Raw genomic sequence first — 42,872 nt, 5'->3', positions numbered from 1 at the left:
AGTCAAAAGCGATAGCTTGAACGAAGTGAAAGCAGCGCCTTGAGACGCGAGCTGGCAGTAAAGGCTTATAGCCGCAGAGAAAACCGCGCTTTTTAAACGCGGTTTTTATTTTAGCGAACTAATTCTTCCTGGTGACTAGCGTAAGTATATTCTTCAATTGTATACATAACGCGAGCTTTGATTAAGTCTTCAGGAGTATTATTCAATTTACCTTCACGTACCATAGTATATTGGAAAGGCATGTACTGACTTAACAATGGTAATGGTACTGGGTGTTCTTTTAAGTTAGTCAATAATTTAGCTAAAGCATTCTTAACATTTTCCTGTGGTAAATAATAACGGCAACGATCTGAGAATGAATATTTACGTTTGAATGCAATTTCATTTTCTGTTCCATGATAATATGGAGCCCATTTACCTGGGTTTGCTAACATGGCTTTGTCTAATTCTTCACGGAAGTGACTCGTTTCAAATCCATAAACAGCAGCCAATTCTTCTTCAATCATGCATAATGAGAAGATTCCTTCACGAGCGGCATAAGTAAGTCCAGGACCAACTTTTAAGATGCCAACACCATCTTCTACTAATTCACGTAATTTGTATTTCGTTTGATAATCGGTTGAGTGTCCTTCAAATACTAATTTGTCAAAATCTTTAATGCTTGCCATTAAATCTTTAGCACGTTCACGATCGTATTCTTCGCATCCGGCATCTTTTTCTTCAACACCTGGCTGAACAACAGCAGCAATAACGTGGTTCCAAGCATCTGCGATTCCCATATCATCAAACGCTTTTTCAAATGTAGCTACAGTACTCTTGAAATCTTCAGGTTTTGTAACTTGCATACCAGCATTTTCTTCTTGGGCTCCACCTGGAATTGGGACTTCACTACCGACGATATATACTGGGTGAATTGCTTCTGGATTTTCTTGAAGTAATTCTTGGTAAGCTTCTTCGCAAACTTTAGCTAAAGTAGCTCCACGACGAGCAATTGTTTCATCACTTAAACGAGTATTTGGATCATCATCAGCAACTTTCATACTTGTATCAATATGAATCTTAGTGAAACCAGCACGAACATAGTCATGTACTAATGTTTTTGCGTATTCCATAGCTTCTGCTTCTGGTTTATTTGCGACTGTTAATGGCCCTAAGTGATCTCCACCTAGGAAAATACGATCACTTGATAATCCAGCTTCTTTTGCCTTTTCATGACAGAAGTTGAAGAAATCTTTTGGTGTCATTCCTGAGTAACCACCATTTTGATCAACTTGGTTTGCAGTCGATTCAATTAAAACACATGAATCTTGTTTTTTTGCGGTTTCCATCGCAGCTTCAATAACGAATGCATTACTTGAACAGCATGAATAGATAGCTACGGCTTTACCTTCTTTTTGTTTTTTAACAATGTTTAATAATGGGTTTTGTTTAGGCATTGTATGTCCTCCTTAACTGTTTTTATTATACAGTATCTTTAACTTTTTTTCTTCTTTTTAACGTAAAGTCAATTAAAAAGTGCAAATATTACTAATTTGTTAAAAATGACAAAAGCATTACTAAAATGTACATTTTATTTTGAAAGCGCTATGTTATAATATAAGAAGAAATATGGAGGAGATAACAATGAAGGTTATTGTATGTGAAAACTATGATGAAATGTCAGCAAAGGCATTTGAAGTCATGAAAGAATTATTGGATGCTAAGAAAGATGCTGTCTTAGGTTTGGCAACAGGATCTAGTCCAGTTGGATTATATAAGGAAATGATCCAATACCACAAAGATGGATATAGCTATAAAGATATTAAATCTTATAACTTAGATGAATATGTAGGAATCGATCGTAAAGATCCTCAATCTTACTATACTTTTATGTATGAAAACTTATTTAAAGATATTGATATTGATTTAAATAATACACATGTTCCTTATGGAAGTACAGAAGCTGATTGTAAAGCTTATGAAGATGCTTTAAGTGAAGTATCAATTGACTTACAGGTATTAGGAATTGGACAAAATGGACACATCGGATTCAATGAACCTGGTACACCATTTGAAACATTAACTCACATCGTTGATTTAACAGAAAACACTCGTGAAGCAAATGCTCGTTTCTTTGATAACGATATTAACAAAGTTCCAACACAAGCTATTTCAATGGGAATTGGAACAATTATGAAATCTAAAAAAGTATTATTAGTGGCTAATGGTGAAAATAAAGCAGATGCTGTTAAAGCTATGATCGAAGGACCAATCGATACTGCATGTGCTGCAAGTGCATTACAAAACCACGCTGATGTAGTTGTTGTATTAGATAAAGCTGCTGCTAGTAAATTAACTAAATAATTGCGATTATCTTTATAGGATAGGGAATTCATTTCTCTATCCTTTTTATTTGTGTTAAAATTAAGCTGTATGAAAAAATGGATATATAGAATCGTTTTTGTCGTTAGCCTTTGTGTATTTGGGTACAGCGCCTATAATTTATGGGATATTTATTCACAGAAACAACAAGTTGCGACACAGACAAAACAATTAGAAAAAAAAGTAATTAAGAAAAAAAGAGAAAATAAAATAGAAAAGAATGTTTTAGAACCTGATTGGACAGCACTTCAAGCAGAGAATCAAGATATAGTAGGATGGATCTATGTTCCAGGTTGTGATATTTCTTTTCCTGTTATGCAATCGAAAGATAATGAATATTATTTGAATCATACAGTGAGTGGGGAATATAATAATAGAGGTTCGATTTTTTTGGACGCGAATGCGAATGCACAATTCCAAGATGATAATTCCATTATATATGGCCATTCTGTTGAAGGTGGAGGCATGTTTACCTTATTAAAGAAGTATTGTGATGAAGATTTCTTTAAGTCGCATCCAGTATTTTATTTATTAACACCAGATGCGAATTATAACTGTCATGTATTTACATTTGCGAAAACTACAGACGATAGTGTATTCTATACAACGTCATTTGGAGATTATAGACAAGAGACTTTAGATTCTATGAAACAGTCGTCTACATACTTCAATGATTTGGGGAATACAGATCAAAAGTTTGTTTCTTTATCCACATGTGATTTAGATTATGGATTTGAATCGAGTCATCGTTTTGTTTTGACTGGACAACTGGAAAAGACAAGTGACGATATTGTTTTAAAAGATTGATATATGATATACTTGGTGAGGTTTTTAATATGAAAATTTGTTTTGTGACAGGAGGAACAGGGGGTCATATTTATCCGGCATTAGCTTTAGCGGATAAAATGAAAGAACTTGATTCTTCGACTGAAATATTATTTATTGGAAATGATGATCGCATGGAAAAGGATTTGATTCCGCAAAATGGCTATGCGTTTAAGGCTTTACATACTTCTGGATTAGTAGGAAATGCATTAAAAAAATGTATGGCGGTTTGTCAGATGTTTAAAGCAGAAGGTAAGGCAAAAAAATACTTAAAAGAATTCAATCCAGATGTTGTGATTGGATTTGGAGGATATGTGAGTGCGCCAGTTATTATGGCAGCTCATTCTTTAGGAATCCACACCGTAATTCATGAACAAAATTCCATTGTTGGTAAGGCCAACCAGCTTGTTATGAAGAAAGTGGATGCGATTATAACTTGTTATGAAAAATGTAATGAGGTTTTTCCAAAGGAAAAGATTCATATGTTGGGAAATCCAAGAGCAACAATTGCCAAAGAGGCAACATTTGATGAAGACTATTTTAAATCATTAGGTTTAGATTTAGATAAAAAAACCATCCTTATTGTGATGGGTTCTTTGGGCTCTAGTTCTGTAAATGAATTAATGAAGAGTGCTTTAAAGGATGTCAATGATGATTTACAATTTTTGTATGTCTGCGGAAAAGACAATTCTCAAGATTTGAACTTATTTGAAAGCCAAAAAAATATTCATGTTGTACCATATGTAGATACATTGCGTATTTATGGACATGTAGATGGAATGGTTTGTCGTGCAGGAGCTACAACGCTTGCAGAAGTAACAGCTTTAGGGATTCCTTCTATCGTGATACCAAGTCCTTATGTGGCAAATAACCATCAATTTTATAATGCGAGTATGCTGCTAAGACAACAAGCTTGTCGTATTATTGAAGAAAAGGATTTGAACGCAGAAACTTTGCAAGGTCAAATTGTATCTTTATACGCAAATCCAGTGGTATATGAACAAACACATGAACATGCATTGCAGATGGGTAAACCAAATGCGGCATATGATATTATAGATTTATTGAAAAATATATGTAAAAAGGGGAACTAATATGAGCATAAAGGATCGTTTAATGACGTATGCAGAAGTTTTAGAACATGAGCCTATGAAGAAACATACCACTTTTAAGATTGGTGGTTGTGTAGACTATTATATATATCCCAAAAATTGTACAGCACTAATGTGTGTGCTTGAAATACTTGCACAGGAAAACATTCCATATTATGTACTTGGACGTGGATCTAACGTTTTATGTTCGGATACAGATTTTCATGGTGCAATCATCAATCTAGATCGTACTTTGAATGATTTCTATTTTGAACCAGATGGAGTGCTAGTAGCGCAAGCGGGATGTTCAATTATAAATATGGCAGTAGAGGCTATGAAAAGATCACTAACAGGTTTGGAATGGGCAAGTGGAATTCCAGGCTCAATTGGTGGTGGACTTTATATGAATGCCGGAGCCTATAAGGATAATTTGGCTAATCATTTAATTGATGTCTGTGTTTTAAAAGATAATACAATTTGTTGGATGAAAAAAGATGAATTGGATTATGCATATCGTCATTCTATCTTCCAATCACACAAGGATTGGACTATTTTAGTGGGTCGTTTCCAATTAGAAAAAGGAAACCAAAATGATATTCGTGATTTGATGGATTCTAGACGTGAAAGAAGAATGAGTGCACAGCCTTTGGATAAGCCTTGTGCAGGTAGTGTGTTTAGAAATCCAGAAGAAATTCCAGCTTGGAAATTGATTGAAGAGTTGGGATTAAGGGGCCATAAAATTGGTGGTGCAATGGTTAGTGAAAAGCACTGTAATTTTATTGTGAATGATGATTTAAATGCGACAGCTCAAGATGTTCGTGATTTGATTCATGAAATTAAAACTCGAGCAAAAAAAGAATATAACATTGACATGGTTACGGAAGTTGAGCAGTTATATTGGTAAAGAAAAAAGTTAAGCTAACTATTAAACAATCGATTATTTTTAGTCTTGTTGTTATGATGGTAGCTAGTATTTTTGTGTATTATTTTTCTACAGATTCCCATGTCAAGGTTTTATCATGTAAAAACAACTATTATTTGTCAGATAGTGAAGTCTACGATTTGGCAAATGTGAGTACGAAGACACGTATCTATTTAATGCCTTCGATTATATTGGAGAAGAGAGTAGAAAAGATGCCTTTTGTACAGTCTTGTGATGTTTCAAAGAAAAATCGAAAACTTACATTTAATGTGCAGGAAAAATTGATGGTTGGCTATTATGTGAAGGATAATAAGAATTATGCCCTTTGCCAAGATGGCTCTTCGATTGAAATAGATGAACAATATTTAAATATGATTGTACATTTTCCTTTGTTGTCAAATTTTAACGCAAAACAAAGAAAGCAGTTGTGTGAACAGTTTCAAAAACATCGCAAAGTGTTAACTCGAGAATTAATTGAAAAGTTTGCAGAAATTGTACCTTATAAAACAAGTTATGATAAGAATATGTTTAAAATCACAATGCAAGATGGGAATATTGTATATACCAATTTAAAAAGTATAAAAATGTTATCTAAATACCAAAGTGTTTTGACAAAACTAAAAGGACAATCTGTTTGTCTGGTTTTGGATTCTACGCATTCAACAATTGAAAAGGTGAATTGTGATGATTTGAATTCGAAACAAAAGGTTGAAGAAAAACAGGAAGAGAAGACGGAAAAGACCGAAAAGACTGAAGCAACAGATGAAAAACCTTCGGAAAATACTGAGGTTCAAGAAGAACAACAGCCAACAGAAGATGAATCTGAGAATCAGGCTGAATGGGTCTATGATGATAACACAGGCGTGTATTATTATGAAGCCATTGGAATGTATTATGATCCAAATACAGGTGAATATTATGATGGAAATGGTACATATTATTATTGGGATGAGGAATCTCAAAGCTTTGTAGAAGCGTATTAGGATTTGTGTTTATATTTTAAGTAGAGTATAATTAATAAAAACGGGAGGTTTTATTATGCCTATTAATAAATCAACAGAATACGGAAATATCGAAATTTCATTAGACGCGATTGCCAATTTAGCTGGTGGAGCAATTACTGAATGTTATGGTATTGTAGGTATGGCTAGTCAGAAAACATTGAAAGATGGCTGGGCAGAATTATTGAAAAAAGAAAACTATGCTCGTGGTGTTGTTGTAACACAAGATGAAACGGGATTAGTTTTGAATCTTTATATTATTGCATTACAAGGAATTAAATTAAGTCAAGTTGTGTATGAAGCACAAAAACGTGTTAAATATGTATTAGAGAAAACTTTGGAAGTAAAATGTAACGCTGTAAACATCTATGTACAAGGTGTTCGTGCTGTAAAGTAGGGGTTAAGAGATGGAAAGAATTAATGGTATTTTATTTAAACAGATGCTTGAATCCGGAATGAATAACTTATCAAATCATTCAGCGGAAATCGATGCATTGAATGTTTTCCCTGTGCCAGATGGAGATACAGGTACAAATATGCATTTAACTGTGTCAAATGGTGTAAAAGAAGCGCTTAAAACGAATTCTGATTCTGTAAAAGATATTGCGAAAACGTTATCTCGTGGATTATTAATGGGTGCACGTGGAAACTCTGGTGTTATTACGTCTCAGATTTTTAGAGGAATCTATCAAGCGGTTGAAGATTTAGATGATATGGATGCATCCCAATTGGCTCATGCATTGGTTAATGGAAGTCGTGTGGCGTATCGTGCTGTTATGCGTCCAGTAGAAGGTACAATCTTAACTGTTGTTCGTGAAGCTGCAGATTATACATATGCATATACTACAACGGAAGATGTTACAGATTGTATGGATGTTATGAAGAAGATGGTGGAAGAAGCCAATGCTTCTTTACAAAGAACACCTGAATTATTACCTGTACTTGCAGAAGTAGGTGTAGTTGATAGTGGTGGAAAAGGTCTTTGTGTGATTTTAGAAGGATTCCTTGCTGCTATGGAAGGTCATCCAGTAGAGCTTGAAGGTGCAAAAGCAGCTGGTGAAAGTGCACAAGCTAAAGTAGAGGGTGGAGAAGAAGAATATGGATTCTGTACAGAATTTATTTTGAAGTTATCTGAAAATGGTATTCGTCATTTCTCTGAAACTAGCTTTAAAGATGAATTAGCAACAATTGGTAATTCAATTGTTTGTGTGCAAGATGAGAATTTAGTAAAAGTTCATGTTCATACATTAGAACCATTCACAGCGATTAAAATGGGACGTCGTCAGGGTCGTTTTATTAAGTTGAAAGTTGAAAACATGCAAGAGCAGCATGACAATATTATCGAAAAAGAAGAAGAGGAAAAAATGGCAGAACACAAAAAATATGCCATTATTACCGTAGCTCCTGGTGATGGAATCAAGAAGATGTTCACAGAACTTAGAGCTGATATTGTTGTTGGTGGTGGACAAACAATGAATCCGAGTACAGAAGATTTTGTTTCAGCCGTTGAAAAGTTGAATGCAGATCATATCTTCATTTTACCGAACAACTCAAATATTGTTTTAGCTGCTAGTCAGGCTGCACAGGTATGTTCAGATCAAGATATTCATGTACTTCCAAGTAAAACAATTCCACAAGGATTAAGTGCTTGTGTTATGTTCAACCCAGATGTTGAATTAGAAGATAATTTAGCTGAAATGAATGAAGCTATTGAAAATGTTAAATCTGGTGAAGTGACTTATGCAATCAAAGATACAACATATGATGGTCTTGAAATTAAAAAAGATGAATATATGGGTATTTTTGGAAAAGATATTTGTGTATCTTGTCCAGATTGCATGGAAGCAACAAAAAAATTGTTGGATAAAATGTTAGATGACGATAGTGAACTTGTTACTTTGATTTATGGTGATACAGCTACAGAAGAACAGGCTGAAGAAATCGCTGCTTATATTGAAGATAACAGTGATGCAGAAGTTGAAATCCATGAAGGAAATCAACCAGTTTACTCATTTATTATTGGTGTTGAATAGTAAAAAATAATGAATCCATCAGACTTAGTTCTGATGGACTTTTAGTACAATACATTTTGTAGGGGTTGCTGAATTTGCTCTTTAAGAATTTAAGAGGCGGCATATACCTCAAAACAATTTGTAGCTGAGATTAGGCTCGGACAACATGTAGTTGTCCGGGTCCTTTTTTTCAACCATTTTAACGATTCCATAATCCTTGTCGATTTTAGTAAAAGAAAAGACCGCTTGATGCGGTCTTGACTATTCTATGCGTTTTGTTCTTGTTCTTGAAGTTTTGCCTTTTCAACAGGTTGAACTAATTTCTTTCCAGAACCAATGAAGATCATCAATCCTAATGCCATTAATAGAACAGCAAAGAATAATTGTAGTCCGTCTGTCATAAATGCGAATCCACCAGTTACGAATAATTTTAAGCAGATGTTGTATACTGACATTCCTAAGCTTGTCATTGTTACAACTAACATCATAACCATTGGTACGTATAACATATATCCTTTACGTCCTGTAACTTTTAAGAATACAGATAATGAAACTAATACCATCGCAGCTAATAATTGGTTAGCACTACCGAATAATGGCCAGATATTTAAATATCCACCTAAGCTTAATAGGTAACCACCGGCTAATGTGATCAATGTCGCAACATATTTATTTGTTAAGAAAGCGACAACACTGTTTGTTTCAGTTTCTTCATTGACTTCAAATAATTCTTGGAATGATAAACGTCCGATTCTAGCAACAGCATCTAATGAAGTTAATGCCAAAGCAGAAACGAACATTGTCATGATGCATAGACCCCATTCTTGAGGAAATCCAAATTGTGAAATCAATCCAGTAACACCCACTGAGAATTTGATGAATGGTGTTGCAGTATCGGCAAATGCCATAGAAGATAATGTTTCATTTAATACGCCTTTGCTAGCTAAGCTAGTTAAAGATCCAACAACAACGATTACAAGTACAGCAAGTAATGATTCAAGCAACATACTTCCGTATCCAACTTGTAACATATCACTTTCGTTGCGAATTTGTTTAGAACTTGTTTCACTAGATACAAGTGAGTGGAATCCACTAACAGCACCACAAGCAACTGTAACGAATAATGTTGGGAAGATATAGCTTCCTGTTGCAGATTTAAATCCTGTGAATGCAGGTGATGTGATTGTAGGATTTGATACAAATACACCAACAACTGCAGCAACGATCATTCCGATGAATAAGAATGTAGTCAAATAGTCACGTGGTTGTTTTAATACCCAGATTGGTGTAACACTCGCAAAGAAGATATAAACGAATACTAGATATACCCAAGTTTGTTTAGTGAAGTAAACTGGGAATGCGATTCCTAATGCTAACATAGCGACGATTAGTGCAATGCCTAAAACAGCTTGTTTCCATCCTGAAAGCCCCGTTTTCTTTAAGAAGAAACCAAATGCGATTGCAACAAATACATATAGAATTGTGATTGAACTAGCAGCTCCACTAGGTAAAGATTGTGCACCAGCAGCATTGTATCCGTTTAATGATCCTGCAACCATGTCAGCAAATGCAGCAATAACTAATAAAGTAAATAACCAGCAGAACAAGAAGAATAATTTACGTCCTGTTTTACCAATGTATGTTTCAATGATTTGTCCCATTGATTTACCGTGAGATTTAACAGATGCGTATAGAGCACCAAAATCTTGTACGGCACCAAAGAAGATTCCTCCGACCATTACCCATAAAAATGCAGGTAACCATCCAAATACCATCGCAAGTACTGGACCTGTTACTGGACCGGCTCCGGCAATTGAAGAGAATTGGTGTCCAAATACTTCCCATTTATTACTTGGAACATAATCAACTCCATCTTCTTTTTCATAAGCAGGTGTCTTAGCTTTTGGATCAATTCCCCATGTTTTAACTAAATAACGTCCATAAACTAAGTAAGCTGTAAGCAATAATGCAGCACCAATAGCTAATAATAATAGACCATTCATAAATAATTTTCCTCCCTTAAAACTTTCTATTCAAATATTCAAATAATAAAAAAAGACTTCGTCTATCTAAGACGAAATCTAACACTATTCCGCGGTACCACTTAGTTTACAACTACATTATTGCCACTTAGAACTTCTTAACGCGAAGGACGAATCATTTTACTTATAATTTCAAATGATTAGCTCACAAGTGATAGCTCTAAGGACCGTCGTTACCATTTCACCAAATTTGATACTCTCTTAAACCGGGCTTGCTTAAAGTCGTGTCTTGCTCATTGCTTTGAATATTTGTGGTTGTATAATATACCATCTTGAAAAACATGTCAATAAAAAATGTAACAAAATGAAAAATGATGTTTTCACAATTTACATTAATTACAATTGTCATTTGTTTGTTAACATGTGAACGTTTGTGCTATAATATAAAAATGTTGTTGGAGGGGAACAGATGATTTATATAACTGGAGACATTCATAGAGAACAAGATATTCATAAAATCAATCCTAGAGAATTTACAGTTGGCAATTCTTTAACAGAAAATGATTATGTTATTATATGCGGAGATTTTGGTTGCGTTTGGGATGGAAGTACAGGGGATAACTTCTGGTTAAAATGGTTAGATTCACTTCCTTGGAACACTTTATTTATTGATGGGAATCATGAAAATTTTGATGTTCTTAATACGTATCCTGTAGAAGAGTATAAAGGTGGTAAAGTACATCGTATTCGCTCGAAAGTATTTCATTTGATGCGTGGTGAGGTTTTCAATATTGATGGTTATAAATTCTTTGCTATGGGTGGAGGATTTTCCCACGATGTTAATTATCGTACAGAACATAAAAATTGGTGGAAAGATGAAATTTGTACGATTGAAGAAGCGAAACATGCTTTTGCGACATTAGAAAAAAATAATTGGGAAGTTGATTATATTTTATCGCACGATACATATTCATCGCATCCATTGGCTCATAAATATGAAACGGATATGAGTTTATATGGAGATGATTATTATGATTTGCACGATTGTTTAGAAACAGTTGAGAAGAAAACAGATTATAAAATGTGGTTTAGTGGACATTATCATGATGATATGATTCATTATTCGGATTCCAATAAGCCATGTTTGACTTTATTTGATAAAGTTTTATTACTAGATAATATAGATGAAGAAATTAAAAGCCTGACTAAAATTTAGTCAGGCCGTTTTTTTAAAGGATGTCTTGAAGATTTTCTTCAATTGTATTTTTTAATGTATCGAATGAATGGTCAAATCTTTGTTGATCATTTTCATTTAAGTGTAAACGAATCACTTGTTCTACACCATTTGAACCAACAACGCTTGGTGTTCCAATAAAGTAGCCTTCTTTACCATATTCACCATTTTGATATGCACTAACTGGTAAGATAGCACGTTCATTATTTAAGATACAAGATACGATACGTTTTAATGCCAAACCAATTCCATAGTAAGTAGCGCGTTTTAATTCGATGATTTTATAAGCTTTATCACGAACATCAATATAGATTTCTTGTAGTTCACTTAAAGAAATATTATTTTCATCTAAGTATTCAAGTAAGTTTTTACATCCAATATATGAATGGATCCAAGGAACGAAACTAGAATCTCCATGTTCACCCATAATATATGCATGGATATTACTGTCTGCAAATCCTAATCTTTCGCTTAATGCGTGACGTAGACGAGCTGTATCTAATACAGTACCTGATCCAATAACGTGGTTTTTAGGTAATCCACTTTCTTTCCATGCAACATATGTCATGATGTCTACTGGGTTGTTGGCAACAACTAAGATACCATTGAAATTATTTTCTTTTAAGGCTTTACATACACCTTTTGTGATGTTTGCGTTGATTTTAACTAAATCCAAACGAGTTTGACCTGGCTTTTGAGCAGCACCAGCTGTTAAGACAACAATGTTAGTATCAGCTGCATCTGCATATGTTCCAGCAGAGATTTTCATTTTCGTATCTGCATATACTAGACCATCATTAAGGTCCATTTGTTCACCTTTTGCCTTGTCTTCATTGACATCGACTAAAACAAGTTCATCGATTCCTTTTTCTGAAAGCATTGAATAGGCAAAACTCATGCCGACAAACCCTGTACCAACAAGCATGATTTTTCTTTTTTTGATTTTTTCAGACATAAACTTCATTCTCCTTCTTATATGTACACAACTATTATAGGTTAGTTTCAACTAAAAAGCCAGTGTATAACTGGCTTAATTAGTTTGGGTTTGGGCTTGTAGAGTAATTTCGACTGTAATCTTCTTGGAATCTCTTTCAACGACCATTTTAACGGTATCTCCAATTTTATGCTTTTTTAGAACATTTTTTACATCACTTGTTGATTGGATTTGTTCACCATCAAAACTAAGAATACGATCATTTTGCTTTAGTCCTGCTTTATCAGCTGCTCCATTTTTAACAATTTGTACGATGTAGCAGCCATCTTCGTATTTTGAATATTGACTTTGATTGTTTGAAGTATAGTCATATAAACTAACATTTAATGCAGGTCTTGAAGTGACACTTCCATTTTGCATAAGCTCTGTGATAATGTCTTGAGCAGGTGTGATTGGAATCGCAAAACCTAATCCTTCAATTCCGGTTGAACTTTCCTTTGCGTTAACAATTCCAATTAGATTACCGTCAGCATTGAACAATCCTCCGCCAGAGTTTCCTGGATTGATGGCAGCATCTGTTTGTAGAAGTGTCATAGTTTCATCATCAATTGTGATTTGTCTGTCTGTTGCAGAAATAATTCCTGTTGTAACTGTACCACCAAGTTCTCCTAATGGATTTCCAATGGCAATGGCAGGATCTCCAACTTGTAAAATATCACTATCACCAAGTGTTGCAGCCTGTAGGTTGTTCGCATCCACTTTAATAACGGCTAAATCTGTCTGTGAATCTTTACCAACAACACTCGCATCATATTCTGTGCCATCTGTAGTTGTCACTTTTAAACTTGTTGCTCCACTTACTACATGGTTATTCGTAACAATATATCCATCTTTACTGATGATGACTCCACTGCCGGCACCTTGTGAAACGTATTGTCCAAAAATGGAATTTCCACTTGAAACAGATTCAGTTGTGATTTCGACAACACTATCTTTACATTTTTCTACGATGTCAGAAACATCCGATACTTGAACGGTTCCAGAATTGGATTTATTAGTTTGTTGCTGAATAGTGACATTGGCATTATTAGATAGATGGCTTCCAGCATAGCCAGCACCAAATCCAACGATACCCGATAATAGGATTATACCTACAGTGGTTATAATTTTATTTCGAACAGGGACATATGTTTTGGACCTAAATTCAGGTGGTGTTTGCATGTTGATTCCTCCTTTTGCATGCTATATTCTGTAGTATACACCAAATTAAACAAAATACATGCATCAAATACGCTATTTTGTCTATACAAATTTTGGATTATTTCTATTCAGTGATATAATAGCGTTATAGAAAGCATGTTTAAGGGAGGTTCCGTATGCCAACAAAAACAACAAAAAAAGTTACAAATAAAAAAGTAGTTGATAAAAAAGAAGAAGTTAAAGCAGTAAAACCTGTTGAAGAAAAAAAAGTGGAAACTAAACCTGCAGAAGAAAAGAAAGCACCTGCTAAAAAAGTAGCTGCAGAAAAAAAGACTCCAGCTAAAAAAGAAGAAGCTAAACCTGCAGAGAAAAAGAAAGTAACTGCTAAAAAAGCAACTGCAGAAAAGAAGACTCCAGCTAAAAAAGAAGAAGCTAAACCTGCAGAGAAAAAGAAAGCACCTGCTAAAAAAGCAACTGCAGAAAAGAAGGCTCCAGCAAAAAAAGAAGAAGCTAAACCTGCAGAAGAAAAGAAAGCAACTGTAGAAAAGAAGACTCCAGCTAAAAAAGCAGCTGCTAAACCAGCTACAACAAAGAAAGCTTCTACTAAAAAGACAACTACTAAGAAAACTACAACTAAAAAGGCTACAACTAAAAAAATGACTAAAGAAGAACAATATGCTAAGTTATCATTAGATACATGCCTAGATTTAGCAAAAGCTATGTCAATGGATGTAACTCGCGATTCAATTATTCAACAATTGATCTTAAATCCGGATGTAAAATCTGTTTCAGAAAATCTAGTAAACAAATATCAATTGACTGGTAAGTTTAACTTTGAAGAAGATGGTTATGATGAAGGATTGGTAGAAGTACTTGTATCAAAAGTATTTGAGACAGCTGATATCAAACCTCAAAAACCTGAAGATTTACAAGCAGATGTTACACATGCATTGAATTATAAATTTACAGATGTTGTTGCGGATGGAGAAGAATATAAAGATCAATTTGATACAATGCGTAAAGTATTGATGATTGCACAACACAAAGATATTCATGATTCAAAGAAATTAGAAGAAGAAGTTGGCGTTGATGTAGAAAAGTTTGTTGAAGAATTCATGGATCTAGCTTACAGTGTTTTGAAAAAATGGAAATATGAAGATGTGGATTACTATGAACACTTTATTTTCGCAGTATTATCACAATTAGAAGACTTACATAACAAGTACAGTAATCGTATTATGATGGATGTAGCTGATCTATATATCTTACATGGTGATTATGGATTAGGTGATGCAGATTATGCTTATATCTTAAGAGAAAATCAAATCAAAGATTATATCTATTATCGTTATGCTTCAATTTATGAAGGCGTTGATAAAGACAAGGCAAAACAAATCGCAAACCAAGCTTTACAGTTTGTAGATGATCGTTTTACATATTATCCAAATATTATTGCAGTTTTAGAAGGTTAAGTTGGATTCTACTTGATTTTTAAAGGTGTTTTGCATATGATATAGTTTGCGAATACTATTAATCAAGGAGGATACAATGGCAGCTTCAAAAATTCCTGTGTGGATTAAACAATGCCTTGATCAATATGGTAACTGTGCATGTGGACGTGCAATTACTAAAAAAATTGGTAAGGATAATCTTTTACAGATTCTTGAAAACGAAGGATATCCATGTGAATTGGAAATCTTGAGTGATCAAAAAGACAAAAGTGCATATCCAAAAGATGGAACATATATTTTAACATTAAAAAATCGCCAACCATTATTGGCTGACGAAGATGAAGACGATGAATAACCATCGTCTTTTCTTTTTTTATAAATTTTTAATGATTTCATCTGTGAATTGTTCAGTTGTTGCATTGCCACCAAGATCTGGTGTTAATACACTATGTTCTTCGAACACCTTATTTAAAGCTTTACGGATTTTACTAGAAACCACATCTTGATGTAAATCATCTAACATCATACAAGCTGATAATAATAAAGCACTTGGATTGGCAATGTGTTTACCAGCAATATCTGGAGCACTGCCATGTACAGCTTCATACATCGCATATTCATCACCTTTATTGCAGCTAGGAAGTAATCCTAAACCGCCAATTAATCCACTCGTTAAATCGGAAACGATATCTCCATAAAGATTTGGCATGACCATCACATCAAATTGTTCGGGATGCATAACCAACTGCATACAAGTGTTATCTACAATTAAAGAATTGGCTTCAATTTGAGGATAATCCTTGGCAATATCTTCAAAAATATGAAGGAATAAACCATCACTCATTTTTAAGATGTTAGCTTTATGTACACAAGTTAATTTTTTGCGATTATGTTTTACACAATATTCAAAAGCAGCCTTGATAATTCTTGTGCTCGCTTTTTTTGTGATGATTTTATATGCATATACTGTATTCTCATCAATCTGTTCTTCTTTTCCTACATATAGATCTTCCGTGTTTTCTCTAAAAGTTACGATATCTACATTTTCAAAACGAGTAGGAATACAAGGATTCGATTTAGCTGGACGAATATTTGCCCACAAGTCATATTTGTTTCTCAAAGTGACATTCAATGAACGAAAACCTTTACCAACTGGCGTTGTGATAGGAGACTTCAATAGAATTTTATTCTTTTCGTAAGATGCAAACGCTTTTTCTGGAATATATTCTTTCGTTTCTTCATATACCTTTGCACCTACGTTAAAGAATTCATATTCTAAATCTGCTCTTGCAGCATTCAATACTTTGATTACCGCATCCGTAATTTCAGGACCAATCCCGTCCCCTTTAAAAACTGTTATTGTAGTCATTCGTTTTCCTCCATTTCTCCTACATATACATTGGCAGGTCGTATTAATTTTCGGTTTGATTGACGATTCTCTAAATGATGGCTAACCCATCCGGCTGTACGACTGATTGCGAATAGTGGTGTAAACAAGTCGTTTTCAATCCCCAGCAATGAATAAACATAGCCGGAATAATAATCAACATTGGCACATACATCGATGCCTTTTCTTTCTTTCATGACTTCAACGGCAACTTTTTCAAATGCATGGATACAATTGTAGATATCTTCTTGTCCTTTTGATTTTGCGAGCATTTCACATTGTTGCTGAATCAATAATGCACGAGGGTCACTCTTCGTATAAATCGCATGTCCAATTCCATAAATTAATCCACTATGATCAAAGAAGTCTTTATCTAACAAACGATTCGCAATCTTTTTTAGTGTTAATTTATCCGTTGTAAATCCAACCTCATGAAAGATAGCTTTAAACATATTGGTAACTTTACAGTTGGCACCTCCATGCTTAGGTCCTTTTAAAGAACCAATGGCAGCCGAAATACAAGAATAGATATCTGTTCCTGTACTCGATATTACGACATTGGCAAAGGTTGAATTGTTTCCTCCACCATGATCGGCATGAACCATTAATAAAGTATCCAAGATTCTTGCCTCTTCGAAAGTATATTGATCATTCCCTCTAGCCATACATAAGATATTTTCAGCTAGGCTTTTGTCGGGATAAGGATAGGATTTAAAGACTTTGTTGCGGGCATATGAAAATGTGAAAAGTGGAATACTCGCTAGAATGTTTAATCCTTTCATCATTCGTTCTTCCAAGTCATCTGTATCAGCGCTTGGATCTTTTGCGTATAACTTCAACACTTCAATTTGAAGTGCATTTAGTATGTTTGGTGTTTCATACTGTAAGTCTACAGGCCCCATTTTAAAGTTCAATAAATAATCTTTAAATTCTTGTAACTGTTCTTCTGTTGGTAATGTGCCAAAAATCAAAAGGAATGCGACTTCTTCAAATCCAAAAATACGATCTTTAGGTTGTTTATCAACTAAATAATTGATGGGATATCCCCTGTAAATGAGTTGTCCATCAATGTTGTATTTCTTTTCATGAACAAATTTATATCCAATAACATCACAAATCTTAGTCAGACCCACTTTAACTCCCGTACCATTATCTTTTCTAAGACCAGCTTTTACACGATATCTAGAGTATAAGGAAGAATCGATATAATTGAGTTCTTCATTAGCTTGATAGATTTCTTTAAGTGTCTTCACTTTCTGAAACCTCCTTTCGTATGTTTCATATTATAACATAAACTTTCATTTTGTTACATTTTTTGTTATAATTCCAAACGGAGGATATTGTCTATGCAAAATTTAACGTATAAGATTCTAGAAAAACATTTATTAAAAGGAAAATTAGAAGCGGGGCAACCTATTGAAATCAAAATGGATCAGACTCTAACACAAGATGCCACAGGAACTATGGCTTATATGCAGTTTGAAGCTATGGGCGTTAAAAAAGTAAAAACAGAATTATCTGTCAGCTATGTGGATCACAATACATTACAGAATGGATTTATGAATGCAGATGACCATGCTTATCTTCAAAGTGTAGCTAGTAAATATGGGATTTATTTTTCAAAACCCGGAAATGGGATTTGTCACCAAGTTCATCTAGAACGTTTTGCCAAACCAGGAAAGACATTGATTGGTTCCGATTCACACACACCAACATCTTCCGCTATGGGATGTATCGCCATTGGTGCTGGAGGATTGGACGTTGCCAAAGCTATGGCAGGAATTGGTTACCGTTTAACATGTCCTAAAGTAGTCGAAGTAAAATTAACGGGTACTTTAGCACATGGTGTTTCAAGTAAAGATATTATTTTAAAATTGTTAGAATTATTAAGTGTAAAAGGCGGAGTTGGAAAAGTATTTGAGTATACCGGAGAAGGCGTTAAAAACTTAAGTGTCTACCAAAGAGCTACCATCGCAAATATGGGAGCAGAACTTGGTGCAACTACGTCTATTTTTCCAAGTGATGAAGTAACTCGTGAATTTTTGAAGCGCCAACAAAGAGAATCAGACTACATTGCTTTAAGTGCAGACGAAGGTTGTCATTATGATGAAACAGTTGAAATCAATCTTGATGAACTTACTCCATTAGCGGCATGTCCAAATTCACCAGATGCTATAAAAAATGTGTCTGAACTAGCCGGAATGAAAGTGGACCAAGTTGCGATTGGATCATGCACTAACTCAGGTTATGAAGATTTAATGAAAGCCGCAGCCATTTTAAAAGGGAAAAAGATTGCTCACAATGTAAGTCTTGTGGTTTCACCAGGATCTAGACAAGTTTTAATGAAATTAATTGAAAACGGAACACTTGCGACATTTGTATCTTGTGGAGCCAGAATTCTAGAATGTACATGTGGACCATGTATTGGTATGGGACAAAGTCCAAAGAGTGATGCCGTAAGTTTACGTACCTTTAACCGTAACTTTTATGGTCGAAGCGGCACATTAAGTGCAGGCATTTATTTAGTATCACCAGAAGTAGCTGCAGCCAGTGCAATTACGGGAGTCATCACGGATCCAACCACTTTGGAATATGCGGATGAATTTGAAAAAGAACAAAGCTATATCGATGATTCATTGATTTATGCTCCAAGTAAGGATCCAGAACAAGTGGAAATTGTTCGTGGACCCAATATTAAACCACTACCAGTAAATACGCCAATGGATTCAACAATTGATAAAAAAGTTGTTATTAAATTACCAGACAATATCACAACCGATCACATTGCTCCAGCAGGAGCTAAGGTTTTACCGTATCGTTCAAATATTGAAAAGTTATCCACATTTGTATTTGAAAATAATAAACCTCATTTCGATGAAGTATGTAAAGAAAATAATGGTGGAATCATTGTAGCTGGAGAAAACTATGGACAAGGATCAAGTAGAGAACATGCAGCACTTGCACCTATGTATTTAGGTATTAAAGCTGTTTTGACAAAATCATTTGCCCGTATTCACTTGGCTAATTTAGTCAACTTTGGCTTGTTGCCACTGATATTTACAGATAAATCAGACTACGATAAAATCGATGAAATGGATGAATTAAAGATAGAAAATGTAAACTCATTATATGATTCATTAGATTTGATCGTTGAAAATGTGACAAAGAATGAAACATACAAAGTACATGCACCAATCAGTCAAGAAGATATTGATATTCTTATGGCGGGTGGCGCATTAAACTACATTCGTAATCAACAATAGGGATGTTTTATCAAGCGTTCCTTTTTCTTGTGATATAATAATGAGGAAATTAGGTGAGAAAATGAAAGAAAAACAGGAACAAATTGTGATGCGTATTTCATTTTGGTCCGGTGTTGTATTTGCGCTTGCAGAACTTGTCATGGCAATCTTTTCTAAATCGCAATCTGTTTTGGCAGATACAGTCTATGATTCAACTGAACTTGTCGTGATTGGATTAACGATTTATATTATTCCTTTATTTTATAAGCCAGTTACGGAAAAACATCCCTTTGGCTATGCACAACTTGAAAGTATTTTGATTCTTTTAAAAGGATTCATGTTTATTGCGGTTATGATGGTTCTGATCATGAATAATGTTCAAATCATGTTGAATGGTGGTAATGAAATTGACCACATGCAAGTATCTTTGTTTGAAACGATATTAACATGCTTTTCTGCACTGATTTTATTGATTTTAATGCGAATTAATAAAAAAGTAACATCACCAACTGTAGATGTGGAAATTTATGGATGGAAAATCGATGTGTTTTCAAGCATAGGTGTATCACTTGCGTTTTTTCTATCTTCATTTTTAGTGCACACACCACTCTCTTGTATATCTGTCTATTTTGACCAGATTGTCGCAATCGTCCTTGCCTTAGGCATGATGAAAGAACCGATTCAAATGATAGGAGAAAGTTTTCGTAGTTTGATGTTGTTGAGTCCAGATGAAAAAGAAGTCGCAAAAATCAAAAGCATATCCTCTTCTGTGTTGGATAATTATCCATATGATCCGGTATTTTATGATATTACGACAACAGGAAGAAAAATGTGGATATCCATCTATTTCACAACACGAATTGATATGATGTCGTATACCGAATTGGAAGTAGCCAATCGAGAATTGAAAATAGCACTTCAAAAAGAATATGAAGATTGTTTTGTCGAACTTGTTCCCAATGTATTAGCGAATAAATAGGAGTAATTTGGAATGGAAAATAAAATAGAATTAGTATGTCCTGAATGTAATGAAAAGTTTAATGTTGATATTTTTACGTCGATCAATGTTCAAATGGACAAAGATATGAAAAATAGAGTGTTAAGTGGAAAACTCTTTGATATGGAATGTGCACATTGCCATTCTAAATTCCATATTCCGTATCCAGTTTTATATCACGATATGGAAAAAAAGTTGTTGATTCAATTTACAGAAGAAAAAGAACTAGAACCCATTAAAAAAATATTAGATCATGCCAATGTAGGCGAAGATTATACAGTACGAATCGTAGATAATGAGCGAGACTGGATCGAGAAGATTTTGATTTCAGATAGTGGATATGATGATCGTATTATGGAACTTTATAAACTTCTTGTACTATCTCAATATGAAGATGCCGATAATGTAAATGGTCTTTATTATTGGAATATTCAAAATTTTGAAAATCCACATTACGTTATTGTATTGGATGAAAAAGAAAGTGATAAGATGCATTTTATGCCATTTCATGAAGGTGTATACAAACAAGTGGAAGAAGTCTTCTTATCAGATATTAAACAAGATTATATTGTAGATGCTTCTTGGGCCGTTTCAAATACGAAGTAGGTGATTCAATGATTGAAAGCATTCATGCATGTGTAGATTTATTACACGTGGGATATCGCGTAAAAGATGCATATGATCCGATTATATTAAATGTGTATCATTGTTTAAAAATGGAAAATTTGAACGATGAACAATATATGTTGCACATTGATTCCGTGTTAAAAAAAAGTATTCATGATTTGAATGAAACGGAAGTATATACCTATATTACATATGTTTTTGAAAAAGAGAATTATGTTCCTTCCTTTTTAAAAAGTGTTATTGAATCTGGGATGTTTAAAGAATTATTGTTGAGATATTTATCTTTAAAAGAATCAGATACACTTCAATGTGTTAAGTTAAATCGTAACTTATTAAGTAAGTGGCATTATGCGAGCATCTCTGAAGAGGTGGCACAGAATTTGACAATCAGTGCTAATGGAAGAGTCTATCTAACAAGGTATGTTATGTCAAAAGAAGGTGTACAGGCTTTAAAAACGCAACAAGCTACGATTTCTAAAGAAGATGCCTCTGCTATTTTAGAAGCTATGGCAAGTTTGGATCTAGAGACCAAAGAAGTAGAAGAAAATGGGTGGCAATTAAGAATGTATAAAAATGTCGGTGGAAAGAATCGCTTAGTGAAAACAATTGTCCACGATGAAAAGAATCCAAAAGGCTTCAATGAATGGATTCGTTCTTTATTACCGTTTGAGCATTTGTTTGTGTTTGGAGGTTCCTATTATTCATGGGAAAAATAATGTAAAATATTTACATTTCAGCTTGACATTTATTTTCATTAAGACTATATTATTTTCAAAGCAATGAAAAGAAATAGTAAAATAGTACTGCTTCAAGAGACTTTCTGGTTGGTGAAAAGAAAGAGTAAGGCTATTTGAACACGTCTTTGAGCTGTAAAGATGAAACGAAGTAGTTTTTAACGTATTCCTGGCGTTATCAGGTTTGAGGCTAATTTATTAGTAAAATAAGGTGGAACCACGTAAGTTAAACTTTCGTCCTTAGGACGGAAGTTTTTTTGTTTATAAGGAGGTTTGTTTACATGCAACAAATACAATTACCACAAGGAATGAAAGATACGATTTTGAATGAGTGCGAAAAGAAAAAATATCTACAAAATACTTTGGAACAGATTTTTGAATCCTTTGGATATGAAGAAATCATTACACCAACGATTGAGTATTATGAAACATATGAAAATGCATTTAAAAACATTCAAACAACAGATATGTATAAATTCTTTGATGAAAATGGAAGAATTCTAACATTAAGAACGGATATGACCGTTCCAATTGCACGTGTTTGTGCATCGAAATTTAAAGATTCAAAACCTCCATTTCGCTATCGCTATACTTCAAATGTATTTAAAGTACGTCAAAAATTTGCAGGCAAAAGAAGTGAAGTCACAGATTGTGGCATTGAATTGATTGGATTGGATTCAAAAAGTGATGTACAAGTCTTGAGCTGCGCTTTAGAAGTCATGAAAAACTTTAAAAACTATACGCTCGAAATTGGAAATGTGCAGTTTTTTCAGGCGGCTTGCAAAGTTGTTCGTTTGAGTACAGAAGAAGTCAATACTCTAGCCAATTTAATTGATAAGAAAAGCATGGTCGATCTGAAAGTTTACTTGGATTCATTGTATCTCAGTGAAAAAATTGTGGATTTCTTTATGCACCTTCCATTCCTATGTGGAGACGTGAATATATTAGATGAAGCATATACGTATTGTTTCGATGATTCATTAAAGGATGTCTTAGATTCTATGAAAGAATGTATCCAATCTTTAAAAGAATTAGGATATTTAGAAAATGTAACCGTCGATTTAGGAAAAGTTGCCCATTTGGATTACTATACCGGAATTATTTTTGAAGGATATGTTTCAGGTGTTGGAACAAGTATCTTAAGTGGCGGTCGATATGACTGTTTATTAAAGAAGTTTGGTCGTGATCTTCCAGCTTGTGGCTTTAGTGTAAAGCTAGATCCACTCATTGATCATGTGGCTGTACAATCGAAAAAGAAATATAAATTGTATTATCCACAAGACAAACAAATTGAAGCTATGAAACAAGCAAAAAAATTGAGAAAAGAAGGAATCGTCATTTTAGAACCATCAACAAATGAATCTATTTTTGTAGAGGAGGTACAAGCATGAGCTTATCGATTGCGCTCACAAAGGGACGTTTAGAAAAACAAACCGTTGCTATGTTAGAAGAACTTGGTTATGGAGTAGAAGCTTTAAAAGACAAAGGTCGCGCCTTGGTGTTTAAAGATTCTGTACATGACATTCAATATTTTTTAGTGAAATCCAACGATTGTATTACCTATGTTAATCATGGTGTTGCTGATATTGGGGTTGTTGGAAAAGATACCATTTTAGAAAATGAGAATGATAACTATGAATTGTTAGATTTGAAGATTGGCAAGTGTAAATTCATTGTGGCTAGCCTACCTCAAAATCAGTTGTTTTCAAAAGTAGGACACATTAAGATTGGAACCAAATATCCTCGTGTAGCTAAACAATATTTTTTGTCCAAAGGTATGGATGTTGAAATTATTAAGATTGATGGATCTGTAGAATTAGCACCTATTTTAGGTCTATGCGACGGAATCGTAGATATTATGGAAACAGGAACAACCTTAAAAGAAAATGGTTTAGTTGTGCTAGATACAGTCTGTGACATTAGTGCACGTGTTATTGTGAATAAAGCGAGCTTTAAGTTAAAACACGAAGAAGTGATGAAAGTAATCCATGATTTAAGTAAGAGGGTGAATGAAGATGTTGACTAGAATTTATAAAGAAGATAAAGATGCATTGAAAGAATATTTGATGTCACGAACACAAGATTTAAGTACAGATGTCTTGGTTACAGTGTCAAATATTATTCAAGACGTAAAAGAAAATAAAGATGAAGCATGTTTAAAATATACTTATGAATTTGATCATGTTTCTTTAGATTCAATGGAAGTATCTCAAGAAGAATGGGATGCACAAATATTAAAATGTGATGATTCGTTTGTAGAAGCAATGAAACTTGCTAAAAAAAATATCGAAGATTTTCATAAACTTCAAAAACAAAATGGATATTTGTTGCAGAAAGAAAAGGGAATCTATTTAGGCCAAAGAGTACTACCTCTTGAAGCAGTAGGAATCTATGTTCCAGGAGGACGTGCACAATATCCAAGCAGTGTTTTAATGAATGCATTACCCGCAAAAATTGCCGGTGTTAAAAATGTTATTATGGTAACTCCACCGGATAAAAATGGAACTATTCACCCTAATATTGCGTATGCGGCTAAACTTGCCGGTGTAGATAAAATCTATAAGATTGGTGGAGCTCAAGCTATTGCTGCTTTGGCCTATGGTACACAAACCATTGATCGAGTAGATAAAATCGTTGGTCCAGGAAATATTTATGTTGCAGCCGCTAAAAAATTAGTGTATGGAACGGTCGATATTGATATGATCGCAGGGCCAAGTGAAATTTTAGTTGTTGCCGATGAAAAGGCAAATGCAGAATATGTAGCAGCCGATCTATTATCACAAGCCGAACATGATCCAATGGCAAGTGCGATTTTGTTGACTACAAACGAAGAACTTTTGGATTTGGTGAATCAAGAGCTTTTAAAACAAAGTGCTGTATTACCTAAAAAAGAAATAGTGGAACAATCCCTAAAGAACTATGGTAAAGCCATTGTCTGTGATTCGGTTGAAGAATGCATTTCCATTAGTAATGAGATTGCACCAGAACACTTAGAATTGATGATTCAAAATCCAATGGAACACCTACAAGAAGTAAAAAATGCAGGTAGTGTTTTCTTGGGCTACTACACATGCGAAAGCATAGGTGATTATTTTGGTGGAACAAACCATGTTTTACCAACTAGTGGAACGGCACGCTTCTCAAGTGCTTTATCCGTAGATAGTTTTATTAAAAAATCTTCTTATTTGTATTATTCAAAACAAGCAATCGAAGCCTATGGAAAATATATTGAAACAATTGCCAGTGAAGAGCACTTACAAGCACATGCCAATGCAGCTAAAGTGAGGGTGAAATAATGAAGGGTTATCAAACACATACACAAACAGGAATTTTATTGAATGCCAATGAGGCAAGTCAAAACGTAGATGATAATGTTAAACAAGAAATTTTAGATGCGATTTCAAACCTTGCATTCAATCGATATCCAGATACAACTTGTCATGAATTACATGATTTATATGCCAATATTATGAATGTTCCATCATCATGGATCTTATCGGGAAATGGATCGGATCAAATGTTGGGATTTTTGATTCAGTATTATGTACAAGGAAATAAAACACTGTATACATTAGCACCAGATTTTTCGATGTATGACTATTATGTAGAATTGAATCATGCAAAAATTGAAAAATTTGAAACGTCTTTAGATGGATCTTTTGATGTCGATACGTTTATTTCAAATGGAAAAAATAAAAAAGTGGATATGATCTTATTCTCAAATCCAAATAATCCAACAGGACATGCGATTTCGAAATCAGAAATGATTCAAATTTGCGAAGCCTTTTCGAATATTCCAGTTATTTTTGATGAAGCCTATATGGAGTTTGGTAATGAAAGCGCCATCGATTTATTAAAAACATATCCAATGGTTTTTGTTTGTCGAACTCTATCCAAGGCGTATGGACTTGCAGGAATTCGTTGTGGGTTTATGATTTCTTCACAAGTTGAAAAATTAGCTCCACTTTTTATTCCTTATGCACTAAGTAGTGTCACTCAAACGATAGCAAGTGTTGTATTAAGACATGCCGATGCATATAAAGCGAATATTGCGGCTATTATTTCAGAAAGAGAAAGAATGTATCGAGAAGTGAAGGATTATAAAACAATTAGTTTCTATCCTTCAAATGCGAATTTCTTGTATGGAAGAACAGATAAAAAAGATATTTTAATGGATATGTTTAAAGAAAAGAACATCACAATTCGAAATTATGCGGATACTAGTTTTCGCATAACGATTGGGACAAGCGAAGAAAATGAAATGGTATTAGATGTTCTAAGGAGATTTGAATATGCGAATAGCTGAAAAAAACAGGGATACAAAAGAAACAAAAATATATGAAAAGATCAACTTAGATGGAAATGGAAATAGCGACATTGATACAGGAATTGGTTTTTTTGATCATATGTTGACATTGCTTGCGTTTCACTCGAATTTTGATTTAGTTGTAAAAGCGGATGGCGATCTTGAAGTGTGTGATCATCATACAATAGAAGATTGTGGAATTTTATTAGGAAAATTATTTTTAGAGGCTTTAGGGGATAAAAAAGGAATTGCCCGCTATGGAAGTATGAATCTTCCTATGGATGAAGTTTTATGTAATGTCACATTAGATATTAGTGGACGTCCTTATTTGGTTTTTAATTGCGAATTGATACGAGAAAACATTGGAACGATGTCTTGTGAAATGGTTGAAGAATTCTTTAGAGCCTTTTGTGTGGCAGCTGGGGTAACATTACATATCAATGTGTACTATGGAAAGAATGATCATCATAAAGTAGAGGCCATATTTAAAGCGTTTGGCCGCGCCTTGAAACAAGCTGTAAAAATAGAATCGGATCGTATTCCTAGTTCTAAAGGAGTAATCGAATGATTGGAATTATTGATTATGGCATGTCCAATTTATACAGCGTAAAAAATGCTTGTGACTATTTAGGCTTAGATAGTGTTGTTTCAAAAGATGTTTCTATTTTATCTAAATGCGATAAATTGATTTTACCAGGAGTTGGAGCTTTTCAAGACTGCATGCACACACTCCATTCTATGGGACTCTATGATTTTATTGTTCAACAAGTAAATAATGATGTTGCGCTATTGGGAATTTGCCTTGGTATGCAGGCTTTGTTTGAAACGAGTGAAGAAAATGGGTTATGCGATGGTTTTGGCTTTTTAAAAGGTCATGTTTGTCATATGGAGGATCCAAGTGTAAAAATTCCCCAAATCGGTTGGAACGTATTGGAAAGTAATCATCCTCAGGCAATATTTAAAGAAAATACGTATGTGTATTATGTCCATTCCTATTATGCCAAAGATATGGATGATCAAGACTTAATTGGATATTCCGTGTATGGAAGTATGAAAATACCAGGTCTTGTGATGCATGATCATATTATGGGATGTCAGTTTCATCCTGAAAAAAGTGGAGAAGATGGATTAAAAATATTGGAATATTTTGGAAAGGAGTTCTAAATGATTGTATTACCTGCAATAGATATATTAGATGGAAAACCCGTTCGTTTGTACCAAGGTGATTATGGCCAATCCAAATGTGTAGCGGATGATGTACTTGTTTGTGCTAAAAACTTTGAAGCGGCAAATGCTTGCTATTTACATGTTGTGGATTTAAACGGGGCAAAAGAAGGAAGTCGAGTCAATGAAGATTTGATTTGTGAAATTGTGAAGACATGTGATATACCCGTTGAAGTGGGTGGAGGCATTCGTACGATGTCTGCTATAGATTTTTATATAGAAAATGGTGTTTCAAGAGTTATTCTAGGAACTTCAGCCATTCAAGATTATTGTTTATTAAAAGATGCAGTTTCAAAATATGGTTCTAAGATTGCGGTTGGACTTGATTGTAAAGACGGATATGTATGTACGTCAGGCTGGTTGGAAACGAGCAAAGAATATTATTTGGATTTTGTGAAAAAAATGGAAGAGATTGGGGTAAAGACATTGATTTGTACAGACATTTCAAAGGATGGAACTTTACAAGGACCTAACTTTGAGATGTTAAAAGCACTTAAAAATCATGTATCATGTAACTTAATCGCATCTGGTGGTGTTCGTGATTTATCACATATTCAAACATGTAAAGAATTAGGGTTGTATGGTGTAATTGCGGGTAAGGCTATTTATGAAAAGACGTTAGATTTGAAAGAGGCGTTAAGCATATGTTGACAAAAAGAATTATACCTTGTCTAGATGTAAAAAATGGGAACGTTGTGAAGGGAATCCACTTTTTGGGTTTAAAAAAAGTGGGAGATCCTGTAGCTCTGGCAAAGAAATATTATTTAGATGGTGCTGACGAATTAGTTTTTTTGGATATTAGTGCCACAGTAGAAAAAAGAAAAACCATGGTTGATATTGTAAAGAAGGTCGCAAAAGAAATCTATATTCCTTTTACGGTTGGTGGAGGCATTTCAACGATTGAAGATGTTCGTGACATGTTGATGGCAGGAGCCGATAAGGTAAGCTTAAATAGTGCTGCAATTCGTAATCCGGACTTAATTAAAGAGGCAAGTAAACGTTTTGGAAACCAATGTATTGTACTTGCGGTGGATGCCAAGCGAAGAAAAGATGGTTCGGGTTGGAACGTATACATTGAAGGTGGCAGAAAAGATACGGGTATAGATTGTATTGAATGGATCTTAAAAGGTGTATCTTTAGGAGCTGGAGAAATCTTGTTAACGAGCATGGATGCGGATGGCACTAAGGATGGTTTTGATTTAGCCTTGTATGAAGCTGTATCTAAAGTGGTTCAAGTGCCAGTGATTGCGTCTGGTGGATGTGGAAAGATGGATGACTTTGTGGATGCGTTAAAAGTCAGCGATGCGGCTTTAGCAGCTAGTATTTTTCATTATGAAGAATCGAATGTTCAAAATGTGAAAAAGTATTTAAAAGAGAAAGGAGTGGCAGTTCGTATATGATGCGATTGGATTTTGAGAAACAAAATGGCTTGATTCCTTGTATTGTGCAAGATGTGGATACAAAAAAAGTATTGATGTTGGCATATATGAATGAAGAATCTTACAAAAAAACAATAGAGACAAAATTGGCAACGTATTATTCTCGTTCAAGACAAAGCTTGTGGGTCAAAGGCGAAACAAGTGGACATTATCAGCATGTACAGGCAATTCGCATCGATTGCGATCAAGATACAATTTTATTAGAGGTCAAACAAGTTGGTGCGGCTTGTCATACGGGACATTATTCCTGTTTTTATAGAGATGAAAATGGAGATTGTGTAGATGAGTGAATTCGTTGATTTATATGATAGAAATCGAAAGTTTTTAAATCGTGTTGTAGATCGTAATACATATTTATTTCAACCTGGAGAATTCATGATGTATGTTTTGGCTATCTTAGAAAATGAAGAAGGAAAATTCTTGGTTACACAAAGGGCGTTGGATAAAAAATGGGCTGCTGGAGGCTGGGAAATGCCTGGTGGTGGTGCTAAGAGTAAAGAGTCAAGTTTAGATGCGATCAAGCGTGAAGTAAAAGAAGAAACAGGGCTTGATGTCATAAATGGTCGTGTTGTATATTCATACTTTAATGAAGATCAAAAAAGACATGATAATTATTTTGTAGATATTTATCATTTTAAGTTTGATTTCCAATTAAGTGATGTAACCTTAAATACTCGTGAAAGTATTGATTGTAGATGTGTGAGTCTAGATGAATTGGTTGCGATGAATAATGAAGATGAATTTTTACATTTTGAAAGAATTATGAAGGCTTTACAACAGAAAAAATAGGACTAAAATATATATGTAAGTTCTATGACTGAAACACTACCGACTACTTCCTTTATAGGTCATAGACTGACAAATGGGTAAGCTTGCTTACCCTTTTTATATGTGCTATTATTTAAGTGGCAGTGTGATGAGCTGCCAAAGGGACATGCAGAGCGTGGTAAACTCTGCGAAGGAAAAGTGGATTAGAGGGTATAGATAAAATGTGGTGGTTTTATCTATACAGAATTTTGTTTGTTAAGAAGAGCATAATAATATAATGGATACAAACAAAATTCATTGTAATATTTATATGAGGATATAAATATTGCGAAAAGCGGTTTAAGGAAGTGATGAAAGCCTTAAACCTCTTTTTTTTGGAGGGTATATGAAGATTTCAAATTATTTTGCGAAAGAAAAAATGGATGATGCTTCGTTTATTCAAACATACATCGAAAAATTAAGCGATTTAACAGACGAAGATATTTGTTGGGCGAATTCAGATTTAGAAGAAGATCATGAGAAGGTGCAGTCATTATTGATGGAAATGGTGCTTTCTTTTTATGCTACAGATTTAGTAGATATGAAAGATTATGAGGCGTATCTAGTAGATAAAGAATATCAATCTATGTCATTTAAAGAGCTTCAAGCATCATTGATTCAATTATTTCATAATGATAGAGTGCATCCGGACAGTCTGATACATAATGGCATTGGAAAAAAAGAATTGTTAGAAATATTAGTCGAAATGAAAAAGCGTATGAGTCATTAATGCATCCAAGTTTGAGGGCTTGGATGTTTTCTTTATACGTTGTATAATTGTAAAGATGGAAAAGGAGCGTTTTGTATGAATTCAAAAAGTCCAATAGGTGTTTTTGATTCGGGATTAGGTGGAATTAGTGTTTTACATACGATGCATAGTTTACTTCCTAATGAAAATCTGATCTATTTGGGAGATAGTAAATATAATCCTTATGGAACAAAGACAAAAGAAGAAATCACAAAGCGTTGCGTTGCGATATGTGATGAATTGATATCTCATGATGTAAAGACAATCGTCATTGCGTGCAATACGGCAACGAGTGCTTGTGTTAAGCTTCTAAGAGAAAAGTATGATGTGGATATTATTGGTATGGAACCGGCATTAAAGGTGGCATGCGATCGAGGTGAACATCAACGTATTGCGGTATGGGCAACCCAACTTACTTTGTCAGAAAAGAAGTTTGCGAATTTGATGAATCGATTTAAAGATGAGCATCATATTATAAAGGTGCCTTGTCCAGAACTTGTAAGAATGGTTGAAGACAATAAACTTGATGATGCATCTCTCGTAGAGTCTTGTTTGAAAGAGTATTTAGCAGCTAGTGACTATAAAAATCTAGATAGCATTGTATTAGGATGTACGCATTTTCCTTTTTATACGAAATATTTGGAAAAGCTTTGTCCAAAGGTTCATATTATTGAAGGAAGCGTGGGTACGACTTTACATACAAAAGATTTGTTGGAACAAAAAGGTTTGTTGAATACAAGTCGTGAAGAAGGACAAATTACATGGATGAATACAATGGATTCAAAAATTGAATTGTCAAAATGCTTATTTAAAAAATTGGAGGTAGAGTGATGAGTGAAGTAGTTTGGAATACATATTCAAAAGAAGAATTTAATGATGTAATGAAATTTAGTGATGGATATATTGATTTCTTATCTGATTCTAAAACGGAAAGAGCTTGTGTAAAAAATGCGATCGCATTAGCAAAATCTTATGGATATCGTGATATCAAAGAGGTTATCGAAAATAAAGAGATTTTAAAAGCACAGGACAAAGTGTATGTAAATATGATGAACAAGTCGATTGCGTTAATGCACATTGGTTCAAATCCATTGGAAAAAGGTATGAACATTTTAGGTGCTCATATTGACAGTCCTCGTTTGGATCTTAAACAAAATCCATTGTATGAAGATGGAAACATTGCTTATTTGGATACACACTATTATGGTGGTGTTAAAAAGTATCAATGGGTGACTTTGCCTTTGGCAATTCATGGTGTTGTTTGTTTGAAAGATGGAACAACTGTAGATGTAGCGATTGGAGATAAAGAAAGTGATCCAGTATTTGTGATTAGTGATTTATTGATTCACTTAAGTGCAGATCAATTACAGAAAAAGGCAAATGAAGTGATTGCCGGTGAAGATTTAAATGTAACTGTTGGATCTATTCCTTTAGAAAATGAAGAGAAAGATGCAGTAAAGGCCAATGTTGCCAAAATTTTAAAATCAACTTATGGCTTTGAAGAAGAAGACTTCGTTTCTGCTGAATTAGAGGTTGTTCCTGCAGGACGTGCTAGAAGCTGTGGATTCGATTCAAGTATGATATTAGGTTATGGACATGATGATCGTATTTGTGCGTATACAAGTTTGATGGCTCAATTAGAAGCAGAAAATGTAAAACGTACAGCTGTTTGTTTGTTAGTTGATAAAGAAGAAGTCGGATCTCAAGGTGCTACAGGTATGCACTCTATGTTCTTTGAAAACTTTGTTGCAGAAGTTATGGATTGTATGGGTGATTATTCTGCATTAAGCGTGAAACGTGCAATGATGAATTCAATTATGTTATCAAGTGATGTAAGTGCTGCACATGATCCAATTTACGCTTCAGCATCAAGTCCAAGAAATCAAGCTGAATTTGGTAAAGGTATCGTATTCAATAAATATACAGGAGCTCGTGGAAAGAGTGGATGTAACGATGCGAATGCAGAATATATCGCATTGATTCGTCGTATTATGGATGATCACAATGTAGCTTGGCAAACCAGTGAACTTGGAAAAGTAGACCAAGGCGGTGGAGGAACAATCGCTTATATTTTGGCTAATTATGGAATGCAAGTCATTGACTGTGGTGTAGCTTTACATAATATGCATGCGCCTTTTGAATTGGCAAGTAAAGCTGATATCTATGAAGCAAAAAAAGGATATGCAGCATTCTTAACATACGAAGGATAATTTATGGAACCAGTAACTTTGATTGCGACGGATTTAGATGGTACATTTTTGAATTCAAAAAAGCAGGTATCAGATTTAAATCGTGAAGCAGTATCAAAATTGAAAAATCACGGAATTTTATTTGGCATCGCATCTGGACGTCCAGTAGAGACGGTTCGTGCTATGTTGAAAAAATGGAAAATTGAAGATAGTGTTAGTTTTATCATGGGAATGAATGGTGGCGTTGTATATGATTTAAGACAACGTACCAAAGAAGAGTATCATGTTCTTGATGGTGAAGTCGTTTTAGATGTGATTCATTTTTTTGAAGATTTAGACGTTGATTTTTGGATTTTGGAAGGTGCCACACGTTATACAAATCATACAAGTATTGAAACGCAGGAACATGCACGAATTTTTGGTGAAACAGAAATTGAAATTGATCTTGAACCATATCTAGAAAATAATACATGCAACAAACTGATTATACATTGTGATAAAGAGTATATGCCGATTGTATTAGAACGTGCTAAACAATATAAAAATGAGGCTTGTGTTGGTTTCTTAACAGCAGATAACTTATTCGAATATGTAGATCCTAGAATCAACAAAGGATATGGGATTGAAAAGGTAGCTAAGCATTTTGGTGTCAAACTTGAAAACTGTGTGGCTTTTGGGGATGAACAAAATGATAGGGAAATGCTTGAAAAAGTCGGCATGGGTGTATGTATGAAAAATGGCTCACAGGATGTTAAAGAATGCAGTGCATTTGTAAGTCCTTATACAAATGATGAAAGTGCAGTGGGTCGTTTTATTGAGGAGAATGTTTTTAAGGAGGAAATGGATGTCATACTTTGATGATGTATATTGCGGATTATGTAAAGATATTTTAGAAAATGGAGTTCAAGTACATAATCGTACTGGCATTGATACGATTAAAGTTCCAAGTGCACATTTTCATTTAGATCTATCTAAAGAATTTCCTATTTTGACGACAAAACAGTTATTTATTCGTCAAGCTGTTACAGAAATGCTTTGGATCTATCAGGCTCAAAGTAATGATGTTAGATGGCTTCAAGAAAGAAATGTTCACATTTGGGACAAATGGGAAATTAATGAAGATGGCGACTGGATTGATGAGAATACGGGAAAAGTATTAAAACATTTTGATCCAAGTTTTGCTCATACCATTGGTACGGCTTATGGATTTATTGTAAAAAAATATGATTTGATGAATAAATTGTTGAATTCATTAAAAAACGATAAGGAAGATCGTAGACGTGTGATCTCATTATGGCAGGATAGCGAATTAGATACAGCTGTACTTCCTAGTTGTGTATGGAGTTCAGAATGGGATGTGACGGATGGAAAGTTAAATATTTGGGTACACCAAAGAAGTTGTGATGTTCCATTAGGTTTGCCATTTAATGTAACGCAATATGCAGTTTTATTGATGATGGTTGCCAAGGTTACTGGACTTGAGCCAGGTACGATTGATTGGTCAATCAAAGATGCACATATTTATGTGAACCAAATTGAGGGAATTAAAGAACAATTAAATCGTTATGAAACAAAAGGCTCATTACCAGCACCTAAGTTGTGGTTGAATCCAGATATTCAAGATTTCTATGCATTTGATCCAAAGAATGATGTGAAGCTGATTGGCTATGAGCATATGGGAAAAATTAGTTTCCCTTTAGCACAATAGGAGAATTATGAAATTAACATTGATTGCGGCGATTGGTAAAAATCGTGAATTAGGAAAAAACAATGATATGATTTGGCATTTGCCTCAGGATTTGAAGTTTTTTCGTAAGCAGACTTCGGGACATACAATTGTGATGGGAAGAAAAACATTTGAAAGTCTTCCAGGTATGTTACCTAAACGTCATCATGTTGTGATTTCGCGTTCGTGTTCAGATTTGGGTGAAGGCGTCGAAATGTGTTCGAGTGTTGAAGAATTTTTGAAGCGATATAAAGATGTAGATGAGGAAATCTATTGTATTGGTGGAGGCATGATTTATAGTGAGATGTTAGCTTATGCAGATAAGCTAGTGTTAACTGAGATTGATGCGCAAGCGGATGCTGAGGTTTATTTTCCTGAATTTGACAAGTCTTTGTATACAAAAACAATACTTTCCGACATAGAAGAGAATGGAATTCACTATCAACATGTTGAATATACTTTAAAATAACCATTTGCAGAGAATTTTTGTGATTCTCTGCTTTTTTGTTTGGCCGATTTATTGTAAAATAAAACTAGGTTAGATACTATATAATCTTTTTGAGAGGAGGATCAACATGAGTGATACTTATTATGTAAAAACATTTGGAGGGTTGGAAATCACAAATGATAATGTAACCGTTAATATTGTCGAATTATTTGGAAAGCAGCTAGTGAATTTATTACAGGTCTTATTGTTTCACAGTGAAAAACCAGTTCAAAAAGATGAACTGATTGATATTCTTTGGCCAGAAAGTAAGAATCCATCTAGTGCATTAAAGTTCTCGATTTTTAGATTGCGTGCTGAATTGAATGAAATTGAATTTTTCAAAGACAAAGAGGTTATTGTAACGACAAGAAAAGGGTATATTTTAAATCCAAATTTAGATTGGAATATTGATTTTGTTGAATTGGAAAAGGCGTATAACCAAATCAACGATGGTTCGGAACTTTTAGACGAAAAAGAGTTCAAGACGGCTAGAAAGATTTTCAGATTATACCAAGGTCGTTTCTATGCTTCACCAAGCCAATTGCACTGGATTTTACAGAAACAAGAGATCTTTAGACAAATGTATGTGAAAACGATGATGCGCACATCTTGTTACTTATATACGCAAAAACGCTATGATGAGATGATGCTTATGAATTATCAGGCGGTTTTAATTGAACCATTTAATGAAGGTTTACATTACTATTATATGAAAGGCTTAGTGGCTACACGTAATTATCGTGAAGCGTTGAAGTATTATGATGAATTGAATGATATTTTCTTATCTGAATTAGGTACGGGTTTATCGAAACGCTTTAAACAATTGTACGATATCATTATTGCTGATCATGCCAAGGAAGAAAGTAAAGATATGGAAACAATCATGCGTGAGCTTTCAAGTCGTGATCAACAAAACCAAGGCTTCTTCTGTTCGTATGAAATTTTCAAGTATTTCTATGAGTTGTTGTTAAAAATGTCTATTCGTAATGAACAAAATTATTATTTGATTATGTTGCAGTTCTCAGATGGTACTTTGGATTATGAAAAGATTGGTTTAGATTTTGATCGTGTAAAACGATTGGTAGGTTCTTGTTTAAGAAGCAATGACTTGTTTACTCGTACAAGTGAAACGCAACTACTGCTTCTAGTGGATTGTCAAACCGAAGAGAATGCGCACTTGATTATTCAGCGTATTTCAAATAAGTTCTATAGTATTTTTAGAAAGAAGAATTATCGAATGAATTATTCTGTTCATAAGGCAGAATTAGATAGAAATAATTAGTAATAAGGAAAGATGTTGGTTGTATATGGATATAAACATGTTGCAGAAAAGGATACATAAATTATTGATCATCTCTGTCATGATGGTACTTTCAATACTTGTTATGGCATTCCTTTTCATTGACCATGGAGATGATAGTTTAAATCATGCGACATATACAACGATGAATCAGGAAATTGATTTATGTAAACAACGTATTTCTTCACAAAAACACACAGATTTTGTTTTGTTGAATACTTGGGCAAAGAGTCTATCAAATAATACAGATATAGATTCTTCGTTGGCAGAAATGAAAAAAGAAAATGCCTTTACTTCAGTTTTATATATTGATTCACAACGAGATATACATTTTACGAATTCATCTACACATGTTGAATATAATGACTTATCAAAAGTGTATAAGAGTAAGGTGGATTCTGCTTTTTTGGGTAAGCAAAGTGCATTTATACGAAAACGTAATGTGATCACAAAAGAGTTTGTGATCACATATATTGTACCTGTATATGATAGTTCTAAAAATGTGACAGGTGTGTTAAGTGCGATTAGCAGTTTAAAGCCATATGCGAATCTAATGAGAAAGTCCATTTATGGAGGGAATCTTTATATCACGGATTTGAAAGATTTTTATGGGATTCAAAAGGATAAAGAATCAAAGGATGTATTGGCTGTTTTAAAAGGTATCGATTTATCTGAACGTATCAATGGTTTAATCGGAGTTAATGGCGAAGAACATGGAATTGTTGTCAAAGAGATGGGATTCGATGGTTGGTACTTATGTTATGTGAATTCCGCAAAATCATTGAACAATCCATTGTATGTTATGTCACGAGCAAACAATTATGTGTTGATGGTTTTTGTGGTTGTTGTCATGATCTTATTGTGGATTGCCTATATGATGATGGTAAAAAATAATAAGGAAATGGAAAATTTAGCCTATAAAGATCAATTAACAGGTGCTGTATCTTTTACTCGATTCACAAAATTAGTCAGTATGTATGCTCAGCGCAATGTAAACTATTCCTTGGTGTCTTTGAATATGCGTCGTTTTAAGTTTATGAATGAAATTTTAGGACGAGATAAATCGGATGATTTTTTATGTCGTGTTGTTACATGTATTCAGCCTATGCTTAAAAAAGATGAAATCATTTGTCGAGACAGTGCCGATGTTTTCTATTTATTGTTGAATGATACAAATGAAGACGAGGTGGCTAGACGAATTTATGATATGTTTACGAAAATTCGCCAGAATACAAAAGATTTTCGTTATGAATATGAATTCTGTTGTGGTGTCGCAAGTAATATAGAAGATCAGGAGAAATATACTTTTGAGCAGATGCTCACAAATGTGATGTTTGCGTTAGCTCAATCAAAAGAAGCCTCTTCTGAGAATATTTGTTTCTTTGATGAAGAAGTACATAAGAAAAAAGAATTTGAAAACTTTATTGAATCAAATATGCAGCAAGCACTGGATTCACAATGTTTTGAAATGGTATTACAACCTAAAATAGATCTACAAACAAATTCTGTAATCGCAGCAGAGGCACTTGTTCGTTGGCGCTTAGAGGATGGAACGTATTTACCTCCATCTAGTTTTGTAGATATATTTGAAAAGAATCGTTTTTGTTCAAAACTTGATTTTTATATGTTGAAAAAGGCGATACAGCAAATTCGTAAATGGATAGATATGGGAATGAATCCTGTTAATATTTCAGTGAATCAATCCAAAATTGTTTTTTATCATGAAAATTATATTTCGGAATTAAAATCTTTATTAGAAGAATATAATGTATCGGGATCTTACATTACGTTAGAAGTATTAGAGAGTACGGTTATTGAAGATATTGATATGTTTAATTCGATCTTAACAGAAGTAAAAAAATTAGGCTTTTCTGTTTCTTTAGATGATTTTGGCAGTGGATATTCTTCTTTGAATGTTTTATCAAAATTACAGATCGATGAGTTGAAAATTGATCGTATCTTCTTACATACAAAATCAGAGGTTGATAATCAAAGAACTAAATGGATTTTGGAATCCATTATTGATATCGCGAAAAAATCACAAATTCTAGTAGTCGTCGAAGGTGTTGAATCTAAGCAGGATGATCTATTTATTAAAAACTTAGGCGCAGATGTAGGACAAGGATATTTCTATGGTCGTCCTCTTTCAATATCTGCATTTAATGATTTAATTGAAACAAAATAGGTGTATTATTAAATCAGTATGAAAAAGAATAAGATTATAAGTGAAGTTATTTGTATCTTGATGGTATTGACACTTTTGTGTGGATGTCAAGATTCAAAAAAATATCCTACAGAGTGCAAAGAGAGTCCTTCGCAAACAGAAGAGCAGGTTTTATGGCCAAGTTATGAGCAGACGGATGTTTTAAGTGATGGAAATCTGGCTCTTGTAGATTTTACTCACAAAGATGATGGGTATATTTGTGCAAGATTGCTTCAGGAAGTGACCGGGATTAAGCTGCAGATACAAAAAGATGATAAAAAATATAATTATGATTTAAAGACGACCGATTTTACTACATTCCCTGTAAATATGGAGAATGGAACTTATACAATAAAAATTTTGCAACAAATTGAAGGAACAAGATATGCGATATGTGCTTCTACTTCCATGGAAGTCAATTTGACCAATGATCTTGCTCCTTATTTATATCCAAACCAGATTGTGAATTATACAAACGATTCATATGTATACAAAAAGTCTTTTGAGCTTGTAAAAGAAGATCGAGATGACTTAACTCGAATCGCACATTTATTTAAGTATGTAGTGGATACATTGGATTATGATGATCAAAAGGCTAAAGATGTCAGTGAGACATTTGTCTTGCCAGATATCGATGGTTCTTTAAAAAGTCATAAAGGAATATGTTTCGACTATGCGGCAAGTCTAGCTGCTTTATGCAGGATTCAGGGGATTCCTGCTAAAGTTATTGTAGGCTGGACCGATATTGAATATCATGCCTGGGTTGAAATTTATTTGAAGGATAAGGGTTGGATCAATCCTAAAATCTATTTTAAGAAAGAAAAATGGAACCTTGTAGATCCTACTTTTTCGGATTCGAAAAACTCGGATTATGAGGGAAAATATGATGAAGTGTATCACTATTAGGAGGCGTATGTATGTTATCGAACAAAGAAAAATTTATTTTTACTAGTGAATTGGCTTTAGCTATATCGAATGGACTACAAATTGAAGAAGGATTAAAGATGTTGGCTGGTTTTGATGCGGGAGTAAGTAGCTGTGCAAAAAAACTGATGGATATCATGCAGAATGGGACTTCTTTTGTGGATGCACTAAAACAGTCGAATGATTTTGATGAATATATGATTCAAATGATTGTTGTAGGGCAAAGTATCGGGAATCTAGATGTGGTTCTTAAAGAATTAAGTGTCTATTATGAAAGACAAAAAAAATTGAATTATCAAATTCAAGATGCGATCACATACCCTTTTGTGTTGATATTAATGATGTTTGTGATTGTGGCGGCATTGATATTTAAAGTGTTTCCTATCTTTGAAAATATTTTAAGACAAATGTCGATGTCATTATCACTAATGAATACAGCTCGAATTCTAAGCTATATTGGTTTCTTTATTTTATTGGTAATTCTTGTTTGTGGTGTCATTTTATATATTTTATATAAAAAGAGTTCGAATAAGGCTTGGGCTACAAAATTACCTTTCTTTTCAAAATTGAACTATCAAACTGAAATGACAAAATTCACATATATTCTTTCTTTGTTTGTATCGAGTGGATATTCTTTGATTGATGCGGTGGATGTTATCTTGCAATCGATTGATCATCCTCTTTTAAAAGATAAGGTTGTTCATGTGAAAGAACGTATGTTAGAAGGTGAGAGTCTTTCAAAAGCTCTAGTAAATGAAGGTGTATATGATCAAGGTTATGGCGCTTTATTGATGGCAGCTGATGAAAGTGGTCATCAGGATGAAGTGTTAAAGACGTTATCGAAACACTACAAAGATGATCTAGAGAGAATGCTTTCAAGTTTTTTAAATCGTTTAGAACCAACTATGATAGCGGGTCTATCATTATTGGTAGGATTTGTTTTGATTTCAATTATGCTTCCTTTGATGAATGTATTGCAGACGTTGGGGTAGCCATATGAAAATAAAGAACATATTGTTCTTTGTCTTGTTTTTAATATTGATATTGTTTGGCTTTTCAAATATCAATAAGAGTACAGAGAATTTAGATATAGATCGTGTAAAGAACAGTTTGGATACGGCATTGATTACTTGTTACAGTGTGGAGGGTCGTTATCCTGAAAGTGTTCAATATTTAAGGAAAAACTATGGTTTTACTTATGATAAAAATAGTTATTTTATAACATATGACTGGCAAGGGGACAATGTATACCCAAATATTTATGTGTATAGAAAGGGGACTGAATGATGAAAAATGCAGGTGTTTTCTTTTCTCTTTCTTTATTGTTCTTGTTTGTGGTGTGTTGTTTTATGTTGCTGAATATTCAAATCGAAGATTATACGATGCTTCAAAGACGCACAAAACATGATTTTGAAACATCTACTCCTGTTTCTTATGTCACGAATAAGATTCATAGTTATGATGCCGAAGATGGAGTGTGTGTTCTTGTTGTGAATGATCAAAAGGTGATCAAGCTTTCGGATGCGAAAAGCGATACATATTTGTATAAATCAGGAACGAGTTTGATGGAACTTTGCGTTGTTAAGGATATGGAACCGGATTTAACGATGGGACAACCGTTAATGACTTGTCATGATTTTGATGTAGAACAAGATGTAAATACTATCTCATGTAAGATCAATGGTGTTACTTTTTATGTAAATATAAGAAGTGAGGTGGCATCATGACAAAGAAGCCATTTTCATTCTTTTTAGAATTATTGTTTGTGTTATTCTTCTTTTTGATTACTTCTACGATTTTGATTGAAATCTATGCGAAGATGGTGCAAATTTCGCAAACGGACACGTATCGTCAAGATGCCATGGTTATAGCGCAAAATAAAATTGAAACGAGTGCTAGTGTGGGTGAGTATTCGCAAGAGATGCATGATAATATATATGATGTTAAGATTTCAAATGTAAATAGGAATGAATATTGTATTCGTATTTATGTAAAGGAAAAGAAAGTGTTGGATTATAAATATTATCAAGAGGAGAATCACTAATGAAACAATCAAGAATAGGATTAGGTGTAGTTACAATGCTAAGCATATTTGTCGTTGTCTGCATGTGTGTATTAGCGTTGTTTTCATCAAATAAGGTATACCAAATCCATGAACAGACCAATCGTAGTTATGCGTTTAAAAAGGCGTACTATGAAGCTGAAATCAAAGCACATAAATTAATAGATGAAAATCACACGGATTTTTTAGTTCATGTAAAGGGTGACACATATTTAAAAGTAAAAGTAAAAGATGGCAAAATCGTTATCTTTAAAACGATTGTGAAAGGGGAATAAAATGGAAGTTGTTGAAATTTTAAAAAAAGCTATAGACCAGAATGCTTCAGATATTTTCTTTGTGGCTGGAAGTCCATGTATGTTTAAGGTCGGACAACAGCTAGTTAAGGTTACGCAAGAGAAAATGATGCCAAATGATACAAAGGATATTGTTCAACAGTTGTATGGTTTTGCCCCCTATTGTTCATATGAAAATTTTGTGGCAAATGGAGAAGATGATTTTTCTTTTTCTTTATCCCAGGTTGGTCGTTTCCGTGTGAATGTATATCGTCAAAGGAACTCAGAAGCAGCTGTATTGCGTGTGGTTAATTTTGATCTGCCAAATCCAGAAGATTTAAATATTCCAGAATCTGTCTTAAATCTTTCAGATCGAAGAAAAGGGATTATCTTAGTGAGTGGTCCTGCAGGGAGTGGTAAAAGTACGACGTTAGCTTGTTTAATAGATCGTATGAATGAAACAAGAAGCTGTCATATTATTACGATTGAAGATCCAATCGAATTCTTGCATTCGCATAAAAAGTCAATTGTATCCCAACGAGAGGTATATCATGATACGGCAAGTTATTTAAATGCATTAAAATCAGCATTGCGTGAGGCACCTGAAGTTATTTTATTGGGTGAAATGCGTGATGAAGAAACAGTTTCTACAGCTCTTTCCGCGGCTGAAACCGGACATTTAATTCTATCTACGTTACATACTGTAGGAGCTGTAAATACAATTGATCGTATTATTGATATGTTTCAAGGTCATCAAGATCAAGTGCGTTCGCAATTATCCATGATTTTAGAGGCTATCATTAGTGAGCAATTAATCCCAGGAAAAGATGGAGAATTGATTCCTGTGTTTGAAATTATGCTGGTCAATCCTGCAATTCGTTCGCAGATTCGTGAGAATAAGATTCATCAGATTGAGAATACAATGATTTCGAATCGACAGAACGGTATGGTTATGATGGATGATGCGATCTATGACTTGTATCAACAAGGTAAAATCACAAAAGATATTGCGATTCAGTATAGTCTGCATCCAGATCGTATGAAAACGAGAGTGCAATAAAGAATGAAAAGTTACATTTCATTCTTCAGATTGTTGACAAAAGCCTATACCTTTTCGTAAGGACATAGGCTTTTTATTGTATATAGGCAATTTTCGAAATGAAATTGTCTTTTTTTGTATATTTT

General features: G+C 34.0%; 45 protein-coding genes and 1 other annotated feature. Of the genes, 39 read left to right on the top strand and 6 right to left on the bottom strand.

Features of this window, described 5'->3' with window-relative positions; genetic code table 11:
* Nucleotides 1-110: 110 nt before the first annotated feature.
* Complete coding sequence (locus NE544_RS06170) at nucleotides 111-1,436, bottom strand: class II D-tagatose-bisphosphate aldolase, non-catalytic subunit (RefSeq protein ID WP_118115071.1); 1,326 nt, start codon at nucleotides 1,434-1,436, stop codon at nucleotides 111-113.
* 187 nt (nucleotides 1,437-1,623) lie between these two features.
* Between NE544_RS06170 and nagB the strand changes: the two genes are divergently transcribed.
* The 7 genes from nagB to NE544_RS06135 all read left to right on the top strand — a co-directional run bounded on the left by nagB (nucleotide 1,624) and on the right by NE544_RS06135 (nucleotide 8,233).
* Entirely contained in the window at nucleotides 1,624-2,343 is a 720-nt protein-coding gene (nagB, locus tag NE544_RS06165; protein WP_118115072.1) for a glucosamine-6-phosphate deaminase, read from the top strand.
* 69 nt (nucleotides 2,344-2,412) lie between these two features.
* Nucleotides 2,413-3,168, top strand: a complete 756-nt coding sequence (gene srtB, locus NE544_RS06160; RefSeq protein ID WP_118115081.1) for a class B sortase — start codon at nucleotides 2,413-2,415, stop codon at nucleotides 3,166-3,168.
* Between the two features lie 29 nt (nucleotides 3,169-3,197).
* A complete protein-coding gene (murG, locus tag NE544_RS06155; RefSeq protein ID WP_118115073.1) occupies nucleotides 3,198-4,280 on the top strand; it encodes an undecaprenyldiphospho-muramoylpentapeptide beta-N-acetylglucosaminyltransferase in 1,083 nt (360 codons plus the stop codon).
* 1 nt (nucleotide 4,281) lies between these two features.
* Complete coding sequence (murB, locus tag NE544_RS06150) at nucleotides 4,282-5,181, top strand: UDP-N-acetylmuramate dehydrogenase (RefSeq protein ID WP_118115074.1); 900 nt, start codon at nucleotides 4,282-4,284, stop codon at nucleotides 5,179-5,181.
* On the top strand, nucleotides 5,175-6,182 hold the full coding sequence (locus NE544_RS06145) for an OCRE domain-containing protein (protein ID WP_256268711.1): 1,008 nt from the start codon (nucleotides 5,175-5,177) through the stop codon (nucleotides 6,180-6,182). The genes murB and NE544_RS06145 overlap by 7 nt, the downstream gene beginning before the upstream one ends.
* A gap of 55 nt (nucleotides 6,183-6,237) precedes the next feature.
* Entirely contained in the window at nucleotides 6,238-6,597 is a 360-nt protein-coding gene (locus tag NE544_RS06140) for an Asp23/Gls24 family envelope stress response protein (RefSeq protein WP_117570682.1), read from the top strand.
* A 10-nt stretch (nucleotides 6,598-6,607) separates the two neighbouring features.
* Entirely contained in the window at nucleotides 6,608-8,233 is a 1,626-nt protein-coding gene (locus NE544_RS06135; RefSeq protein WP_256268710.1) for a DAK2 domain-containing protein, read from the top strand.
* A gap of 245 nt (nucleotides 8,234-8,478) precedes the next feature.
* On the opposite strand, the gene NE544_RS06130 is transcribed toward NE544_RS06135, so the two are convergent.
* Nucleotides 8,479-10,215, bottom strand: coding sequence for a carbon starvation protein A (locus tag NE544_RS06130; protein WP_256268709.1), 1,737 nt, complete (start codon nucleotides 10,213-10,215; stop codon nucleotides 8,479-8,481).
* 448 nt (nucleotides 10,216-10,663) lie between these two features.
* On the opposite strand from NE544_RS06130, the gene NE544_RS06125 reads away from it, so the two are divergent.
* Nucleotides 10,664-11,410: a metallophosphoesterase gene (locus NE544_RS06125; protein WP_256268708.1), complete on the top strand. Its 747-nt coding sequence runs from the start codon at nucleotides 10,664-10,666 to the stop codon at nucleotides 11,408-11,410.
* A 13-nt stretch (nucleotides 11,411-11,423) separates the two neighbouring features.
* On the opposite strand, the gene NE544_RS06120 is transcribed toward NE544_RS06125, so the two are convergent.
* On the bottom strand, nucleotides 11,424-12,383 hold the full coding sequence (locus tag NE544_RS06120; RefSeq protein WP_117926862.1) for an L-lactate dehydrogenase: 960 nt from the start codon (nucleotides 12,381-12,383) through the stop codon (nucleotides 11,424-11,426).
* Nucleotides 12,384-12,458: 75 nt separating this feature from the next.
* Nucleotides 12,459-13,583 (bottom strand): S1C family serine protease, encoded by a 1,125-nt coding sequence (locus NE544_RS06115; protein WP_256268707.1) that lies wholly within the window; start codon nucleotides 13,581-13,583, stop codon nucleotides 12,459-12,461.
* A 155-nt stretch (nucleotides 13,584-13,738) separates the two neighbouring features.
* Between NE544_RS06115 and NE544_RS06110 the strand changes: the two genes are divergently transcribed.
* Nucleotides 13,739-15,034 carry a neurofilament protein gene (locus NE544_RS06110; protein ID WP_256268706.1) on the top strand — a complete coding sequence of 432 codons (1,296 nt, stop codon included), beginning with the start codon at nucleotides 13,739-13,741 and terminating at the stop codon, nucleotides 15,032-15,034.
* A 76-nt stretch (nucleotides 15,035-15,110) separates the two neighbouring features.
* A complete protein-coding gene (locus NE544_RS06105) occupies nucleotides 15,111-15,368 on the top strand; it encodes a hypothetical protein (protein WP_117924004.1) in 258 nt (85 codons plus the stop codon).
* Between the two features lie 18 nt (nucleotides 15,369-15,386).
* Here the strand turns inward: NE544_RS06105 and NE544_RS06100 are convergent, their stop codons facing one another.
* Both NE544_RS06100 and NE544_RS06095 read right to left on the bottom strand, forming a co-directional pair.
* Nucleotides 15,387-16,382, bottom strand: a complete 996-nt coding sequence (locus NE544_RS06100) for an isocitrate/isopropylmalate dehydrogenase family protein (RefSeq protein WP_256268705.1) — start codon at nucleotides 16,380-16,382, stop codon at nucleotides 15,387-15,389.
* Nucleotides 16,379-17,653 carry a citrate synthase gene (locus tag NE544_RS06095; protein WP_256268704.1) on the bottom strand — a complete coding sequence of 425 codons (1,275 nt, stop codon included), beginning with the start codon at nucleotides 17,651-17,653 and terminating at the stop codon, nucleotides 16,379-16,381. The genes NE544_RS06100 and NE544_RS06095 overlap by 4 nt, the downstream gene beginning before the upstream one ends.
* Before the next feature lie 93 nt (nucleotides 17,654-17,746).
* Here NE544_RS06095 and NE544_RS06090 point away from each other — a divergent pair, with 93 nt between their 5' ends.
* From NE544_RS06090 to NE544_RS05950, 29 genes are all read left to right on the top strand, one after another.
* Entirely contained in the window at nucleotides 17,747-19,663 is a 1,917-nt protein-coding gene (locus NE544_RS06090) for an aconitate hydratase (RefSeq protein WP_118115232.1), read from the top strand.
* A 61-nt stretch (nucleotides 19,664-19,724) separates the two neighbouring features.
* Entirely contained in the window at nucleotides 19,725-20,621 is an 897-nt protein-coding gene (locus NE544_RS06085; protein WP_158570514.1) for a cation transporter, read from the top strand.
* A 12-nt stretch (nucleotides 20,622-20,633) separates the two neighbouring features.
* Nucleotides 20,634-21,245: a CpXC domain-containing protein gene (locus tag NE544_RS06080; protein WP_256268703.1), complete on the top strand. Its 612-nt coding sequence runs from the start codon at nucleotides 20,634-20,636 to the stop codon at nucleotides 21,243-21,245.
* An 8-nt stretch (nucleotides 21,246-21,253) separates the two neighbouring features.
* Nucleotides 21,254-21,982 (top strand): hypothetical protein, encoded by a 729-nt coding sequence (locus NE544_RS06075; protein WP_256268702.1) that lies wholly within the window; start codon nucleotides 21,254-21,256, stop codon nucleotides 21,980-21,982.
* Nucleotides 21,983-22,036: 54 nt separating this feature from the next.
* Nucleotides 22,037-22,245 (top strand) — a binding site (T-box leader).
* A 36-nt stretch (nucleotides 22,246-22,281) separates the two neighbouring features.
* Entirely contained in the window at nucleotides 22,282-23,391 is a 1,110-nt protein-coding gene (gene hisZ / locus NE544_RS06070; RefSeq protein WP_118115236.1) for an ATP phosphoribosyltransferase regulatory subunit, read from the top strand.
* On the top strand, nucleotides 23,388-24,026 hold the full coding sequence (hisG, locus tag NE544_RS06065) for an ATP phosphoribosyltransferase (RefSeq protein WP_118115237.1): 639 nt from the start codon (nucleotides 23,388-23,390) through the stop codon (nucleotides 24,024-24,026). The genes hisZ and hisG overlap by 4 nt, the downstream gene beginning before the upstream one ends.
* Nucleotides 24,016-25,296 (top strand): histidinol dehydrogenase, encoded by a 1,281-nt coding sequence (gene hisD, locus NE544_RS06060; RefSeq protein WP_256268701.1) that lies wholly within the window; start codon nucleotides 24,016-24,018, stop codon nucleotides 25,294-25,296. The genes hisG and hisD overlap by 11 nt, the downstream gene beginning before the upstream one ends.
* Complete coding sequence (locus NE544_RS06055) at nucleotides 25,296-26,306, top strand: histidinol-phosphate transaminase (RefSeq protein WP_256268700.1); 1,011 nt, start codon at nucleotides 25,296-25,298, stop codon at nucleotides 26,304-26,306. Before hisD ends, NE544_RS06055 begins: the two co-directional genes overlap by 1 nt.
* On the top strand, nucleotides 26,293-26,874 hold the full coding sequence (gene hisB, locus NE544_RS06050; protein ID WP_256268699.1) for an imidazoleglycerol-phosphate dehydratase HisB: 582 nt from the start codon (nucleotides 26,293-26,295) through the stop codon (nucleotides 26,872-26,874). The genes NE544_RS06055 and hisB overlap by 14 nt, the downstream gene beginning before the upstream one ends.
* The gene (gene hisH, locus NE544_RS06045) at nucleotides 26,871-27,470 is read left to right on the top strand and encodes an imidazole glycerol phosphate synthase subunit HisH (protein ID WP_118115240.1); all 600 of its coding nucleotides are present in this window, start codon (nucleotides 26,871-26,873) and stop codon (nucleotides 27,468-27,470) included. Before hisB ends, hisH begins: the two co-directional genes overlap by 4 nt.
* Entirely contained in the window at nucleotides 27,471-28,181 is a 711-nt protein-coding gene (hisA, locus tag NE544_RS06040) for a 1-(5-phosphoribosyl)-5-[(5-phosphoribosylamino)methylideneamino]imidazole-4-carboxamide isomerase (protein ID WP_256268698.1), read from the top strand.
* Nucleotides 28,175-28,930, top strand: coding sequence for an imidazole glycerol phosphate synthase subunit HisF (gene hisF / locus NE544_RS06035; RefSeq protein WP_256268697.1), 756 nt, complete (start codon nucleotides 28,175-28,177; stop codon nucleotides 28,928-28,930). Before hisA ends, hisF begins: the two co-directional genes overlap by 7 nt.
* The gene (gene hisI, locus NE544_RS06030; protein WP_117571854.1) at nucleotides 28,927-29,259 is read left to right on the top strand and encodes a phosphoribosyl-AMP cyclohydrolase; all 333 of its coding nucleotides are present in this window, start codon (nucleotides 28,927-28,929) and stop codon (nucleotides 29,257-29,259) included. Before hisF ends, hisI begins: the two co-directional genes overlap by 4 nt.
* The gene (locus NE544_RS06025) at nucleotides 29,252-29,758 is read left to right on the top strand and encodes an NUDIX domain-containing protein (RefSeq protein WP_118115243.1); all 507 of its coding nucleotides are present in this window, start codon (nucleotides 29,252-29,254) and stop codon (nucleotides 29,756-29,758) included. The genes hisI and NE544_RS06025 overlap by 8 nt, the downstream gene beginning before the upstream one ends.
* Before the next feature lie 364 nt (nucleotides 29,759-30,122).
* Nucleotides 30,123-30,506, top strand: a complete 384-nt coding sequence (locus tag NE544_RS06020; RefSeq protein WP_117924042.1) for a hypothetical protein — start codon at nucleotides 30,123-30,125, stop codon at nucleotides 30,504-30,506.
* 75 nt (nucleotides 30,507-30,581) lie between these two features.
* Nucleotides 30,582-31,355, top strand: a complete 774-nt coding sequence (gene murI / locus NE544_RS06015) for a glutamate racemase (RefSeq protein WP_256268696.1) — start codon at nucleotides 30,582-30,584, stop codon at nucleotides 31,353-31,355.
* Nucleotides 31,355-32,734 carry an aminopeptidase gene (locus NE544_RS06010; RefSeq protein WP_256268695.1) on the top strand — a complete coding sequence of 460 codons (1,380 nt, stop codon included), beginning with the start codon at nucleotides 31,355-31,357 and terminating at the stop codon, nucleotides 32,732-32,734. Before murI ends, NE544_RS06010 begins: the two co-directional genes overlap by 1 nt.
* A gap of 3 nt (nucleotides 32,735-32,737) precedes the next feature.
* The gene (locus tag NE544_RS06005) at nucleotides 32,738-33,571 is read left to right on the top strand and encodes a Cof-type HAD-IIB family hydrolase (RefSeq protein ID WP_118115247.1); all 834 of its coding nucleotides are present in this window, start codon (nucleotides 32,738-32,740) and stop codon (nucleotides 33,569-33,571) included.
* On the top strand, nucleotides 33,558-34,421 hold the full coding sequence (thyA, locus tag NE544_RS06000) for a thymidylate synthase (protein ID WP_256268694.1): 864 nt from the start codon (nucleotides 33,558-33,560) through the stop codon (nucleotides 34,419-34,421). Before NE544_RS06005 ends, thyA begins: the two co-directional genes overlap by 14 nt.
* A gap of 7 nt (nucleotides 34,422-34,428) precedes the next feature.
* Entirely contained in the window at nucleotides 34,429-34,908 is a 480-nt protein-coding gene (locus tag NE544_RS05995) for a dihydrofolate reductase (RefSeq protein ID WP_118115249.1), read from the top strand.
* 106 nt (nucleotides 34,909-35,014) lie between these two features.
* Nucleotides 35,015-36,208, top strand: a complete 1,194-nt coding sequence (locus tag NE544_RS05990; RefSeq protein ID WP_227991415.1) for a BTAD domain-containing putative transcriptional regulator — start codon at nucleotides 35,015-35,017, stop codon at nucleotides 36,206-36,208.
* Nucleotides 36,209-36,233: 25 nt separating this feature from the next.
* Nucleotides 36,234-38,411, top strand: a complete 2,178-nt coding sequence (locus tag NE544_RS05985; RefSeq protein WP_256268693.1) for an EAL domain-containing protein — start codon at nucleotides 36,234-36,236, stop codon at nucleotides 38,409-38,411.
* 18 nt (nucleotides 38,412-38,429) lie between these two features.
* The gene (locus tag NE544_RS05980) at nucleotides 38,430-39,335 is read left to right on the top strand and encodes a transglutaminase-like domain-containing protein (RefSeq protein ID WP_118115252.1); all 906 of its coding nucleotides are present in this window, start codon (nucleotides 38,430-38,432) and stop codon (nucleotides 39,333-39,335) included.
* A gap of 11 nt (nucleotides 39,336-39,346) precedes the next feature.
* The gene (locus NE544_RS05975) at nucleotides 39,347-40,345 is read left to right on the top strand and encodes a type II secretion system F family protein (RefSeq protein ID WP_256268692.1); all 999 of its coding nucleotides are present in this window, start codon (nucleotides 39,347-39,349) and stop codon (nucleotides 40,343-40,345) included.
* Nucleotides 40,346-40,349: 4 nt separating this feature from the next.
* Nucleotides 40,350-40,640 carry a hypothetical protein gene (locus NE544_RS05970; protein WP_118116447.1) on the top strand — a complete coding sequence of 97 codons (291 nt, stop codon included), beginning with the start codon at nucleotides 40,350-40,352 and terminating at the stop codon, nucleotides 40,638-40,640.
* Nucleotides 40,640-41,080, top strand: a complete 441-nt coding sequence (locus NE544_RS05965) for a DUF4860 domain-containing protein (protein ID WP_256268691.1) — start codon at nucleotides 40,640-40,642, stop codon at nucleotides 41,078-41,080. The genes NE544_RS05970 and NE544_RS05965 overlap by 1 nt, the downstream gene beginning before the upstream one ends.
* Nucleotides 41,077-41,397 carry a hypothetical protein gene (locus NE544_RS05960; protein WP_118116443.1) on the top strand — a complete coding sequence of 107 codons (321 nt, stop codon included), beginning with the start codon at nucleotides 41,077-41,079 and terminating at the stop codon, nucleotides 41,395-41,397. The genes NE544_RS05965 and NE544_RS05960 overlap by 4 nt, the downstream gene beginning before the upstream one ends.
* A complete protein-coding gene (locus tag NE544_RS05955) occupies nucleotides 41,397-41,690 on the top strand; it encodes a hypothetical protein (RefSeq protein ID WP_256268690.1) in 294 nt (97 codons plus the stop codon). Before NE544_RS05960 ends, NE544_RS05955 begins: the two co-directional genes overlap by 1 nt.
* Nucleotide 41,691: 1 nt before the next feature.
* On the top strand, nucleotides 41,692-42,747 hold the full coding sequence (locus NE544_RS05950; protein ID WP_118116439.1) for a type IV pilus twitching motility protein PilT: 1,056 nt from the start codon (nucleotides 41,692-41,694) through the stop codon (nucleotides 42,745-42,747).
* Nucleotides 42,748-42,872: the final 125 nt, after the last annotated feature.

Source organism: Holdemanella sp. MSK.7.32, from assembly GCF_024460475.1.
GTDB lineage: Bacteria > Bacillota_I > Bacilli_A > Erysipelotrichales > Erysipelotrichaceae > Holdemanella.
This window is presented reverse-complemented; position numbering and strand designations above follow the sequence as displayed.

What these genes read in the sequence shown, in the direction of transcription:
- NE544_RS06005 (WP_118115247.1), top strand. Translation starts at nt 32,738, where the DNA reads ATGGAACCAGTAACTTTGATTGCGACGGATTTAGATGGTACATTTTTG.
- srtB (WP_118115081.1), top strand. Translation starts at nt 2,413, where the DNA reads ATGAAAAAATGGATATATAGAATCGTTTTTGTCGTTAGCCTTTGTGTA.
- NE544_RS05955 (WP_256268690.1), top strand. Translation starts at nt 41,397, where the DNA reads ATGAAACAATCAAGAATAGGATTAGGTGTAGTTACAATGCTAAGCATA.
- hisF (WP_256268697.1), top strand. Translation starts at nt 28,175, where the DNA reads ATGTTGACAAAAAGAATTATACCTTGTCTAGATGTAAAAAATGGGAAC.
- hisH (WP_118115240.1), top strand. Translation starts at nt 26,871, where the DNA reads ATGATTGGAATTATTGATTATGGCATGTCCAATTTATACAGCGTAAAA.
- NE544_RS06025 (WP_118115243.1), top strand. Translation starts at nt 29,252, where the DNA reads ATGAGTGAATTCGTTGATTTATATGATAGAAATCGAAAGTTTTTAAAT.
- NE544_RS06140 (WP_117570682.1), top strand. Translation starts at nt 6,238, where the DNA reads ATGCCTATTAATAAATCAACAGAATACGGAAATATCGAAATTTCATTA.
- NE544_RS06075 (WP_256268702.1), top strand. Translation starts at nt 21,254, where the DNA reads ATGATTGAAAGCATTCATGCATGTGTAGATTTATTACACGTGGGATAT.
- NE544_RS06130 (WP_256268709.1), bottom strand. Translation starts at nt 10,215, where the DNA reads ATGAATGGTCTATTATTATTAGCTATTGGTGCTGCATTATTGCTTACA.
- NE544_RS05990 (WP_227991415.1), top strand. Translation starts at nt 35,015, where the DNA reads ATGAGTGATACTTATTATGTAAAAACATTTGGAGGGTTGGAAATCACA.
- hisA (WP_256268698.1), top strand. Translation starts at nt 27,471, where the DNA reads ATGATTGTATTACCTGCAATAGATATATTAGATGGAAAACCCGTTCGT.
- murI (WP_256268696.1), top strand. Translation starts at nt 30,582, where the DNA reads ATGAATTCAAAAAGTCCAATAGGTGTTTTTGATTCGGGATTAGGTGGA.
- murB (WP_118115074.1), top strand. Translation starts at nt 4,282, where the DNA reads ATGAGCATAAAGGATCGTTTAATGACGTATGCAGAAGTTTTAGAACAT.
- NE544_RS05985 (WP_256268693.1), top strand. Translation starts at nt 36,234, where the DNA reads ATGGATATAAACATGTTGCAGAAAAGGATACATAAATTATTGATCATC.
- NE544_RS05965 (WP_256268691.1), top strand. Translation starts at nt 40,640, where the DNA reads ATGAAAAATGCAGGTGTTTTCTTTTCTCTTTCTTTATTGTTCTTGTTT.
- hisI (WP_117571854.1), top strand. Translation starts at nt 28,927, where the DNA reads ATGATGCGATTGGATTTTGAGAAACAAAATGGCTTGATTCCTTGTATT.
- NE544_RS06055 (WP_256268700.1), top strand. Translation starts at nt 25,296, where the DNA reads ATGAAGGGTTATCAAACACATACACAAACAGGAATTTTATTGAATGCC.
- NE544_RS06100 (WP_256268705.1), bottom strand. Translation starts at nt 16,382, where the DNA reads ATGACTACAATAACAGTTTTTAAAGGGGACGGGATTGGTCCTGAAATT.
- NE544_RS05980 (WP_118115252.1), top strand. Translation starts at nt 38,430, where the DNA reads ATGAAAAAGAATAAGATTATAAGTGAAGTTATTTGTATCTTGATGGTA.
- NE544_RS06135 (WP_256268710.1), top strand. Translation starts at nt 6,608, where the DNA reads ATGGAAAGAATTAATGGTATTTTATTTAAACAGATGCTTGAATCCGGA.
- NE544_RS06090 (WP_118115232.1), top strand. Translation starts at nt 17,747, where the DNA reads ATGCAAAATTTAACGTATAAGATTCTAGAAAAACATTTATTAAAAGGA.
- hisD (WP_256268701.1), top strand. Translation starts at nt 24,016, where the DNA reads ATGTTGACTAGAATTTATAAAGAAGATAAAGATGCATTGAAAGAATAT.
- NE544_RS06120 (WP_117926862.1), bottom strand. Translation starts at nt 12,383, where the DNA reads ATGTCTGAAAAAATCAAAAAAAGAAAAATCATGCTTGTTGGTACAGGG.
- nagB (WP_118115072.1), top strand. Translation starts at nt 1,624, where the DNA reads ATGAAGGTTATTGTATGTGAAAACTATGATGAAATGTCAGCAAAGGCA.
- NE544_RS06080 (WP_256268703.1), top strand. Translation starts at nt 20,634, where the DNA reads ATGGAAAATAAAATAGAATTAGTATGTCCTGAATGTAATGAAAAGTTT.
- NE544_RS05995 (WP_118115249.1), top strand. Translation starts at nt 34,429, where the DNA reads ATGAAATTAACATTGATTGCGGCGATTGGTAAAAATCGTGAATTAGGA.
- NE544_RS06085 (WP_158570514.1), top strand. Translation starts at nt 19,725, where the DNA reads ATGAAAGAAAAACAGGAACAAATTGTGATGCGTATTTCATTTTGGTCC.
- NE544_RS06020 (WP_117924042.1), top strand. Translation starts at nt 30,123, where the DNA reads ATGAAGATTTCAAATTATTTTGCGAAAGAAAAAATGGATGATGCTTCG.
- thyA (WP_256268694.1), top strand. Translation starts at nt 33,558, where the DNA reads ATGTCATACTTTGATGATGTATATTGCGGATTATGTAAAGATATTTTA.
- NE544_RS06115 (WP_256268707.1), bottom strand. Translation starts at nt 13,583, where the DNA reads ATGCAAACACCACCTGAATTTAGGTCCAAAACATATGTCCCTGTTCGA.
- murG (WP_118115073.1), top strand. Translation starts at nt 3,198, where the DNA reads ATGAAAATTTGTTTTGTGACAGGAGGAACAGGGGGTCATATTTATCCG.
- hisZ (WP_118115236.1), top strand. Translation starts at nt 22,282, where the DNA reads ATGCAACAAATACAATTACCACAAGGAATGAAAGATACGATTTTGAAT.
- NE544_RS06110 (WP_256268706.1), top strand. Translation starts at nt 13,739, where the DNA reads ATGCCAACAAAAACAACAAAAAAAGTTACAAATAAAAAAGTAGTTGAT.
- NE544_RS06125 (WP_256268708.1), top strand. Translation starts at nt 10,664, where the DNA reads ATGATTTATATAACTGGAGACATTCATAGAGAACAAGATATTCATAAA.
- NE544_RS05960 (WP_118116443.1), top strand. Translation starts at nt 41,077, where the DNA reads ATGACAAAGAAGCCATTTTCATTCTTTTTAGAATTATTGTTTGTGTTA.
- hisB (WP_256268699.1), top strand. Translation starts at nt 26,293, where the DNA reads ATGCGAATAGCTGAAAAAAACAGGGATACAAAAGAAACAAAAATATAT.
- NE544_RS05975 (WP_256268692.1), top strand. Translation starts at nt 39,347, where the DNA reads ATGTTATCGAACAAAGAAAAATTTATTTTTACTAGTGAATTGGCTTTA.
- NE544_RS06170 (WP_118115071.1), bottom strand. Translation starts at nt 1,436, where the DNA reads ATGCCTAAACAAAACCCATTATTAAACATTGTTAAAAAACAAAAAGAA.
- NE544_RS05970 (WP_118116447.1), top strand. Translation starts at nt 40,350, where the DNA reads ATGAAAATAAAGAACATATTGTTCTTTGTCTTGTTTTTAATATTGATA.
- hisG (WP_118115237.1), top strand. Translation starts at nt 23,388, where the DNA reads ATGAGCTTATCGATTGCGCTCACAAAGGGACGTTTAGAAAAACAAACC.
- NE544_RS06010 (WP_256268695.1), top strand. Translation starts at nt 31,355, where the DNA reads ATGAGTGAAGTAGTTTGGAATACATATTCAAAAGAAGAATTTAATGAT.
- NE544_RS05950 (WP_118116439.1), top strand. Translation starts at nt 41,692, where the DNA reads ATGGAAGTTGTTGAAATTTTAAAAAAAGCTATAGACCAGAATGCTTCA.
- NE544_RS06105 (WP_117924004.1), top strand. Translation starts at nt 15,111, where the DNA reads ATGGCAGCTTCAAAAATTCCTGTGTGGATTAAACAATGCCTTGATCAA.